General features: G+C 61.9%; 46 protein-coding genes. 21 read left to right on the forward strand and 25 right to left on the reverse strand.

The genetic code is table 11. The features are described 5' to 3' along the window. Positions 1–604: 604 nt before the first annotated feature. The 3 genes from HX855_RS27555 to HX855_RS27565 all read right to left on the reverse strand — a co-directional run bounded on the left by HX855_RS27555 (position 605) and on the right by HX855_RS27565 (position 3,012). On the reverse strand, positions 605–1,504 hold the full coding sequence (locus HX855_RS27555; protein ID WP_177085708.1) for a hydroxymethylglutaryl-CoA lyase: 900 nt from the start codon (positions 1,502–1,504) through the stop codon (positions 605–607). 12 nt (positions 1,505–1,516) lie between these two features. Then, entirely contained in the window at positions 1,517–1,915 is a 399-nt protein-coding gene (locus HX855_RS27560) for a MerR family DNA-binding transcriptional regulator (RefSeq protein ID WP_177085710.1), read from the reverse strand. Positions 1,916–2,082: 167 nt separating this feature from the next. Next, positions 2,083–3,012 carry a LysR family transcriptional regulator gene (locus tag HX855_RS27565; RefSeq protein ID WP_177085712.1) on the reverse strand — a complete coding sequence of 310 codons (930 nt, stop codon included), beginning with the start codon at positions 3,010–3,012 and terminating at the stop codon, positions 2,083–2,085. Between the two features lie 150 nt (positions 3,013–3,162). On the opposite strand from HX855_RS27565, the gene HX855_RS27570 reads away from it, so the two are divergent. Continuing rightward, on the forward strand, positions 3,163–4,392 hold the full coding sequence (locus HX855_RS27570) for an acyl-CoA dehydrogenase (protein WP_177085714.1): 1,230 nt from the start codon (positions 3,163–3,165) through the stop codon (positions 4,390–4,392). 227 nt (positions 4,393–4,619) lie between these two features. Here HX855_RS27570 and HX855_RS27575 read toward each other — a convergent pair whose 3' ends face one another. Together HX855_RS27575 and xthA are read right to left on the reverse strand one after the other, a co-directional pair. Further along, positions 4,620–5,960: a substrate-binding domain-containing protein gene (locus tag HX855_RS27575; protein WP_177085716.1), complete on the reverse strand. Its 1,341-nt coding sequence runs from the start codon at positions 5,958–5,960 to the stop codon at positions 4,620–4,622. Between the two features lie 178 nt (positions 5,961–6,138). Further along, positions 6,139–6,951, reverse strand: a complete 813-nt coding sequence (xthA, locus tag HX855_RS27580) for an exodeoxyribonuclease III (RefSeq protein ID WP_177085718.1) — start codon at positions 6,949–6,951, stop codon at positions 6,139–6,141. A 178-nt stretch (positions 6,952–7,129) separates the two neighbouring features. Here xthA and HX855_RS27585 point away from each other — a divergent pair, with 178 nt between their 5' ends. From HX855_RS27585 to HX855_RS27615, 7 genes are all read left to right on the forward strand, one after another. Beyond that, positions 7,130–7,780 (forward strand): N-acetyltransferase, encoded by a 651-nt coding sequence (locus HX855_RS27585; RefSeq protein WP_177085720.1) that lies wholly within the window; start codon positions 7,130–7,132, stop codon positions 7,778–7,780. 64 nt (positions 7,781–7,844) lie between these two features. Further along, entirely contained in the window at positions 7,845–9,572 is a 1,728-nt protein-coding gene (locus tag HX855_RS27590) for an autotransporter assembly complex family protein (protein WP_177085722.1), read from the forward strand. Then, on the forward strand, positions 9,572–13,255 hold the full coding sequence (locus HX855_RS27595; protein WP_177085724.1) for a translocation/assembly module TamB domain-containing protein: 3,684 nt from the start codon (positions 9,572–9,574) through the stop codon (positions 13,253–13,255). Before HX855_RS27590 ends, HX855_RS27595 begins: the two co-directional genes overlap by 1 nt. 231 nt (positions 13,256–13,486) lie before the next feature. Further along, complete coding sequence (locus tag HX855_RS27600; RefSeq protein ID WP_177085726.1) at positions 13,487–13,960, forward strand: MarR family winged helix-turn-helix transcriptional regulator; 474 nt, start codon at positions 13,487–13,489, stop codon at positions 13,958–13,960. Continuing rightward, on the forward strand, positions 13,957–15,420 hold the full coding sequence (locus tag HX855_RS27605) for an efflux transporter outer membrane subunit (protein ID WP_177085728.1): 1,464 nt from the start codon (positions 13,957–13,959) through the stop codon (positions 15,418–15,420). Before HX855_RS27600 ends, HX855_RS27605 begins: the two co-directional genes overlap by 4 nt. Before the next feature lie 15 nt (positions 15,421–15,435). Continuing rightward, on the forward strand, positions 15,436–16,653 hold the full coding sequence (locus HX855_RS27610; protein WP_177085730.1) for an efflux RND transporter periplasmic adaptor subunit: 1,218 nt from the start codon (positions 15,436–15,438) through the stop codon (positions 16,651–16,653). A 64-nt stretch (positions 16,654–16,717) separates the two neighbouring features. Further along, positions 16,718–18,250, forward strand: a complete 1,533-nt coding sequence (locus HX855_RS27615) for a DHA2 family efflux MFS transporter permease subunit (RefSeq protein WP_177085732.1) — start codon at positions 16,718–16,720, stop codon at positions 18,248–18,250. 133 nt (positions 18,251–18,383) lie between these two features. On the opposite strand, the gene lpxH is transcribed toward HX855_RS27615, so the two are convergent. Both lpxH and HX855_RS27625 read right to left on the reverse strand, forming a co-directional pair. Next, complete coding sequence (gene lpxH, locus HX855_RS27620; RefSeq protein ID WP_177085734.1) at positions 18,384–19,133, reverse strand: UDP-2,3-diacylglucosamine diphosphatase; 750 nt, start codon at positions 19,131–19,133, stop codon at positions 18,384–18,386. Continuing rightward, a complete protein-coding gene (locus tag HX855_RS27625) occupies positions 19,130–19,633 on the reverse strand; it encodes a peptidylprolyl isomerase (protein ID WP_010166979.1) in 504 nt (167 codons plus the stop codon). The genes lpxH and HX855_RS27625 overlap by 4 nt, the downstream gene beginning before the upstream one ends. 237 nt (positions 19,634–19,870) lie before the next feature. On the opposite strand from HX855_RS27625, the gene HX855_RS27630 reads away from it, so the two are divergent. Then, positions 19,871–21,571 (forward strand): glutamine--tRNA ligase/YqeY domain fusion protein, encoded by a 1,701-nt coding sequence (locus HX855_RS27630; protein WP_177085736.1) that lies wholly within the window; start codon positions 19,871–19,873, stop codon positions 21,569–21,571. Positions 21,572–21,590: 19 nt separating this feature from the next. Continuing rightward, positions 21,591–22,979, forward strand: coding sequence for a cysteine--tRNA ligase (gene cysS, locus HX855_RS27635; protein WP_010166983.1), 1,389 nt, complete (start codon positions 21,591–21,593; stop codon positions 22,977–22,979). Positions 22,980–23,278: 299 nt separating this feature from the next. Here cysS and HX855_RS27640 read toward each other — a convergent pair whose 3' ends face one another. Further along, on the reverse strand, positions 23,279–23,830 hold the full coding sequence (locus HX855_RS27640) for a dihydrofolate reductase family protein (protein ID WP_177085738.1): 552 nt from the start codon (positions 23,828–23,830) through the stop codon (positions 23,279–23,281). Between the two features lie 161 nt (positions 23,831–23,991). Here HX855_RS27640 and lepB point away from each other — a divergent pair, with 161 nt between their 5' ends. Then, positions 23,992–24,660, forward strand: a complete 669-nt coding sequence (gene lepB, locus HX855_RS27645) for a signal peptidase I (protein ID WP_177085740.1) — start codon at positions 23,992–23,994, stop codon at positions 24,658–24,660. 8 nt (positions 24,661–24,668) lie between these two features. On the opposite strand, the gene HX855_RS27650 is transcribed toward lepB, so the two are convergent. The 10 genes from HX855_RS27650 to HX855_RS27695 all read right to left on the reverse strand — a co-directional run bounded on the left by HX855_RS27650 (position 24,669) and on the right by HX855_RS27695 (position 34,290). After that, positions 24,669–25,256 (reverse strand): TetR/AcrR family transcriptional regulator, encoded by a 588-nt coding sequence (locus HX855_RS27650; protein WP_177085742.1) that lies wholly within the window; start codon positions 25,254–25,256, stop codon positions 24,669–24,671. Positions 25,257–25,287: 31 nt separating this feature from the next. After that, the gene (locus HX855_RS27655) at positions 25,288–26,040 is read right to left on the reverse strand and encodes a 3-oxoacyl-ACP reductase family protein (RefSeq protein ID WP_177085744.1); all 753 of its coding nucleotides are present in this window, start codon (positions 26,038–26,040) and stop codon (positions 25,288–25,290) included. Positions 26,041–26,125: 85 nt separating this feature from the next. After that, positions 26,126–27,055 (reverse strand): alpha/beta hydrolase, encoded by a 930-nt coding sequence (locus tag HX855_RS27660; protein ID WP_177085746.1) that lies wholly within the window; start codon positions 27,053–27,055, stop codon positions 26,126–26,128. Between the two features lie 106 nt (positions 27,056–27,161). Then, positions 27,162–27,530: a Na+/H+ antiporter subunit G gene (locus tag HX855_RS27665; RefSeq protein ID WP_177085748.1), complete on the reverse strand. Its 369-nt coding sequence runs from the start codon at positions 27,528–27,530 to the stop codon at positions 27,162–27,164. After that, positions 27,527–27,805, reverse strand: coding sequence for a K+/H+ antiporter subunit F (locus tag HX855_RS27670; RefSeq protein WP_003211751.1), 279 nt, complete (start codon positions 27,803–27,805; stop codon positions 27,527–27,529). Before HX855_RS27670 ends, HX855_RS27665 begins: the two co-directional genes overlap by 4 nt. After that, complete coding sequence (locus HX855_RS27675) at positions 27,802–28,290, reverse strand: Na+/H+ antiporter subunit E (protein ID WP_177085750.1); 489 nt, start codon at positions 28,288–28,290, stop codon at positions 27,802–27,804. Before HX855_RS27675 ends, HX855_RS27670 begins: the two co-directional genes overlap by 4 nt. Beyond that, positions 28,287–29,969 carry a monovalent cation/H+ antiporter subunit D gene (locus HX855_RS27680; RefSeq protein ID WP_177085752.1) on the reverse strand — a complete coding sequence of 561 codons (1,683 nt, stop codon included), beginning with the start codon at positions 29,967–29,969 and terminating at the stop codon, positions 28,287–28,289. The genes HX855_RS27675 and HX855_RS27680 overlap by 4 nt, the downstream gene beginning before the upstream one ends. Next, a complete protein-coding gene (locus HX855_RS27685; protein ID WP_003192163.1) occupies positions 29,966–30,310 on the reverse strand; it encodes a Na+/H+ antiporter subunit C in 345 nt (114 codons plus the stop codon). Before HX855_RS27685 ends, HX855_RS27680 begins: the two co-directional genes overlap by 4 nt. After that, positions 30,310–33,231 (reverse strand): monovalent cation/H+ antiporter subunit A, encoded by a 2,922-nt coding sequence (locus HX855_RS27690; protein WP_177085754.1) that lies wholly within the window; start codon positions 33,229–33,231, stop codon positions 30,310–30,312. Before HX855_RS27690 ends, HX855_RS27685 begins: the two co-directional genes overlap by 1 nt. A 138-nt stretch (positions 33,232–33,369) precedes the next feature. Next, positions 33,370–34,290: a DMT family transporter gene (locus HX855_RS27695; protein ID WP_177085756.1), complete on the reverse strand. Its 921-nt coding sequence runs from the start codon at positions 34,288–34,290 to the stop codon at positions 33,370–33,372. A gap of 92 nt (positions 34,291–34,382) precedes the next feature. Between HX855_RS27695 and HX855_RS27700 the strand changes: the two genes are divergently transcribed. The 6 genes from HX855_RS27700 to HX855_RS27725 all read left to right on the forward strand — a co-directional run bounded on the left by HX855_RS27700 (position 34,383) and on the right by HX855_RS27725 (position 40,305). After that, the gene (locus tag HX855_RS27700; RefSeq protein WP_177085758.1) at positions 34,383–34,946 is read left to right on the forward strand and encodes a helix-turn-helix domain-containing protein; all 564 of its coding nucleotides are present in this window, start codon (positions 34,383–34,385) and stop codon (positions 34,944–34,946) included. A 154-nt stretch (positions 34,947–35,100) separates the two neighbouring features. After that, positions 35,101–36,297 carry an SfnB family sulfur acquisition oxidoreductase gene (locus HX855_RS27705; RefSeq protein ID WP_177085760.1) on the forward strand — a complete coding sequence of 399 codons (1,197 nt, stop codon included), beginning with the start codon at positions 35,101–35,103 and terminating at the stop codon, positions 36,295–36,297. 12 nt (positions 36,298–36,309) lie between these two features. Beyond that, positions 36,310–36,636, forward strand: coding sequence for an acyl-CoA dehydrogenase (locus tag HX855_RS27710; protein WP_177085762.1), 327 nt, complete (start codon positions 36,310–36,312; stop codon positions 36,634–36,636). Beyond that, positions 36,636–38,015, forward strand: coding sequence for an LLM class flavin-dependent oxidoreductase (locus HX855_RS27715; protein WP_177085764.1), 1,380 nt, complete (start codon positions 36,636–36,638; stop codon positions 38,013–38,015). The genes HX855_RS27710 and HX855_RS27715 overlap by 1 nt, the downstream gene beginning before the upstream one ends. A gap of 183 nt (positions 38,016–38,198) precedes the next feature. Continuing rightward, complete coding sequence (locus HX855_RS27720) at positions 38,199–38,786, forward strand: AMP-binding protein (RefSeq protein ID WP_177085766.1); 588 nt, start codon at positions 38,199–38,201, stop codon at positions 38,784–38,786. A gap of 100 nt (positions 38,787–38,886) precedes the next feature. Continuing rightward, complete coding sequence (locus HX855_RS27725; RefSeq protein WP_177085768.1) at positions 38,887–40,305, forward strand: FAD/NAD(P)-binding protein; 1,419 nt, start codon at positions 38,887–38,889, stop codon at positions 40,303–40,305. A gap of 226 nt (positions 40,306–40,531) precedes the next feature. On the opposite strand, the gene HX855_RS27730 is transcribed toward HX855_RS27725, so the two are convergent. Genes HX855_RS27730 through HX855_RS27745 form a run of 4 tightly spaced genes read right to left on the reverse strand, consistent with a single transcriptional unit; the run spans position 40,532 to position 45,164 of the window. Next, complete coding sequence (locus tag HX855_RS27730; protein ID WP_177085770.1) at positions 40,532–41,797, reverse strand: efflux RND transporter periplasmic adaptor subunit; 1,266 nt, start codon at positions 41,795–41,797, stop codon at positions 40,532–40,534. Beyond that, positions 41,787–43,268, reverse strand: a complete 1,482-nt coding sequence (locus HX855_RS27735; protein WP_177085772.1) for a TolC family protein — start codon at positions 43,266–43,268, stop codon at positions 41,787–41,789. The genes HX855_RS27730 and HX855_RS27735 overlap by 11 nt, the downstream gene beginning before the upstream one ends. Then, on the reverse strand, positions 43,261–44,460 hold the full coding sequence (locus HX855_RS27740) for an ABC transporter permease (RefSeq protein ID WP_177085774.1): 1,200 nt from the start codon (positions 44,458–44,460) through the stop codon (positions 43,261–43,263). Before HX855_RS27740 ends, HX855_RS27735 begins: the two co-directional genes overlap by 8 nt. Continuing rightward, complete coding sequence (locus tag HX855_RS27745) at positions 44,457–45,164, reverse strand: ABC transporter ATP-binding protein (RefSeq protein WP_177085776.1); 708 nt, start codon at positions 45,162–45,164, stop codon at positions 44,457–44,459. Before HX855_RS27745 ends, HX855_RS27740 begins: the two co-directional genes overlap by 4 nt. A gap of 363 nt (positions 45,165–45,527) precedes the next feature. On the opposite strand from HX855_RS27745, the gene HX855_RS27750 reads away from it, so the two are divergent. Both HX855_RS27750 and HX855_RS27755 read left to right on the forward strand, forming a co-directional pair. Then, positions 45,528–46,280, forward strand: a complete 753-nt coding sequence (locus HX855_RS27750) for a TetR/AcrR family transcriptional regulator (protein ID WP_177085778.1) — start codon at positions 45,528–45,530, stop codon at positions 46,278–46,280. A gap of 360 nt (positions 46,281–46,640) precedes the next feature. After that, the gene (locus HX855_RS27755; RefSeq protein WP_177085780.1) at positions 46,641–50,459 is read left to right on the forward strand and encodes a hypothetical protein; all 3,819 of its coding nucleotides are present in this window, start codon (positions 46,641–46,643) and stop codon (positions 50,457–50,459) included. A gap of 228 nt (positions 50,460–50,687) precedes the next feature. On the opposite strand, the gene HX855_RS27760 is transcribed toward HX855_RS27755, so the two are convergent. The 3 genes from HX855_RS27760 to HX855_RS27770 form a co-directional block, all read right to left on the reverse strand. After that, positions 50,688–51,749 (reverse strand): FUSC family protein, encoded by a 1,062-nt coding sequence (locus HX855_RS27760; RefSeq protein WP_177085789.1) that lies wholly within the window; start codon positions 51,747–51,749, stop codon positions 50,688–50,690. Positions 51,750–51,909: 160 nt separating this feature from the next. Beyond that, positions 51,910–53,535 (reverse strand): NADP-dependent glyceraldehyde-3-phosphate dehydrogenase, encoded by a 1,626-nt coding sequence (locus HX855_RS27765; protein ID WP_177085782.1) that lies wholly within the window; start codon positions 53,533–53,535, stop codon positions 51,910–51,912. Between the two features lie 78 nt (positions 53,536–53,613). Then, positions 53,614–54,876 (reverse strand): MFS transporter, encoded by a 1,263-nt coding sequence (locus tag HX855_RS27770; protein WP_177085784.1) that lies wholly within the window; start codon positions 54,874–54,876, stop codon positions 53,614–53,616. A 127-nt stretch (positions 54,877–55,003) separates the two neighbouring features. On the opposite strand from HX855_RS27770, the gene HX855_RS27775 reads away from it, so the two are divergent. After that, positions 55,004–55,726, forward strand: a complete 723-nt coding sequence (locus HX855_RS27775; RefSeq protein WP_177085786.1) for a helix-turn-helix transcriptional regulator — start codon at positions 55,004–55,006, stop codon at positions 55,724–55,726. A 28-nt stretch (positions 55,727–55,754) separates the two neighbouring features. Then, positions 55,755–56,615, forward strand: a complete 861-nt coding sequence (locus HX855_RS27780) for a Dyp-type peroxidase (protein WP_177085788.1) — start codon at positions 55,755–55,757, stop codon at positions 56,613–56,615. Positions 56,616–56,641: the final 26 nt, after the last annotated feature.

Here is a 56,641-nt window from a genome sequence, read left to right on the forward strand (position 1 = left end):
TAAGAGCGGAACCCTAAGCGGCCATCACCCAAAAAACGGATATACACGCAAATCACCTTCCACGAGAAAGCACAAAGGGGACCCGAAGGTCCCCTTTAATTTGTCGTTGCGTGCTCTTTTTTTATTATTGAGGGGCGGTCTATTGTTGTTTTTGGCAACCGTGGCCCTTTACCGCTGTTTTTAGCGACCCCTATCCAGGGTCAAGAGCAAACGTATTTTTTTGAGCGCTGATCTGCTTCTTCGCAAGCGATCCAACCAGTGGGTAGCTACCTTGAGGTAGTTTTTTATTCTTCTCTATCCGGTTGCGGGTTTCGGCTAGCCGTACCCTGCGAAGCACATCTTCTCCAAAAAAATCTGTTAGCTGCGTCTCTGCCGTGTTGTTTTTGTTATGTCAGAGTCGTTACGTCTTATTTTTATTAGGTTTGGCGCTTTTTATTCTTGTTATGCAATAGAGATAGCAGAAGCCGTGCCAACTTTATAAAGTCGTTTAAATTCAATAACTTAATTTTTGAGTAGGAAATTTCTTTCAGTAAATGCGACAAGATATGTTCCCGTGTTACCCGATGTGTAGCCGCGAGGTAACACATCGTCACGGCCGCGGTACTCAACTGGCGCTACGAGCTTTCGCCACCCGCGATCCGGTGGGACGACCCAGCACCGTACAGATCTGTTGGCCCGCCAGAACCAGCTTGTCCATGTCGATACCCGTCTCGATACCCAGGCCATTGAGCAGGTACACCACATCTTCAGTGGCGACGTTACCGCTGGCGCCCTTGGCATAGGGGCAGCCGCCGAGGCCCGCGATAGAGCTGTCAAACACCTGGATGCCTTCCAGAAGGCTGGCGTAAATATTGGCGATGGCCTGGCCATAGGTGTCGTGAAAATGCCCGGCCAGCTTGTCCCGTGGCACCTGCGCGCCGACCACCTCGAACATCCGCCGGGTGGCGCCCGCCGTACCGGTGCCGATGGTGTCGCCCAGGGACACTTCATAGCAGCCCATGGCAAACAGCTCCCGGGCTACCGCCGCCACTTGTTCCGGCGCGACCTGGCCTTCGTACGGGCACCCCAGCACGCACGACACATAACCCCGCACGCTCACGCCATGCTGCCTGGCCGCGTCCATGATCGGCGCGAAGCGCTCCAGGCTTTGGCTGATGGAACAATTGATATTGCGCTGGGAAAACGCCTCGGACGCCGCCGCAAACACCGCGACTTCCTTCACGCCCGCCGCCAGGGCATCTTCAAAGCCCCGCAGGTTTGGCGCCAACGCGCCGTAGGTCACGCCGGCCTTGCGCTGGATCTGCGCAAATACTTCGGCAGACCCGGCCATTTGCGGCACCCATTTGGGCGAGACGAAACTGCCGACTTCGATATAGCCCAGGCCGGCTGCGGTCAGGGCGTCCACCAGTTGCACCTTGTCGGCGACGCTGATGGGTTGCGCTTCATTTTGCAGGCCGTCGCGGGGGCCGACTTCCGCCAGGCGCACATGAGAGGGGAGGGACATGGCAGCTACCTTTTATGAATGGCCAACCTGGCTCTGAAGGGTCTGTTCCAGCGCCTGGGTGCAACGCTCTTCGGCGGTGTCGAGTTCCAGCTTCATCTGTTCGATGTCCAGCAACTGTTGCTCCAACTGCTCGCGGCGCTCGGTGATTTTCGCCAGCATGCTGTGCAGCTGTTTCTGATTGCCGCTGGTGGGGTCGTAGAGTTCGATCAGTTCCCGACATTCGGCCAGGGAAAAACCAATGCGCTTGCCCCGCAGGATCAGCTTCAGGCTGACCTTGTCCCGGGGCGAATAAATGCGCTCCTGGCCCCGGCGTTCCGGGGACAGCAGGCCTTGTTCTTCATAGAAGCGAATGGCGCGGGTGGTGATGTCGAGCTCGCGGGCGAGGTCGGAGATGCTGTAGGTCGTGCTCATGGGGGCGCTCAAGGAGTGTCTTGAGGGTTAAGCTAATGGGTGGTTGACGTTAACGTCAAGCGCATTACCCACTGTAGGCGCGAGCTTGCTCGCGAAAAACGCTAACGGTAACGCGCACTGTCTGGTTTAACGCGGCGTTCTCAGGTTTTTCGCGAGCAAGCTCGCTCCTACAGTTTGTCCAGCTTCTTCTCGTGGGCCGTTACTTGCTGGCACAACTCGATCATCTGCTCGCGCATCCAGCGGTTGGCCGGGTCCTGGTCGGTGCTTTCGTGCCAGTACAAGTGGGTTTCCACCATGGGCACATCATTCACTGGCAGGTTGAACCACTGTAATTCGTGGCGCCGGGCAAAGCGCTCCGGCACGGTCATTACCATGTCGGTCTGCTGCAACACTTGCGAAGCCATCAAGTAATGCTGGGAGCGCAGGGCGATCTTGCGTTGCAGGCCCATCTTGCCCAGTGCCAGGTCGACGTGGCCCAGGCCATTGCGCCGGCTGGAGATATGGATGTGGGTCAGTGCCAGATAGTCATCCAGGGTGAGCTTTTCCTTGCCCGCCATCGGATGGCCCTTGCGCATGGCGCACACGTAGCGGTCTTCCATCAGCTTGACGTGGCGCACTTGCGGGTCGGTGTTGAGCGGCGCGTCCACCGCAAAATCGAGGCGGCCAGCCGCCAGTTCCTTGGTGGTCTCCCGGCGCTTGGACAGGAAACTCTCGATCACCACCGTTGGCGCCAGGCGGCGCAGGCGCTGGAACAGAGGCGGCAGAATCACCGCTTCGGTGAGGTCGGTCATGCTGATGCGGTAGGTCTTGGCCGCCTGTTGCGGGTTGAAAATCCGGCTTTCCTGCACCGACACCCGCAGCAACGACAACGCATTACGCACCGGGCCGATGATGTTCTGGGCCATGGGCGTGGGCACCATGCCTTGGGCAGTACGCACGAACAGCGGGTCGTTGAAGGTCTCTCGCAGGCGGGCCAGAGCGTTCGACACCGCTGGCTGGGTGATCCCCACAATCTGCCCGGCGCGGGTCAGGTTGGCTTCGGTGTAGATCGCGTCAAAGACGATGAAAAGGTTGAGGTCGACCTTGCTCAGATTCATTTCGCTGCGCTCTTATTGTTAGGTGTCCATACGCCGATCATATATCGGTGATGAATGTTAATACACGCCGAGAATAGGCTAGGTAAATTATCAGCGCTGTTCTAGCATCGATTCATGACCTCAACAACCTCCATTGAGAAGGTGCTGCCCATGGATTTCGCCTATTCGCCCAAGGTTCAGGAACTGCGTGAGCGCGTTACTGCGTTCATGGATGCTTACGTTTATCCGGCCGAGTCTGTGTTCGAACGCCAGGTTGCCGAAGGTGACCGTTGGCAGCCCACCGCCATCATGGAAGAGTTGAAAGCCAAGGCTAAAGCCGAAGGCCTGTGGAACCTGTTCCTGCCGGAATCCGAACTGGGCGCTGGCCTGACCAACCTTGAATATGCCCCCCTGGCAGAAATCATGGGCCGTTCGTTGCTGGGCCCGGAGCCGTTCAACTGCTCGGCACCCGACACCGGCAACATGGAAGTGCTGGTGCGCTACGCCAACGAAGAACAAAAACAACGCTGGCTCGAACCGCTGCTGCGCGGCAAGATCCGCTCGGCCTTCGCCATGACCGAGCCGGACGTGGCCTCTTCCGACGCCACCAACATGGCGGCCCGTGCGGTACGTGACGGCGACGAGTGGGTGATCAACGGCAAAAAATGGTGGACCTCCGGGGCCTGCGACCCGCGCTGCAAGATCCTGATCTTCATGGGCCTGAGCAACCCGGATGCGCCGCGCCACCAGCAACACTCGATGATCCTGGTACCGGTGGATGCGCCCGGTGTGAAGATCGTGCGCCCGCTGCCAGTGTTCGGCTACGACGACGCCCCCCATGGCCATGCCGAAGTGCTGTTTGAAAACGTCCGGGTGCCGTACGAAAACGTTCTGCTGGGCGAAGGCCGGGGCTTTGAAATTGCCCAGGGTCGCCTTGGCCCGGGCCGCATTCACCACTGCATGCGTTCCGTCGGCATGGCCGAGCGTGCGCTGGAATTGATGTGCAAGCGTTCCGTCAGCCGTACCGCCTTTGGCAAACCGCTGGCACGCCTGGGTGGCAACATCGACAAGATTGCCGACTCGCGGATGGAAATCGACATGGCGCGCCTGCTGACGTTGAAAGCCGCCTACATGATGGACACCGTGGGCAACAAGGTGGCGAAAAGCGAAATCGCCCAGATCAAGGTGGTGGCGCCGAACGTGGCGCTGAGGGTCATCGACCGGGCCATCCAGATCCACGGCGGCGCTGGCGTCTCCAACGACTTCCCGCTGGCCTACATGTACGCCATGCAGCGCACCCTGCGCCTGGCCGACGGCCCGGACGAAGTGCACCGCGCGGCGATCGGCAAGTTTGAGATCGGTAAATATGTGCCGCCGGAGATGATGCGCAGCGGGCAGTAAGCTAAAGCTCGCCGCTTTTTTTGCGGTGAAGGCGCTTTTGTGGCGAGGGGGCTTGTCCCCCGTTGGGCTGCGCAGCGGCCCCCAAACCTGTCACCGCGTTCTGCCTGAAAGAATACGGCGGGCTTATTGGGGCTGCTGCGCAGCCCAACGGGGGACAAGCCCCCTCGCCACAGAAGCCTGATCGTTCCCACGCTGCGTGGGAATGCCGTGCTGGACGCTCCGCGTCCTCAGTAAACCCAAACCTCCACCCGCCGATTCTTGATCCGGCCCTCATCCGCCGTGTTCGCCGCCACCGGCATCTCGGCGCCAAAGCCGCGAATATCCCTCAGCACCACGCCACTTTTAACCAACTCCCGCCGCACCGCCATCGCCCGCAGTTTCGACAACAGCGCTGCCCGCTGCGCATCATTCTTGGCATCCCCAAACCCCACCAGCGTCACCTGCTTGTCCAGCTTGCCGTGGCTCTTGATATAAGCCACCACCCGCATCAGGTCCTGGCGCGCTTTGTTGTCGAGGCTGGCGCTGCCTTCCTCAAACCGGAAATTCACCGTCAACCGCTGTGCCTGGCGAGCAATCGTCTGGTAGTCCTCGGGCATTGGCGTCCGCGGTTCCACCGCCATCGCTTGCACCTGTTGCGCGATAAACCCGTTGGCGGCAACGATCGCCTGGCCCTTGCTGCTTTGCGCAAAGTCCACCAGCGCCTTGGCCCACGGATTCTGCGTCACCGGCGGCAAATAGAAGAACAACCGGCGTGACAGCGGGTAATCCTCGGTAGCAATCAGGCTGTTCAGAGGCAGCATGGGTTGCGAGTCGCCATCGACGATGGCCACCGCCTTGGCCTGGCGCACGTAGGGCAAGCCGATAAAACCGATGCCCTGGGGGTCGTGGCTGACGGCGTCCGATAACTGCTCGCTGGACTCAAACCGCTTGGCGCTGCCCTCCAGGGACTTGCCGCGACGGCTGAGCACCAGCTCCTTGAACGTATCGTAGGTGCCGGACTGATCATCCCGCGCGTAGAGATGAATCTTGCCGCCGATCCCGCCAAGCTGCTCCCAGGTCGAGACCTCACCGCTGAAAATCTGCGCCAGTTGCTCGGTGTTCAACCTGTCCAGCGGGTTGCGCGGGTTAAGGATGATCGCCAGGCCATCGATGGCAATCACCTGTTCGGCGTCGGGGCTTTTCAGGTCGCCGAGGGATTCCAGGTCCACCAGTTCACTGTCCTTGATCGGTCGGGAAGATGCCGCGAGGTCGGCGCTGGCGTTTTTCAGCGCCGTGAACCCGGTGCTGGAGCCATGGGCAGCGACGTCGATTGTGACCCGTTGGCCCTGGCGGGTCTTGCCGATGAGGTGCTGTTCGTTGGCCTGGTCGGACGGTTCGCTGTGCACGCCTTGCAAGCCCTGTTGCTCCATCAGTCCCTTGACCAGCGCCGGCCCAAGCGCTGCGCCGATGGTATTGGAACCCTGGATGCGCAGGGCCGGGCCGTGTTCGGGAAAGGGCAGCGGGGTGGAAAAAGCGGCGAGGGGGAATGCGCTGAGCAGGGCCAGCAGGGATAGAACGCGCAGCATCATGCCGGCACCTTCTCAAGCCAAAGGGAGTGCCGCGAGATTAAGTCAGAGAGGTTTCATAGATATGACAGAAAAGTCGCAATCAAATGTGGGAGCTGGCTTGCCTGCGATAGCGGTGGGTCAGTGACCTATTCATCGACTGACACACCGCCATCGCGGGCAAGCCCGGCTCCCACATAAATCAGCTCAATTCCAGCCAGATCGGCGCATGATCGGAGGGTTTTTCCATGCCGCGCAGGTCGTAGTCCACGCCGGCATCCTTCACCCGGGGCAACAAACCTTGGGAAGCCATGATCACGTCGATCCGCAGCCCGCGCTTGGGCTCGTCTTCAAAGCCGCGGCTGCGGTAGTCGAACCAGCTGAAGCGGTCTGCCACGTCCGGGTTGAGGTGGCGGAAGCTGTCCACCAGGCCCCAGTTCTTCAGGCGCGCCATCCACTCGCGCTCTTCCGGCAGGAAGCTGCACTTGCCGGTCTTCAGCCAGCGCTTGGCGTTGTCGGCACCGATGCCGATGTCGCAGTCTTCCGGGGAAATGTTCACATCGCCCATCACCACCACGGCCTGGTCATTGCTGAACTGCGACTCCAGCAAGGTTTGCAGGTCTTCGTAGAAGCGCTGCTTGGCCGGGAACTTGGTGGGGTGGTCGCGGCTTTCACCCTGTGGGAAATAGCCGTTCATGATCGTAATCGGGTTGCCGTTGGCATCGGCGAAAGTGCCCCAGATAAACCGGCGCTGGGCGTCTTCTTCGTCGCTGGCAAAGCCTTTGTGCAGCGCCAGCGGTGCCTGGCGCGAGAGCAGGGCGACACCGTAGTGGCCTTTTTGCCCGTGGTAATACACGTGGTAGCCCAGTGCCTGCACTTCGGCCAGGGGGAACTGGTCATCGTGGACCTTGGTTTCCTGCAGGCCGATGACATCCGGCTGGTGTTTCTCGATCAGTGCCGCCAGCTGATGAGGGCGGGCGCGCAGCCCGTTGATATTGAAAGACACGATTTTCATGGTCGGCAGTCCAGTCTGGCAAAAGGGCGATGCTAGCCGACAAGTCGGACGGGGGCCAGCGTGGCGGTAGGACTTGGGCACTGCTAAGGTCTGAAAGCAGGGAACGAGTCGAGGTCTGCAGGCTCGTACTAACAAGAGCGCAACCTTTTGAGTCAGCGCCCAGGGGAGATCCACTGTTATGCCTGACACCTCGACTGCCATTGCCCAGATTCACATGCTCGACAGCGGCTATTCCCGCGAAGCCCGGTCCCTGTTGTACCAGGCTTATCGCCATGAGCCGACGTTCGCCTACATCTTCGAAGCCGAACGTCCGGGCTACGAACAGCGGGTGCGCGCCACCGTGCGTGAACTGGTGAAACAACACTTTTTCCAGAATCTGCCGGCCATTGGTCTGCTGGTCAACGACCGGCTGATCGGCATCGCGCTGATCGCGCCGCCGACGCGGCGCCTGGGCATCACCGAAAGCTGGGCCTGGCAATTGCGCATGTGGTTGAGCACCGGCGTGCGTGGCACCCGGCGCTACCTGGAATACCATCAGGCCGTGCTGGCGTGCCTGCCCTCGGACTCGGTGCATGTGCTGCCGCTGCTGGGGATTCACCCGCAATTCCAGGGCAAACACTACGGCGAGCAGTTGCTGGAAGCGGTGCACAACTGGTGTGCCGAAGACCCGCATTCCGCCGGCGTGGTGCTGGACACGGGGAATTCTCGCTATCTGGAGTTCTATAAACGCCAGGGTTATGAAGAGATCGGCGAGGTGGCCGTAGGACCTGTCCTGGAGCACGTGTTCTTTCACGCCAATCCCCAGGTGTTACAGGCTGCAACGCTTTAAGACAGAATTATTCAGACAATTCCGGGTTCTAAGTCGCTCCCAAGCTCGTGTAGCATCCCGGCCTATGAAGTTTCCAGGAAGATTTACCAGCGGCTTGATCCTGCTGTTCACGAGCTGCGGCGCCTTGGCGCAAAGCGAATTGGATGTGCGCATCAAACCTTCAAACGACGCGTTGAAAGCCAACATCGAAGGCTATATCGGCGGGGTCGGCGATCGTGACGAAGAAGCCTTGCAGCGGTTCAGCCGTGGCGCCGAGGAGCAGGCCCGCAAGGCCGCCCAGGCGCTGGGCTTCTATCAACCGCAGATTGCCAGCGATGTGAAGGGCGGCAAGAACCCGCGCCTGATCCTTACCATCGACCCCGGCGAACCGGTGCATTTGCGTAATGTGACCATTCGGGTCGATGGCCAGGCCGCCGACCTCAAAGGCTTTCGCGTGCCCAGCAGCGACCAGCTCAAACCCGGTGCCGTGCTCAATCACGGCAACTATGAAGATGCCAAGCGCGTCATCCAGAACCAGGCGTCACGCTACGGCTTTTTCAGCGGGCGCTTTACCCGCCAGAAACTCTCGGTGGACCCCCAGGCGGGCGTGGCCGATATCGAACTCATTTATGACAGCGGCCCACGCTACACCCTGGGCAAGGTGAGCTTTACCGGCGACACGCCGTTTGATGAAGACCTGCTGCAACGCATGGTGCCGTTCAAGAGCGGCGCGCCCTACGACTCCGAACTGATCGCCGAACTCAACCAGAACCTGCAGGGCAGCGGCTTTTTTGAGGGCGTGCGCGTGGACGCCGCCCCGGCGGCGTCGACTAACGATGTGATCCCGGTGGCTGTGCAACTGGAAACCCGCAAGCCCCGCACCATGGGCCTGGGCCTGGGTTACTCGACCGACGTCGGTCCCCGCGGCAAGGCCAACTGGACGCGGCATTGGGTCAACCCTCAGGGCCACAGCTATGGCTGGGAAGCCGAACTGTCGGCACCCCGGCAGAACGTCGGGCTGTGGTACGACATTCCCCTGGACCCGCCGCTGACCGACAAACTGCGTTTTGCCGGCGGCTACCAGAATGAAGAAATCGCCAACACCGACACCCTGAGCAAGTTGCTCACCCTCGGCCCCGAGTGGCACAGCAAGTTGCCCAGCGGCTGGACCCGGGTGATTTCGCTCAAGTATCAGCGCGAAGAATATCGCCTGGGCAATGACTCCGGTCTCAGTAACCTGGTGATGCCGGGCATCACCTATTCCTACCTGCGCAGCGACAATCGCATCGACCCGCACAATGGCTATCGCCTGCTGTTCGACGCCAAGGTCGCCAAGGAAGGGCTGGGTTCCGACACCAACCTGCTTTACGGCACGGCGACCATCAAGGGCCTGACCACGTTGTGGGACAACCACCGCTTCCTGGCCCGGGCGCAATTTGGCGGCAGTGCCACCAACGGCTACAAGTCCGTACCGCCGTCGTTGCGCTTTTTTGCCGGTGGCGACCAGAGCGTGCGCGGTTACGAGTACCAGACCCTGTCGCCGGAAAACGACCGTGGCGACCGCATCGGTGGCCGCTACATGGTGGCCCTGAGCGCCGAGTATCAATACTCCATCGCCGAAAAATGGCGGATCGCGACCTTTATCGACCAGGGCAACTCGTTCAACACCCTGGAAATGCCGAGCCTGAAAACCGGTGTGGGTGTGGGCGTGCGCTGGGTTTCTCCGGTCGGCCCGATCCGCCTCGACCTGGCCCATGCCCTCGAAGATCCGGGCGGCATTCGTTTGCACTTTTCCATGGGGCCTGAGCTGTGATGCGTGGTTTGAAAATAGCGGGGCTGGCCGTGCTGGCGGTCCTCGCGGTGACAGTGCTGGCGCTGTGGACGGTGCTGGGTACGCAAGTCGGCAGCCGTTGGGTGCTGGGCCAGGTGCCGGGGTTGACCGTGGAGAATTTCCAGGGGCGCCTGGGCGGCCAGTGGCGTGCCGATCATCTGTTGTGGCAACAAGATGGCAGTCGCGTGGAGCTGCAAGCGCCGAAGTTCGACTGGTCGCCGGCCTGCCTGATGCGCATGACGGTGTGCATCAACCAACTGGATGTGGAGCAGGTGAGCCTGCAATTTCCACCCAGTGCGCAAGCAAGCAGCGGCCCGATCACCCTGCCGGACCTGAAATTGCCGGTTGCCCTTCAGTTGGGTGACATCCGCGTCGGCAGCCTGGTGTTCAACGGCAGCGAAGAACTCCAGGGCCTGCAACTGGCGGCGCACTGGACGGCCGCCGGGATGCAGATCGACTCGGTGCACCTGCAGCGGGACGGCCTGGTACTCGACCTCTCCGGCCTGTTGCAGCCCTCCGGTCACTGGCCATTGACTGCTGCCGGTAACCTGAGCCTGCCTTATGCCCCCGGCGGTGCGCCCTGGACGCTGGCGCTCAAGGTCGATGGCGACTTGCTCAAAACCCTCAAGCTCGACGCCGACAGCAGCGGCTACCTGCCGGCCAAACTCAGCGGCGAGTTGCAACCCCTGGTGGAAAACCTGCCGGCGCAGTTGCACATCACCGCTGACGGTTTCAAACCCGGCGCCGACTTGCCCGATACCCTGCAACTCAATCAGCTGGACCTGACGGCCAAGGGCGACCTGAGCAACGGTTACCAACTGCTGGGCAAAGCCGTACTGCCGGCGGAAAAAGGCCCGGTGGACCTGCTGCTGCAAGGCAGGGTCGACGCCAAGGGTGCGCAGATCGCCGGGCTGGATTTGAACGCAGGCGATAAACAAAGCCTCAAGCTCAGCGCTAACCTGGACTGGCAGCAAGGCTTCAGCGCCGATGCGAAAATCGACTGGCTGGACTTTCCCTGGCATCGCCTCTACCCGGTGATCGACGAACCCCAAGTAGCTTTGCGTACCTTCAATGGCGAAGTCTCCTACAAGGACGGCAACTACCTGGGCAACTTCAAGGCCGACCTCGACGGCCCGGCGGGCAAGTTCAGCCTGGCCAGCCCGTTCAGCGGCGACCTCAAGCAAGTGTTCCTGCCCGAGCTGAAACTCGCCGCCGGCCAAGGCAAGGCTGAAGGCCACCTGAACCTGCAATTTGCCGACGGCATTGCCTGGGACACTGCCCTTGACCTGTCGGCTATCAACCCGGCGTATTGGGTTGCGGAACTGCCCGGCACCCTCGCGGGCCCGCTGCGCAGCAAGGGTGAAATGAAAAACGAGCAACTCAAGCTCAACGCCGACCTCGACCTCAAGGGCCGCCTGCGCGGCCAACCCGCCGTGCTCCAGGCCAAGGCCGAAGGCGCAGGCGAGCAATGGACCCTTGGTACCCTGGACATCCGCCTCGGCGACAACCGCATCTTCGGCAGTGGCAGCCTGCAACAACGGCTGGCCGGGCAAATCGACATCAAGCTGACGCGCCTCGCCCAACTCTGGCCGCAACTGCGCGGGCAGATGAACGGGCGCCTCGACGTCGCCGGCACCCTGAAAGCGCCTCAGGGCAAGCTAAACCTGGTCGGCCAGCAACTGGCGTTTGAAGACAACCGCCTGCAAACCCTGACCCTGGACGCGAACCTGGATAATGCCCAACGCGCCAAAATCCACCTGAAGGGCAGCGGCATCCAGGCCGGTGAAACCCAGGTCGGCACCTTTACCGCCAGCGCCCAGGGCGATATCAAAAGCCAGAACGTCCAGCTCGACCTGGCCGGCCCGCTGCTCAAGCTGGCATTGGCCCTGGACGGCAACCTCGACAAAGGCAACTGGCGTGGGCGTCTGGCCAGCGGCGATATACAAGCCGGTGGCCAGGACTGGAAGCTGCAAGCCCCGGCGAAAATCGAGCGCATGGCCGATGGCAAGCTGACCTTTGCCGCCCACTGCTGGGTATCCGGCCCGGCGAGCCTGTGCGGCGAAGACCAGCGGCTGATGCCCGAGCCCAAGCTGCGTTACCACCTCAAGCAGTTCCCTATCGACAGCCTGGCGGCGTTTTTGCCGAAAGACTTCGCCTGGCAGGGCAAGCTCAGTGCCGACGTGCAACTCGACCTGCCGGCCAGCGGCCCCAAAGGCGTGGTGTCGGTGGATGCCGGCGGCGGCACCTTGCGGGTCAAGGACAAGGACCAGTGGCTGGATTTCCCCTACGACACCCTGAAGCTGGAAACCACCCTCAACCCCAAGCGCATCGACACCCAGCTCAACTTCCGCGGTGGCAAGCTTGGCGAGTTGCTGTTGCAGGCGCAGATCAACCCGCTGCCGAAGAACAAACCGATCACCGGCAATTTCACCCTGACCGGCCTCGACCTCGCCGTGGCCCGGCCGTTTGTACCGATGGTCGAGAAACTCAACGGCAAGCTCAACGGTAACGGGCGAATCGGTGGCAGCTTGCTGGCGCCTCAGGTCAACGGCAGCATCAACCTGATCGGCGGCGAAATCTCCGGCCCGGAACTGCCCACCAGCTTCGAAGGCCTGAATATCCAGGCGTTGATTGCCGGCGAAAGCGTGCAGCTCAATGGCGGCTGGCGCAGTGGCAAGGCCGGGCAGGGCACGATCAAGGGCCAGGTCGACTGGGGCCAGGCCCTGGCGGTGGACATCGCGCTGCAAGGCACGCAACTGCCGGTCACCGTGGAACCGTACGCGGCCCTGGAAGTGGCGCCCGACCTGAAAATCAGCATGAAGAACGACAAGCTGGCGATCTCCGGCAAGGTGCAGATTCCCAAGGGCGAGATCACCGTGCGCGAGCTGCCGCCGTCGACCGTCAAAGTCTCGGATGACACGGTGATCGTCGGCAGCCAGACCGAAGAGGGCAAGCCGCCCATGGCCATGGCGATGGACATTGATGTGGAGGTGGGCAAGGACAAGCTGAGCTTCGCCGGGTTTGGCCTCACCGCCAACCTGCAAGGCCACGTGCACATCGGCGACAACATGGACACCCGTGGCGAACTGTGGCTCAACGACGGCCGCTACCGTGCCTACGGCCAACGCCTTACGGTGCGCCGTGCACGGTTGCTGTTTGCCGGGCCGATTGACCAGCCGTACCTGGATATCGAGGCCGTGCGGATAACCACCGAGCCGTCCCGGACAGTCACCGCCGGTATTCGTCTGAGCGGCAGTGCCGAGCAGCCGACGACGCAAATTTTCTCGGAGCCGGCCATGGCCCAAGAGGATGCGTTGTCGTATCTGGTGTTGGGGCGTTCACGTACCACCACCGGCGAGGACAACAACATGCTCGCTGAAGCAGCGCTAGGCCTTGGGCTAATGGGCAGCGCCGGGGTGACCTCGGACATTGCCAAGAACCTGGGGCTCCAGGACTTCGAACTCGACACCCAGGGCAGCGGCACCAACACCGCCGTGGTGGCCAGCGGCAAGATTTCCGAGAAGCTCAGCCTGCGTTATGGCGTGGGGGTGTTCGAACCGGCCAACACCATTGCCTTGCGCTATTTGCTGAGCAAGAAGGTGTACCTGGAAGTGGCCAGCGGTGTGGCCAGCTCCCTGGATATTTTCTACAAGCGGGACTTTTAGGGGCCCCCGCCTTGTAGGAGCGCGCTTGCTCGCGAAAAACGTCAACGATAACGCGTGCATGCGGTATGCACGCGTTGCCTGTCAGTTCTTCGCGAGCAAGTTCGCTCCTACAGAAGAGCGCCATTTATCCGCTAATTAGCAAGCAACCTAACTATTCGTTTGACATTCGCTGCCTAGGCAGTAACATCGTGACATACATTCACTGCTTAGGCAGTTAATAGGTTGGTCACGATGAAACACTTCACCCCCGAAAACTTCCACAACTGCCACCTCGGCCTGCTGCTGGGTCGCGCTGCGCTGCTCAAAGACAAGATCATCGACACCCATATGGAACCCCACGGCATCACCGCCGCGCAGTTCAAGGTGTTGATCATCATGGCCCAGTACGGCGTCGACACCCCGGCCGAGCTGTGCCGCAACCTGTCCCTGGACAGCGGCTCCATGACCCGCATGCTCGACCGCCTGGAGCAAAAGGACCTGCTGGCGCGCAAGCGTTCCGAGCAGGACCGGCGCCAGGTGCAGTTGGTACTGACCGAGGAAGGCCAGCGCGTGGCCGACAGGCTGCCGGACATCGGTGCCCAGGCCTTGAACCAATTGGCGGGCGCGCTGGAGCCGGGTGAACTGCAAACCCTGGAAAACATTTTGAAGAAAATTCTGATAGCTGCGGGTGATCCCATCACCATTCAGCGGGTAGGTGGTGCATGAACAATCACTCCTTGCGTGCCGGCCTCAGCCTTGTGCTGGTGGCCATGACAATGGCCGGTTGTGCCAATTTCAGCGGCTTGAACACAGAAGGCAAACGCCTCGAAGCCAACACCTTGCAAACCGGCAAATCCCTCAGCGGTGTGACACTGTCGAGCGCTGCCTGGCCCACCGCCGACTGGTGGAAAAACCTGGGCGATCCGCAATTGGATGGCCTGATCCAGGAAGCCCTGCAAAACAGCCCCGACATGCAAGTGGCCAGCGCCCGCGCCCATCAGGCCGAAGCCGCCGCCTATGCTGCCGACGCCGCACGCATGCCGACCCTGGATGCCAGCGCCGGTGTCAGCCGTTCGCGCCTGGCCAAGGACCAGGACCCGTTGGGCCAGGGCGATGCCTACGCCACCGTGCGTAACATCGGTGCCAGCTTCAACTACAACTTTGACCTGTGGGGTGGCCAGCGTGCCGCCTGGGAAGCAGCGCTGGGCCAGGCCCGCGCCGCCGAAGTCGACCAACAGGCTGCGCGCCTGACCCTGGCGGCCAACGTTGCCAAGGCCTACAGCGACCTGGGCCAGGCCCATATCGTGCGCGACCTGGCCAATGATGACCTCAAGCGTACCCGGCAAATGCTCGACCTGGGCCAGCGTCGCCTGAACTCCGGGATCGACAGCCAGTACCAGTACCAGCAAACCGAAAGCCTGGAAGCCAGCTCCCAGTCGCAGCTGATCGATGCGGAAAAACAACTGCAGAGCGCCAAGATCGCCCTCGCCGTGTTGCTCGGCAAAGGCCCGGACCGTGGCAGCGAACTGGTGCGCCCCAACGTGCTCAAGCCGAGCGCCGTTGCTGTACCGTCGGTGTTGCCTGCCGAACTGGTGGGCCGTCGTCCGGACCTGATCGCCGCACGCTGGCGTGTGGAGGCGGCGAGCAAGGACGTTGCGGCCAGCAAGACCCGCTTCTACCCCAACCTCAACCTGAGCGCGAGCGCCGGGGCCGAGTCGTTGCTGGGGGATGCGATGTTTGGTTCGGCCAGCCGCTTCTTCAGCATTGCGCCGACCATTTCGCTGCCGATCTTCGACGGTGGCCGGTTGCGCGCCGACCTCGATGCCCGCGACGCCGACTACGACCTGGCGGTGGCCCAGTACAACAAAACCCTGGTGCAAGCCTTGGGCGACATCGGCAACACCCTCGTGCAGTTGCGCGAGACCGGCCGGCAGATCCAGGCACAGCAACACGCTGCTGACATTGCCCAACAGTCTTACGACACCGGGGTCCAGCGTTACAGCTCAGGTATCGGGAATTACCTGGACGTGCTCAGCATCGAACAGCAATTACTCCAGGCCCAACGTCAGTTGGCCACCCTGAATGCCGAGCAAATCGATCTTTCGATTCAATTGATGCAGGCCCTGGGCGGCGGTTTCCACGCCGATAACGTGGCCTCGACCACCCCAGCCACGCGCACTGAATAATTCAAGGTACTTGTCATGGCCACTGCCGAAACCAGCAACAACGCTCCTGAAACAAACAAGGGTGAACAACCCAACACCAGCAACCCGCGCAAACGCAAAGTCATGCTGTTTGTCCTGGCGCTGATCGTCATCCTCGGTGCCGTGGGCGTGTGGGGGTGGTACGAGTTCTATGGCCGCTTCAGCGAAAGCACCGACGACGCCTACGTCAACGGCAACGTGGTGGAAATCACCCCGCTGGTCACCGGTACCGTGGTGAGCATCGGCGCCGACGATGGCGACCTGGTGCATGAAGGCCAGGTGCTGATCAACTTCGACCCCAACGACGCGGCCGTCGGCCTGCAAAGTGCCCAGGCCAACCTGGCCCGCACCGTGCGCCAGGTGCGGGGCTTGTACAGCAACGTCGATGGCATGAAAGCCCAGGTACTGGCGCAACAAGCCAACGTGCAAAAGGCCCAGGACAACTACAACCGGCGTAAGAACCTCGCCGCCGGCGGGGCGATTTCCCAGGAAGAGCTGTCCCACGCCCGCGATGACCTGACCTCGGCGCAAAACGCTTTGGCCAACGTGCAGCAACAGTTCAAGACCACCAGCGCCCTGGTGGATGACACGGTGATTTCGTCCCACCCGGACGTGCAGGCCGCCGCCGCGCAATTGCGCCAGGCTTACCTGACCAACGCCCGCAGCACCCTCATCGCACCGGTGACCGGCTATGTGGCCAAACGCACCGTGCAACTGGGCCAACGGGTTCAGCCGGGCACCGCGCTGATGGCGGTGATCCCCCTGGATCAGCTGTGGATCGACGCCAACTTCAAGGAAACCCAGCTGCGCAATATGCGCATCGGCCAGCCGGTGGATATTGAATCCGACATCTACGGCAGCGACGTGAAGTTCAGCGGCACCGTGGACAGCCTTGGCGCGGGCACCGGCAGTGCGTTTGCCTTGCTGCCGGCGCAGAACGCCACCGGTAACTGGATCAAGATCGTGCAACGGGTGCCGGTGCGCATTCATGTGAACGCCGAAGAACTGGCCAAGCACCCGCTGCGGGTGGGCTTGTCCACCGTGGTCAACGTCGACCTGCACGACCAGAGCGGCCCGGTACTGGCCCAGCAGGCGCCGCAAAAGGCTTCGTTCACCACCAACGTGTACGACCGCCAATTGGCTGAAGCCGACGCGATGATCACCCAACTGATCCATGACAACAGCGTTGCCGCTCCCAAGGCTGCCCAGCGCTGATTCGCCAATCCATCAGCTACGGCCCCGGCGGCCGTAGCGCCCATCATGTTGCACAGGATTCGCGATGAGTAACGCTAACGCCTCCTTCACGCCGCCCAGCTTGCTGATGGCCACCATCGGCCTGTCCCTGGCGACCTTCATGCAGGTGCTCGACACCACCATCGCCAACGTGGCGTTGCCGACGATTTCCGGCAACCTCGGCGTGAGTTCGGAGCAGGGCACCTGGGTGATCACCTCGTTTGCCGTGAGCAACGCCATTGCGCTGCCGCTGACCGGCTGGCTGAGCCGCCGTTTCGGCGAGGTGAAGCTGTTCCTGTGGGCCACCATCCTGTTTGTGCTGGCCTCGTTTCTTTGCGGTATTTCCACCTCGATGCCCGAGCTGATCGGCTTTCGGGTGCTGCAAGGCCTGGTGGCCGGTCCGTTGTACCCGATGACGCAGACGCTGTTGATCGCGGTCTATCCCCCCGCAAGGCGCGGCATGGCCCTGGCGTTGCTGGCGATGGTCACGGTGGTGGCGCCGATTGCCGGGCCGATCCTCGGCGGCTGGATCACCGACAGCTACAGCTGGCCGTGGATCTTCTTTATCAACGTGCCCATCGGCATCTTTGCGGTGATGGTGGTGCGTTCCCAGTTGAAGAAACGCCCGGTGGTCACCAGCTACCAGCCGATGGACTACGTCGGCCTGCTGAGCCTGATCGTCGGCGTCGGCGCCTTGCAGATCATCCTCGACAAGGGCAACGACCTGGACTGGTTCGAGTCGAACTTCATCATCATCGGCGCGGTGATCTCGGCCATCGCCCTGGCGGTGTTCGTGATCTGGGAAATGACCGACGAGCACCCGGTGGTCAACCTGCGGCTGTTCGCCTACCGCAACTTCCGGATCGGCACGATTGTGTTGGTGCTGGGGTACGCGGGCTTCTTCGGGATCAACCTGATCCTGCCGCAATGGCTGCAAACCCAGATGGGCTACACCGCCACCTGGGCGGGCCTGGCGGTGGCGCCGATCGGGATTCTGCCGGTGTTGATGTCGCCGTTTGTCGGCAAGTACGCGCACAAGTTCGACCTGCGCCTGCTGGCCGGGCTGGCGTTCCTGGCGATCGGTTTGAGTTGCTTCATGCGCGCCGGCTTCACCAATGAAGTGGACTTCCAGCACATCGCCCTGGTGCAGCTGTTCATGGGCATCGGCGTGGCGCTGTTCTTCATGCCGACCTTGAGCATCCTGATGTCCGACCTGCCACCGGCACAAATCGCCGACGGTGCAGGCCTGGCGACGTTCCTGCGGACCCTGGGCGGCAGCTTTGCAGCGTCGTTGACCACCTGGATCTGGATTCGCCGGGCGGACCAGCACCATGCGTACATGAGCGAGAACATGACCACCTACGACTCGGCCACCCGGGATGCCTTGCAGGCGCTGGGCGGGGCAGGGCACAAGGCCTATGCGCAATTGGACCAGATCCTCACCAGCCAGGCATACATGATGTCCACCGTGGATTACTTCACGTTGCTGGGGTGGATGTTCATGGCGTTGATCGTGATTGTGTGGCTGGCGAAACCGCCGTTTGCGGCGAAGGCCGGGCCGGAGGCTTCAGGCCACTGATCGAAAGGCCGCGCTCGGTCAATGTGGGAGCTGGCTTGCCTGCGATGCAGACACCTCGGTACATCAGGTACACCGAGGTGATGCTATCGCAGGCAAGCCAGCTCCCACATTTGATCGGTGTTGTGTCTGCGAGTCAGGCGCCAGGCAGTGCCAACTGTGGGTTGACGAAATCAAAGGCTGCCAACTGAAACCCTTGCTCATCCACCTGCAATGCCCACCCTTGCTTGTCCCAATCCCCCAGCACAATGCGCTTGGCCGCCTGCTCGCCAATCTGCAACTTGTGAATCGCCGGGCGGTGGGTGTGGCCATGCACCAGGGTGCGCACGCCGAACTGCTGCATCACCCTCGGCACTTCCTCAGGCGTCACATCGACAATGTCGTTGGCCTTCATCCGCACCTGGGCGCTGCTTTCACTGCGCAGCTTGCGCGCCAGCTTGTGCCGCGTGCGCAAGGGCAGGTGCCGCAGGATGAACAGGGTGATGGGGTTACGCAGGATGCGCCGCAGCTTCATATAGCCGAGGTCGCGGGTACACAGGCTGTCGCCGTGCATCAACAGCACGGGCTCGCCTGCGAGCTGCACCACACTCGGGTCCTTGAGCAAGGTGGCGCCTGCGGCTTTGCAGAACGCCTTGCCAATCAGGAAGTCCCGGTTGCCATGCATGATGAAAATCTGGGTGCCGCTGTCGCTCAGCTCGCGCAGAGCCAGGCATATCGAACGCTGGAAGGGCGTCATCCCATCGTCGCCAATCCAGGCTTCGAAGAAGTCCCCCAGAATGTACAACGCCTGGGCGGAACGGGCGCGGCCGTTCAGTAAATCCAGAAACGCCCGGGTAATGTCCGGGCGCTCCTCTTCCAGATGCAAATCTGAAATCAGCAATATCACTCAACGATCTCGGCTTTCTCGACGATGACGTCTTCTACCGGTACGTCCTGGTGACCTGCCTTGCCGGTGGTTTGCACACCCTTGATCTTGTCGACAACGTCCTGGCCTTCGGTGACTTTACCGAACACCGCGTAACCCCAACCCTGCACGTTCTTGCCGCTGTGGTTCAGGAAGGCGTTGTCGGCCACGTTGATGAAGAACTGCGCGGAGGCCGAATGCGGCTCCATGGTACGGGCCATGGCGACGGTGTACTTGTCGTTGGAAAGGCCGTTGTCCGCTTCGTTCTGGATGCTTGGACGCTTGTCTTTCTTTTCTTTCATGCCCGGCTCGAAACCGCCGCCCTGGACCATGAAGTTGCCGATGACACGGTGGAAAACAGTGTTTTCGTAGTGGCCGGCTTTAACGTACTCGATGAAGTTGGCGACGGTGATCGGCGCTTTCTCGGCGTTCAGCTCGATGACGATGTCACCGTGGTTGGTGGTCAGTTTGACTTGAGTCATGTTCACTACTCTTTCAAGGAATTCGTGGGTTTGGGCGTTTTGCGCCTTACCTGCTTGGCAAAACGACAGCCAAGGCGCGCAGTTTAGCGTGACCTGCGGGAATTTCGAGGTGGTTTTTTACCAGCGGTGCGTTAAATGCACCTGAACGCTGTCAGCGCCTTGAAAGCATCAGCTATGATAAGCGCTTTGTTTTATCGGCCTAACCTGGCCCAGTACTTCCGTCTGTTCAAGGATCCTATGAGCAAGCCCACTGTCGACCCTACCTCGAATTCCAAGGCCGGACCTGCCGTCCCGGTCAATTTCCTGCGCCCGATCATCCAGGCGGACCTGGATTCGGGCAAGCACACGCAGATCGTCACCCGTTTCCCGCCTGAGCCCAACGGTTACCTGCACATCGGCCACGCCAAGTCGATCTGTGTGAACTTCGGCCTGGCCCAGGAATTCGGTGGCGTCACGCACCTGCGTTTCGACGACACCAACCCGGCCAAGGAAGACCAGGAATACATCGACGCCATTGAAAGCGACATCAAGTGGCTGGGCTTCGAGTGGTCCGGTGAAGTGCGCTATGCCTCCAAGTATTTCGACCAGTTGTTCGACTGGGCGGTGGAATTGATCAAGGCCGGCAAGGCCTACGTCGACGACCTGAGCCCGGAACAGGCCAAGGAATACCGTGGCACCCTGACCGAGCCGGGCAAGAACAGCCCGTTCCGTGACCGTTCGGTGGAAGAGAACCTGGACTGGTTCAACCGCATGCGCGCCGGTGAGTTCCCGGACGGCGCCCGTGTACTGCGGGCCAAGATCGACATGGCCTCGCCGAACATGAACCTGCGCGACCCGATCATGTACCGCATCCGCCACGCCCACCACCACCAGACCGGTGACACGTGGTGTATCTACCCGAACTACGACTTCACCCACGGCCAGTCGGACGCCATCGAAGGCATCACCCACTCCATCTGCACCCTGGAGTTCGAAAGCCACCGTCCGCTGTACGAATGGTTCCTCGACAGCCTGCCGGTACCGGCGCACCCGCGTCAGTACGAATTCAGCCGCCTGAACCTGAACTACACCATCACCAGCAAGCGCAAGCTCAAGCAACTGGTGGATGAGAAGCACGTGTTTGGCTGGGACGACCCGCGCATGTCGACACTGTCGGGTTTCCGCCGTCGCGGCTACACCCCGGCGTCGATCCGCAACTTCTGCGACATGGTCGGCACCAACCGTTCCGACGGCGTGGTGGATTTCGGCATGCTCGAATTCAGCATCCGTCAGGACCTCGACGCGAACGCGCCGCGCGCCATGTGCGTGCTGCGTCCGTTGAAAGTCGTGATCACCAATTATCCGCAAGACCAGGTCGAGAACCTCGAGCTGCCGCGTCATCCGCAGAAAGAAGAACTCGGCGTGCGCAAGCTGCCGTTCGCCCGTGAAATCTACATCGACCGCGATGACTTCATGGAAGAGCCGCCAAAAGGCTACAAGCGCCTGGAGCCGAACGGCGAAGTGCGCCTGCGCGGCAGCTACGTGATCCGTGCCGACGAAGCGATCAAGGACGCCGATGGCAACATCGTCGAACTGCGTTGCTCCTACGACCCGGACACCCTGGGCAAGAACCCGGAAGGTCGCAAGGTCAAAGGCGTGGTGCACTGGGTGCCGGCAGCGGCCAGCATCGAATGCGAAGTGCGCCTGTACGATCGCCTGTTCCGCTCGCCGAACCCCGAGAAGGCCGAAGACAGCGCCAGTTTCCTGGACAACATCAACCCTGACTCCCTGCAAGTACTCACTGGTTGTCGTGCCGAGCCATCGCTTGGCGACGCACAGCCGGAAGACCGTTTCCAGTTCGAGCGCGAAGGTTACTTCTGCGCGGATATCAAGGACTCGAAACCAGGTGCTCCGGTATTCAACCGTACCGTGACCTTGCGTGATTCGTGGGGCCAGTGATCAGTCTTAAGGATTCATCGTGCTAACGATCTACAACACACTCAGCAAGACCAAAGAAGTCTTCAAGCCGCTGGATGGCAACAAGGTGCGCATGTACGTGTGCGGCATGACCGTGTACGACTACTGCCACATCGGCCACGGCCGCAGCATGGTTGCCTTCGACCTGGTGACCCGCTGGTTGCGCTTCAGTGGTTATGACCTGACCTACGTGCGCAACATCACCGACATCGACGACAAGATCATCAATCGCGCCAACGAAAACGGCGAGTCGTTCGACGCGCTGACCGAGCGCATGATTGCTGCGATGCACGAGGACGAGGCCCGCCTCAACATCCTCAAGCCGGACATGGAGCCGCGTGCCACGGACCATATCCCGGGCATGCACGCAATGATCCAGACCCTGATCGACAAGGGTTACGCCTATGCCCCGGGCAATGGCGACGTGTACTACCGCGTCGCCAAGTTCATGGGCTACGGCAAGCTGTCGCGCAAGAAAATCGAAGACCTGCGCATCGGTGCGCGGATCGAAGTCGACGAAGCCAAGCAAGACCCGCTGGACTTCGTGCTGTGGAAAGGCACCAAGCCGGGCGAGCCGAGCTGGGAGTCGCCGTGGGGCGCCGGGCGTCCGGGCTGGCACATCGAATGCTCGGTGATGTCCACCTGCTGCCTGGGCGAGACCTTCGACATTCATGGCGGCGGCAGCGACCTTGAGTTCCCGCACCACGAAAACGAAATCGCCCAAAGCGAAGCGGCCACCGGCAAGACCTACGCCAACGCGTGGATGCACTGCGGCATGATTCGCATCAATGGCGAGAAGATGTCCAAGTCCTTGAACAACTTCTTCACCATTCGCGACGTGCTGGAGAAATACCACCCGGAAGTGGTGCGCTACCTGTTGGTGTCGAGCCACTACCGCAGCGCGATCAACTACTCGGAAGACAACCTCAAGGACGCCAAGGGCGCCCTGGAGCGTTTCTACCACGCGCTGAAAGGCCTGCCAGCCGTGGCACCTGCGGGCGGCGAAGCGTTTGTCGCACGGTTTACCGAAGTGATGAACGACGACTTCGGTACACCGGAAGCCTGCGCCGTGCTGTTTGAAATGGTGCGCGAGATCAACCGCCTGCGCGAGAGCGATCTCGACGCGGCGGCAGGGCTTGCGGCACGTTTGAAAGAGCTGGCGAGCGTGCTGGGCGTGTTGCAGATGGAGGCCGATGACTTCCTGCAAGCGGGCGCTGAAGGGCGTGTGGATGCGGCTGAAGTGGATGCGCTGATCCAGGCACGCTTGACTGCCCGGGCCAACAAGGACTGGGCGGAGTCTGACCGTATCCGTGACCAACTGACCGCGATGGGTGTGGTGTTGGAAGACGGGAAGGGTGGGACGACGTGGCGGTTGGCTGATCAGGCTTGATCGGTGATTGCTGAATGAAAAACGCCCCGACTGGTTCGGGGCGTTTTTTTTTGGCGTATATCGATCGTTCCCACGCTCTGCGTGGGAATGCCGCCTGGGACGCTCTGCGTCCCGCCGTTAACGCGAGGTTGGGGCCACGCTCGAGGGTGACGCGGAGCGTCACGGTATGCATTCCCACGCGGAGCGTGGGAACGATCAAAGGGCCACCGCGTTCATCCAGGAAACAGGCGTTACCGTTAACGACCTTCGCGAGCAAGCCCGCTCCCACATTTCGACCGTGTTTGCCGTTGCTTCTACCATCAGCGCTTGCCACTGACCTCATACCGGCTTTGAACAAACCCATTCTCCGACGCATACGTGGCGATATGCCGAAGCGCATGTTCGCTACCCACCTGGCTGAACAAGGGAATCCCCTGGCCCAGCACAACCGGGATACGCGTGATGATCAGCTCGTTGATCAAGCCCGCCTCAAGAAACGCCTGGATCGTCTGGCCTCCGTCGATGTACAGGTGTTTCATCCCGCGCTCGGCTAACTCGGCCACGAGGCGGGTCAGATCCTGGCTCACGACCTCAACCTTGCCTTTCAAATCCGCAGGTAGCTCAACCGTTTGATGCGAGAGCGCGATGACCGGCGTGCCCTCATAGGGCCACTCAGGAAAGGACAACACTTTTTCCAGGGTCTTGCGTCCCATCACCAGCGCATCCACCGTGGCGATGAACGCTTCATAAGTCACGCCGTTCAATTCGGCCCCTTCGTACTCTGGCCGATGAAGCCACTCAATATCACCGTCTGGCCGGGCAATAAAACCGTCGACGCTGGCTGCAATAAAGACCGAGCATTTGCTATCCATGGGGGGCGACACTCCTTTTCTGTGTGCTTGAAAACAACGGCTGCCATTGTCCGGCAACGCTAATGTTAATTTAATCTTCCGGTGTAATAAGCGACCATTGCCAAAAATAACCACGGGCTGCCCGGCCTGTGCCGATGCCCTTTTTTGTAATGCGAGGATGTATGCGCCGTTGGTTAATCCGCTACCGTTACGCAATCATTTTCTGGCTGTGCTTCGGCGTGTTCCGTACGTCCCTGGCCGACTGGAACCCGATCCCGTCCGGCTCCATGCGCCCCACGTTGCTGGAGGGCGATGTGGTGCTGGTCAATCGCGTGGCGTACGACCTCAAGCTGCCCCTCACCGATATTTCTCTGGCCAAGCTGGATAACCCCCGGCGGGGCGATGTGGTGACGTTCTCCTCACCCAAGGACGGCATCCGTTTGATCAAGCGTATCGTCGGCATTCCTGGCGATACCCTGGAAATGAAAGATGAAGTGCTCTGGGTCAACGGCACGCCGGCCACCTACAGCAATGGCCAGGACATCATCGAGCCCATCGCACCTGGCCAAACGATCCCGGGGATCAAAGTGACCGAGCAGGCGAACAACAGTCAGCGCACGGTGCAGTTCATGCCGACAGTACGGGCGTTACGCGACTTCGGCCCAGTGACGGTGCCGGCCGACAGTTACTTCATGTTGGGTGACAACCGCGACAACAGCGATGACTCCCGCTATATCGGCTTTGTGCCGCGTCGGCTGTTGATCGGTCACGCCCACCATATCCTGGCGTCCGCGCAGATCCTGGATCACTGGATGCCACGATTGGGCCGGTTTGGCGCGCCGATCCTGTAGGGGGTTGATCAGCCTTTCGCCCGCAGCGCCCGCAGTGCAAACCCGGCAATGCGCTCCAGTTGTTCAACCGTTGCGCCGGCCTTGCTGGCGACCTTCATGCCACTGAGGGTGGCCATCAGAAAATCACACGCCCCCGACAGGTCGGTGTCGGCGGCCAATTCGCCCTGTTCACGGGCCTGCCCCAGGGTCTGTTCGAATGCGTTGTGCAGGCGTTCGCTGCTGTGGGCGGTGAGTTGATTGATTTCATCGTCGGCCAGGCCGAACTCGCAGATGGCGTTGACGCCCATGCACCCCGCGGTCCCTTCGCGCAGGGCGCGGGTGGCGAAGGATTGCAAGGTGCCTTGCAGCCCTTGCAGCGGCGTCGGGCCCTGGTTCAGGCGCTCGATCAGGTCGTCGACGCCGGTGCGCTGATACTCGGCCATCGCCAACAGGTACAACTGGCGTTTGTCGCCGAAGGTGTTGTACATGCTCTGGCGACTCAAGCCCATGGCCTGCATCAGTTCTTCCGTGGAGGCCGCGGCAAAACCCTTGTCGCAGAAAACCCGAATGGCCTCGCGCAGCACCTGGTCGCGGTCGAATGCTCTGGGTCTTGCCATGGTTACCTCGTGGAAAATTGCAGGTGAAGGCTCAGGCCAGGTAACCACCGTCGATGGTCAGGCTTGCGCCGGTGACAAACGCCGCTTCTTCGGACGCCAGATAAGCAACCATACCGGCAATCTCGTCGGCGGTGCCTACGCGGCCCAAGGGGATCAGGCTTTTGATCATGCCCGCATGGGGCCCGTCTGCCGGGTTCATGTCGGTGCCGGTCGGGCCCGGTTGCACGTTGTTGACCGTGATGCCGCGCGGGGCGAAATCAATCGCCAGGCCGCGGATCATACCGGCGATCGCCGACTTCGTCATGCTGTACACACTGGAGCCCGGAAAGCCCGAACGCTGGGCGACCACGCTGCCGACGGTGATGATCCGGTCACCCGCTTGCATCACTGGCGAGCAGGCTTTGGCCGCCGCAAACGTGGCCCGTACATTCACCGCAAACATCCGGTCGAAGTCTTCCAGGCTGAAGGTGTCGACGGTCCCGAGCATAAGGATCCCGGCGTTGTTGACCAGTATATTCACGGCACCGAAGCGCTCGACGGTGGCGGACACTGCATGTTCTATGGCGGCGGCATCCGCGCTGTCGGCCTGAATTGCCAGGGCTTTGCCGCCCTCGTTTTCAATCTGGCTGACCAGTGCATGGGCCTTGTCGGCAGAGGAGGAATAGGTGAACGCAACCGCGGCACCTTCGGCAGCCAGACGGCGGACGATGGCTTCACCGATACCGCGGGAACCGCCGGTGACCAGGGCTACTTTGCTGCTGAAACGGGGAGTGTGAGCTGTCATTGAGCGTGGCCTGTTTTTAGTGGATTAAATAATCCACTAAAACGTATCAGGCTCGACGAGGCACGCCAAGTTCTTTTTAGATTAATTAATCTTTAACGCCCAGCGCCTGCTCGAGAAACAACGCCGCATTCTCCAGCGCCTGCATGGCCTCGGGCAAAATCGCCGCAAACAGATGCCAGACATGGAACATCCCGGGCCAAACCTCCAGCGACACCCGCACCCGGTTTTCCCCCAGGTGGGTGGCCAGGCGCATGGCATCGCTGAGCATCACTTCGTTCTCGCCGATCTGCACCAGGATCGGCGGCAGCCCCCGGACATCCGCAAACACCGGCGACGCATCGGGATCATTCGGCAGTGCACGCTGGAGAAACGCCTTCGCCAGCAGCGTCAGCCCTGCGCGGGAGGCTTGGGGGTCCAGGCCGTCACGGTTGTCGATGGACGCGCCGGTGTGTTCCAGGTTGGCCCACGGCGATAAAGCGGCGCCCCCGGCGGGCAGAGGCAAGCCTGCGTTGCGGGCCTTGACCATCACCGACACCACCATCGCGCCGCCGGCCGAGTCGCCCGAGAACACGATGGACCGGGGATCGTTACCCTGCTCGAGCAACCAGCGATAGGCCTGCAAGGTGTCATCGATGGGCACCGGAAACGGATGCTCGGGCGCCAGGCGGTAATCGGGCAGGTAGACCTTTGCCCCCAACAGTTTGGCAAAGTGGCCGGCAAGGCCCAGATAGCCCCGCGGGCTGCCGCCCACATAACCTCCGCCGTGGATGTACAGCAGCACCCGATCGCCCTTGAGCGCATCCGGCACCACCAGCATGCCCGGCACACCGCCCATATCCACCTCATGAACACTGACCCTGGCGGGAATCGGATGGGCGCACAGCACCTGCTCGTACGCCTTGCGCTGGTCATCGAGGGTCAGGGTGGTTGGCTGGCCGGCGAGAAACGGCCCGAAGTCAGCGGCGGATGCAACCCAGGCGTCGAGACGGGCCTGGACAAGGGAAGTGAATGCCATGGGGAGGAACCTCATACAGTGATCCCGCTACCGGGATTAGCGATTGAGGCTCCAGTTTATGGGTTCCATTGGCGAACGAATTTCACCACTGAGGCGCCTGCCGGGATCAGCTGCCGCTGTCAGTCCGGCGACTGCTCACCTCGGCCGGCACATCATCCCCGGCCATGCGCTTGCGGAACAACGCAGTCCTGGCCAGCAGCAACGTGGTCACCGGCACCGTGATCGACAGCAGGATCGGAATCAACCAACCGTGCAACACCGGCCCGGACTTGAGCACCGAGAAGTACACAATCGACGCCAGCGCCACACACCAGGCGCCCAGGGTCGAGGCCAGTGCAGGTGGGTGCATGCGTTGGAAGAAGTCCTTCATCCGCAACAAGCCGATCGCTCCGATCAGCGCAAACACGCTGCTCGTCACCAGCAATACGGCGACGATCACTTCAACCCACAGCGGCAAAACGTCCATATTGATCATTCGATCACCTCCCCACGCAGCAGGAATTTCGCCAGGGCAAACGACCCCACAAAGCCAAACAGCGCGATCAGCAGCGCCGCTTCAAAATAGGTGTCACTGGCATACCGAATGCCCAGCACCAGCATCATCAGCATCGCCAGGATGTACAGGTAATCCAGGGCCAGAACCCGGTCCTGGGCCGACGGGCCTTTGAACAGGCGAACCAGCGTCAGCACCATGGCCAGGGAGAACAGGAACAGGCTGAACAGGATCGCATTGGAGAGCAGGGCGCTCATTCGAAGATCTCCATCAGGGGCCGTTCGTAGGCGTGTTTGAAATGCTCGATAAACTGCGCTTCGTCATCCAGGTCGAACACGTGGATCAGCAGGATGCTGCGGTCCAGGGCCAGTTCCGACCACACGGTGCCGGGCGTCACGCTGGTGATCATCGACAGCACGGCCAGGCCGTTGGCGTCTCGCAGGTCCAGGGGGATTTTGATAAAGCGCGAGCGCGGTGGCCGCGAGCCGCAAACCAGGATGCCCCAGGCCACGGCGAGGTTGGAGACGATCACGTCGCGGCCCACCAGGAAGAACAGGCGGATGATCACACCCGGGCGGCGGATGCGGATCGGCAGCGGGCGCAGCGGCGCCATCATCAGCGGTGCCGCAACACCGAGGATCGCGCCGAGCAGCAGGTTGCCGGGGCTGACGGACAGGTTCAGCACCAGCCACAACAACCACAACGCCAATGACAGCCACGGGGCAGGGAACAGGCGTTTCATGGCTGTACCTCCAGCGCGGCGGCCTTGGCTTCAGGGCTTGGCACCGGGCGCGTCGCCATGACCGCCATCACGTAGTGTTCCGGGTTGTTCAGGCTTTCGGCGGCGGCCTGGGTGTAGCGCATCAGCGGTTCGGCCTTGAAGGTCAGGGCGATGCTCAGGCCCAGCAGGAAGAAGATCGGCACGCATTCAAAGCGGCGCAGCAGCGGCGACGGGCGTTCTTCCGGGGTCCAGAAACGCTGGATACCCAGGCGGGCAAACGCGATCAGCGAGGCCAGGCCGGAGAAGATCAACAGCGCCACCAAACCCCACGCCGCCGGGCGCACCGGCTCGTCGATGGCATTGCCCAGGCCCATTGGGTTGATCAAGGCGCTGAGCAGGCTGAGCTTGCCGATAAACCCGGACAGCGGCGGCATGCCGATGATCAGCAGGGCGCAGGCGATAAAGCTCAGGCCGAGGAAGGCGACGGTCCAGGGAATCACCTGGCCGACCACGGCTTTCTGTTCGTCATCGAGGTTGGTGCCGGGCGGTGGGTGCAGGGATTCCATGGCCCTGGGCAGGGCTTCGATTTCATCGTCCAGGGGCACGTCGTTGGCCGAGCGCGAACGTTCGATCAACTCGGCCAGCAGGAACAGCGCGCTCAACGTCAGGGTGGAACTGACCAGATAAAACAGCGCCCCGGCGGTCAGGCTCGGCTGGGCAAACCCCACCGCCGACAGCAGGATCCCGGCCGACACCAGAATGCTCAGGCTGGCCATGCGTTCCAGGCGCTGCGCGGCGATCATTGCCAGCGCGGCACAGACGATGGTGGCCATGCCGCCGTAGATCAGCCAATCGCCACCGAACAGCGCCGAGGCGCCGGCCTGCCCGGAGAACAGCAGTGTCCACAGGCGCAGCACGGTGTACACGCCGACCTTGGTCATGATCGCAAACATCGCCGCTACCGGCGCACTGGCCGAGGAGTAGGCGGGCGCCAGCCAGAAGTTCAGCGGCCACATGCCGGCCTTGGCCAGGAACGCGACGGCAAGGATGCCCGCACCGGCGTGCAACAGGCCGCGATCGGCTTCCGGCACCAGGGGGATTTTCAGCGCCAGGTCGGCAAAGTTCAGGGTGCCGGTGACACCGTAGACCAACGCTGCGCCAATCAGGAACAGCGACGAGGCCAGCAGGTTGATCGAGATGTAATGCAGCCCCGACGACACCCGCGCCCGGCCGGAGCCATGCAGCATCAGGCCGTAGGACGCCGCCAGCAGCACCTCGAAAAACACGAACAGGTTGAACAGGTCGGCGGTCAGGAAGGCGCCATACAGGCCCATCAACTGAATCTGGAACAGCGCATGGAAACTGGTGCCGGCACGGTCCCAGCGCGCCATGGCGAACAGCAGGGCGCTGACGCCGATGATCCCGGTGAGCACCAGCATCATGGCCGACAGTTGGTCCACCACCAGCACGATGCCGAACGGCACTTGCCAGTTGCCCGGCAGGTACACGCCGATGGAGCCGGGGCCGCCTTTTTGCGTCCAGTACAGCAACAACACGGCGATGCCCAGGCCCACCATGCTGGAGAACAGGTTGATCCGGGCCTTGAGCGGGCGGTGTTTCTCGCCGAGCATCAGCATCAGCGCGGCGGTCAGCAACGGCAGCAGGATCGGCGCGATGATCAGTTGATTCATCCAGGTCATTCCTTGGGCTCCCGGCCGTCCACATGGTCAGTGCCGGTCAGGCCCCGGGACGCCAGCAGCACCACCAGGAACAACGCGGTCATGGCGAAGCTGATCACGATCGCTGTCAGCACCAGGGCCTGGGGCAGCGGGTCGGTGTAGTTGAGCAGGTCTTGCGGCACGCCGTCCTTGATGATCGGTTCCTTGCCGATAAACAGGCTGCCCATGCTGAAGATGAACAGGTTGACCCCGTAGGACAGCAGGCACAGGCCCATCACCACCTGGAAGGTTCGTGGCCGCAGGATCAGCCAGACGCCGGAGGCCGCCAGGACCCCAATGGCAATTGCGATGACTTCTTCCATCAGGCGGCTCCTCCTTGGCTCGCAACGGCTTTCGCCTGGTTGCTGGGTTTATGGGCACGCACCGATTGGTGGCCCAGGGCGGTGAGCATCAGCAAGGTCGAGCCGACCACCATGGCGTACACGCCGACGTCGAAGAACAGCGCGCTGGCGATATGGATGTCCCCCAGCACCGGCAGGCTGAAGTGCCAGGTGTGGGTGGTCAGGAACGGGTAGCCGGCGAGCAGGGCACCCAGCCCGGTCAGCGTTGCGGACAGCAAGCCGAAGCCCATCCAGCGCATCGGCCGCAGGCTCATCTGCGCCTCGACCCACTGGGTGCCGGCGACCATGTATTGCAGGATGAACGCCACCGACATCACCAGCCCGGCAACAAAACCGCCGCCCGGTTGGTTGTGGCCGCGCATGAACAGGTAGAACGACACCACCAGGGCAATCGGCAGCAGCAGGCGCACCAGCACCGCCGGCACCATCATAAAGCCCAGGGCGGTGTCGCTGGCCTGGCGTGGGTTGACCAGGTCGGTGGCCACATCGGGCGCCAACTGGCGCTGTTGCGCGGGCAGTTCCATGCTCTCTTTGGACGGGCGGAAGCGGCGCAGCAGGGCGTAGACGGTCAACGCCACGGCGCCGAGCACGGTGATTTCACCCAGGGTGTCGAAGCCCCGGAAGTCCACCAGCATCACGTTCACCACATTGCTCCCGCCGCCTTCGGGCAAGGCGCGGCTGAGGTAGAACGAGGAGATATCGTTGGGCGTCTGGCGGGTCAGCATCGCGTAGGAGAGCAGTGCCATGCCGCCCCCCACAACGGTGGACAACAGGAAGTCCCGCAGGCGGCGGATGCGTGCCTTGCGCAGCGAGCTGGGCAGTGGCGAGACTTCTTCGATCCGTCGCGGCAGCCAGCGCAGGCCCAGCAGGATCAGCACGGTGGTGACCACTTCGACCACCAGTTGGGTCAGCGCCAGGTCCGGCGCGGAGAACCAGACGAAGGTCACGCACGTCACCATGCCACACACGCTGACCATGGTCAGGGCCGCCAGCCGGTGGTACTTGGCTTGCCAGGCGGCGCCCAGGGCACAGGCAATCGCCAGCAGCCACAGGGTGACGAACACGATGGACCCCGGGATCTTCGGCCGGTCGCCCCAGGTGATGCCGCTGTTGAGCATCGGGATCAACCCGGCGATCACCGCCGCCAGCACCAGCAGGAACAGTTGGGTTTGCAGGCGCTTGGTGCTGATGCGTTTTTCGATCTTGCGCACCCCGCGCATCATCACCACCAGCGTGCGCTCGAACCCGCGCTTGCCGTTGAAGTAGCTGATGATCGGCGGGTATTTGAAGCGGCCCAGCTTGAGTTGCTTGCGCAGCAGCAGGTAGAGCACCACGCCACCGGACATGGCCACCAGGCTCATGATCATCGGCGCGTTCCAGCCGTGCCAGATGGCGAGGCTGTATTCCGGCAATACGCCGCCGACCACCGGCAGGGCCGCTGCCGCGAGGATCGAACCGACCACCTGGGCCGGGAAAATCCCCACCAGCAGGCAGGTAAACACCAGCAACTCCACCGGTGCACGCATCCAGCGTGGCGGCTCGTGCGGGGTGTGGGGCAGGTTGGTCGCGGTGGGGCCGAAGAACACGTCCACGGTAAACCGAAGGGCATAGGCCACGCTGAAGGTACCGGCGATGGTCGCGATCACCGGCAGGGCGATTTCGACCCAGGCGGTAGAGGAGATGAACACGGTCTCGGCGAAGAACATTTCCTTGGACAGGAAGCCATTGAGCAGCGGCACGCCGGCCATGGACGCACTGGCGACCATCGCCAGGGTGGCGGTAAACGGAATCAGCTTCACCAGGCCGCTGAGCTTGCGGATATCACGGGTGCCGCTTTCGTGGTCGATGATCCCCGCCGCCATGAACAGCGAGGCCTTGAAGGTGGCGTGGTTGAGGATATGGAACACCGCCGCGACGGCGGCCAGCGGGCTGTTGAGGCCCAGCAACAAGGTGATCAGCCCGAGGTGGCTGATGGTGGAGTAGGCCAGCAGGCCCTTGAGATCGTTCTGGAACATGGCGCAATAAGCGCCGAGCAGCAGGGTAATGGCGCCGGCACCGCCGACAATCCAGAACCACTCTTCGCTGCCGGACAGCGACGGCCACAGGCGGGCCAGCAGGAACACGCCGGCCTTCACCATCGTCGCCGAATGCAGGTAGGCCGAGACCGGCGTGGGTGCCGCCATGGCGTGAGGCAGCCAGAAGTGGAAGGGGAATTGCGCGCTTTTGCTCAGGGCGCCGATCAGCACCAGGGCGAGCATGATCGGGTACAGCGAGTGGGCACGGATCTGATCACCGGCCGCCAGGACCTGGTCCAGGTCGTAGCTGCCGACGATATGCCCGAGCAGCATCACCCCGGCCAGCAGGCACAAACCGCCTGCGCCGGTGACCATCAGCGCCATATAGGCGCCACGCCGGGCATCGGCGCGGTGGTGCCAATAGCCGATCAACAGGAAGGAGAACAGGCTGGTGAGCTCCCAGAAAAACACGATCTGGATCAGGTTGCCGGAGATCACCAGGCCCAGCATGGCGCCCATAAAGGCCAGGAAAAACGCGAAGAAGCGCGGCACCGGGTCTTCCGGCGACATGTAATAACGGGCGTACAGCGCCACCAGGGTCCCGATGCCCAGCACCAGCATCGAGAACAACCAGGCAAAACCGTCCATGCGCAATACGAAGTTCAGCCCGAGGCTGGGCAACCACATGAATTCTTCACGTATCACGCCACCGTGGGCGATCTGGGGGTAGAGCAGGGCGACTTGAACCGTCCCCACCAGGGCGACAAGGCCGGCCAACAGGGACTCTGTGTTGCGTGCGTTGTGCGGCAGCAAGGCCGCGAGACAGCTGCCGATAAAAGGCAGAAGCAGTAGAACTATCAGGGACATAGGCTTCTAATCTGCGGGAGTTTGGGATGCATCATACGTGCCGGATTCTTGATCACCAAACGGCAAGATGTGGCAGGATCCTACAAGGTAGGCTGAAAAAGGCCGTTTGGCATTGTTTCAGTGGCTCGTCAGTAAACCCTAGCCTTGGGTTTCCTGTTCCAACGCCTCCCGCGCCTCAAGCGCCTTCTGCCCCCGGGTCTTCATCTCACTGACAATCACCGCCGCCACAATCAACACCGCCCCCACCATGGCAATCGGCGGGAAGCGTTCCCCGGCAATCCGCCCGACCACACCGGCCCACACCGGCTCACCGGCATAAATCAGCGTGGCCCGCGTTGGCGAGACGCTTTTCTGCGCCCAGTTCATCGCCACCTGAATCACCGCGCTGGTGAGCCCCAGGCCCACCGCACTGAACAGCAGCAACCAGGAAAACCCCGGCAACGTCTCGCCCATCGGCACCACCATCAGGAACGACAGCACCGACGCCGTCGCCAGTTGCACCACCGTCACCCGGCGCACATCCACCTGCCCGGCAAACGCGCTGATCAGGATGATCTCGGCCGCAATCGCAATCGCACCGATCAACGTGGCGATTTCACCGGGGCTGAAATTCAGTGAGGCACCGGCCGGGCCGGTCAGCAGCATGAGCCCGGTAAACGCCAGCATGATGCCGATACTGGGCATCAACCCCGGGCGCCGTCCCAGCACCAGCCATTGCAGCAGCGGCACGAACGGCACATACAGGGCGGTAATAAACGCCGACTGGCTGCTCAGGATCGTCTGCAAGCCGATGGTCTGCAGACCGTAGCCAAACATGATCGCCACACCGATAAAGCACCCGGCTTTCAATTCAAACAGGGTCAGGCCCCGCAGGCTGCGCAATGAAAACGCGCCGACGATGACCGCCGCCGCCGCAAACCGCAGGCCCACAAAAAACATCGGGCCGCTGACGGCCATGGCGTGCTGCACCAGTAAAAAGGTGCCGCCCCAAATCATGGTGATCACCACTAATACACATTCGGCTTTGCTGAAACGGGAAAACAACGGGGAGGTGGTCATGGCGGCTCGGTCTTGCACAGGAGGGGCGCGGACCGCACAATGCGCCGCAAGCTGGGCAGTATACTGCGCAACCCCACCCTGTGAGCAATATAGTGCACAAAGAAAATCCGCAACGGGCTTCGGTCCTGCAACACGTCAGCCAGAACGTTCGACGCCTGCGCCATGCAGCCGAGTTGAGCCAGACGGCGCTGTCCGAAAAGTCCGGCGTGAGCCGGCGCATGCTGGTGGCGATCGAGGCGGGGGAGAAGAACGTCAGCCTGTCGACCCTCGACCGGGTAGCCGAGGCCCTGGGCGTGGCCTTCAGCGACCTGATCCAGGCCCCGGACGCCGGTGACCACAGCCGTATCAACGAACTGGCCTGGGCCGGTGAAATCCTCGGCAGCAAGGCCGTGCTGCTGGCCAAGGCTACCGCTCGCCGCGAGGTTGAACTGTGGGAGATGCGCCTGGAGCCCGGTGACCGCTACCTGCCCGAGCCAGACCCCGAGGGCTGGAGCGTGCAGCTGTTTGTGTTCGAAGGCGTGCTGACGCTGGTGCTGGATGGCGAGGAAAAACACGTCGCCACCGGTGAGTTCCTGATGTTCGCCAGCCGCCAGCTTCACGCCTATCGCAATGACGGCGACGTGGCGGTGCGCTTTGTGCGCAACGTGGTGATCTAACTGTTGGCAGCGCAACAGTGGTTGGACACTTTGCTGTTTTGAACCGCCCACTGCACGCCTGAACGGCCGGCAACCCACTGATTTTATTGATCATTGGATTCAGGCACGACTCCTGCAATTACTCCAGTATCTCTCTGGAGCCTGGAGTCGGCCCATGTCAGCCCAACCCCAACACCCTGCCCACATCATCCGCTCGGACGCCGAGGCCATCGCCGTTGCCACCGAACTGGCCAAGCGTTTTGCCGTGGAAGCGGGTGTGCGTGACCGCGAGCGGCGCCTGCCGGTGGCCGAGCTCGACGAATTCTCTGCCAGCGGCCTGTGGGGCATCACCATTCCCAAGGCCTACGGCGGCGCCGGGGTGTCCTATGTGACGGTGGCCGAGGTGATCAAGCTGATCTCCGCCGCCGACCCGTCCCTGGGGCAAATTCCGCAAAACCACCTGGGCGTGGTGGACATCCTCCTGCAAACCGCCAGCGAGGAACAAAAGCAGCATTACTTCGCCAAGGTCTTGCAGGGCTACCGTTTTGGCAATGCCTTCTCCGAAGCCAAGAGCAAAAACGCCGGCACGTTTGACACCCAGGTTCGCTTTGACGGCGACAGCGCGTACATCAACGGCGAGAAGTTCTACTGCACCGGCGCGCTGTTCGCCCATATCGTGCCGGCAGTGGGGGTCAACGAAAAAGACCAGGCCTTCATCGCCTTTGTCGAACGGGATGCTCCCGGCCTGCAAGTGATCGACAGCTGGGACGGCTTCGGCCAACGCACCACCGCCAGCGGCGGCGTGACCCTCGACGGCGTGAAGGTGCCCCTGAGTGCGGTGATCCCTGCCCACCAAGCCTTCGATCAACCCACTGCCAACGGCCCGATTTCGCAAATCATCCAGGCGGCCGTCGACACCGGCATAGCCCTTGGTGCCCTGGATCAGGCCAAAATCTTCGCGCGCCAGGCCCGGCCCTGGATCGACAGCCAGCAGGATCACGGTTGGCAAGACCCGTTCACCATCGCCGCCATCGGCGATCTGGAATGGCGGGTGCACGGCACCGAAGCGATCCTCGCCAAGGCCGGTATTGCCGTCGACCAGGCCCTGGCCAACCCCAATGAAGACACGGTGGCCAACGCCTCCTTCGTCGTGGCCCAAGCCAAAGTGCTGTCGGCGGAAACCGCGCTGCTCGCCAGCAGCAAACTTTTCGAATTGGCCGGCACCCGCTCGGTGTCCGGCAAGCACAACCTCGACCGCTTCTGGCGCAACGCGCGCACCCACACCCTGCATGACCCGGCCCGCTGGAAATACCACCTGATCGGCAATTTTGTACTCAACGGCGTCAAGCCCGCACGCCATGCCTGGAACTGAGGAGCAGCATCCATGATCGCACTGAATCAGGCGCGCCAACTGCTGGAAAGCACCCGGCGTTTTGTCGATAAAAGTGATGACCCCTACGTGATCAGTCGCTTCGGTGATCTGCAGATTCGCGTGGACGTTGCGGCCGCCTTGTTTGAGCGGGCCGAAACCCACCCAAGTCCGGTGGCGCTTACCGAAGCGCAGATCGCGGCGGCCGAAGCCCTCATCGCCGCGAGCAATGCCGAATTCGAACTCACCGGCCAACGCACCGCATTGCCACCGACCCTCGATGACCCGTTGCGCTGGAAATATCAGATTGTCGGCAACTACCACCTCAACGGAGTGCTTTGATGTCCCGTGAAATCCGCTTGAACGCCTTCGACATGAACTGCGTTGGCCACCAGTCACCCGGCCTGTGGGCCCACCCGCGTGATCGCTCGTGGCAGTACAAGGACCTGGAATACTGGACCGACCTGGCGAAAATCCTTGAGCGCGGCAAGTTCGACGGCCTGTTTATCGCCGACGTACTGGGTATCTACGACGTGTACAACGGCAACGGCGACGCGGCGATTCGCCAGGCCACCCAAGTGCCGGTCAACGACCCCCTGTCGCTGATCGCACCCATGGCACTGGTCACCGAGCACCTGGGTTTTGGCCTGACGGCCTCGCTGTCCTTCGAACACCCGTACCCATTCGCCCGGCGCCTGTCCACCCTCGATCACCTGACCAAGGGGCGCGTGGGCTGGAACATTGTCACCTCGTACCTGGAAAGCGGCGCGAAGAACCTCGGCCAGAAAGCCCAGACCGAACACGACGCGCGCTACGACTACGCCGAGGAGTACCTGGAGGTGTGCTACAAACTCTGGGAAGGCAGTTGGGAAGAGGGCGCCGTGTTGCGCGACCGTGAGCGACGGATCTTCAGTGACCCGAGCAAAATCCACGAGATCCGCCACGTCGGCAAACACTTCCAGGTGCCTGGCATTCACCTCTGCGAGCCTTCGCCACAACGCACGCCCGTGCTGTACCAGGCCGGCGCCTCCAGCCGGGGCAAACAGTTCGCCGCCGAGCAGGCCGAGTGCGTATTCGTCGCCGCACCGTCGAAAGTGCTGCTGAAGAAAACCGTCGCCGATATCCGCCGGCGTGCAGCAGAAGCTGGGCGTGATCCGAAGAAAATCCTGATCTTCAACTTGCAGACCGTGATCGTGGGCGAGACCGACGCCAAGGCCAAGGCCAAGTTCGACGAATACAAATCCTACGTCAGCTACGAAGGCGCGATGGCCCTGATCTCCGGCTGGACCGGTATCGACTTCAGCCAGTTCAAGCCCGACGAGCCCCTCAAGCATGTGCACACCAACGCCATTCAATCGGCGGTGGAAGCGTTCTCCACCGCCGACCCGAACAAAGTCTGGACCCCGAACGAGCTGGCCGACTGGGTCGGCATTGGCGGCTTCGGGCCGTTGTTCGTCGGCGGCCCGGAAACCGTGGCCGACCTGTTGCAGGAATGGGTGGAAGAGACCGATGTGGATGGCTTCAACCTGGCCTATGCACTGACCCACGAGACCTTTATCGACGCGGTGGAGTTGTTGGTACCGGAGCTGCAGAAACGCGGGGTGTACAAGACCGAATATGCCAAGGGCACGCTGCGCGAGAAATTGTTCGGGGAAGGCGCACGTTTGCCGGACAATCACCCGGGTGCCAGCTATCGCGACCTTAAAGCCACAGCGATCTGACTGGAGAAACCGCATCAATGTGGGAGCTGGCTTGCCTGCGATAGCGGTGAGTCAGCTTGCATCTGTGTTGGCTGACACTCCGCTATCGCAGGCAAGCCAGCTCCCACAGGTGATCTTCATCAAGCCAACGACTTCGGCCAGCGGACCACCGCATGCTTGTTTCACCAATAGGAGGAACACCCTATGAGCGTGCGTGAACTTGAATTACCGCTGGAAGTGGAATGGCCCGCCGAACGGGTCACGGTGTTGCCCCAGGCCTTGGCGCAGTTGCACCACTGGGCGCAGGTGACCCCGCTGCACAATGCCCTGCGCCACAAGCACGACGGGCAGTGGTACGCCTGGCGCTGGATTGACGCCCTGCGCGACGTCGAGCGCCTGGCCGATGGCTTGCGTCAGCAGGGCTTTACCGCGGCGTCGAGACTGGCCCTCAGCGGTGCGTTTGAGCCGAACTTGTTGCTGCTGGCCCTGGCCGCCCAGTCCATCGGCGGGCAGATCCTGACCCTGGCCGATGACCTGGCGCCCGCTGCCTTGCAGCAACAGGTGTGGCGTATTCGACCTACCCACGTGTACGTCCATGGGCTCCCGCCGATGGCGACGGTGCAGCGGGTCGGCCCAGTGGACCTCTCACAGCGGCTGTGCCGCTGGTGGCAGCCTTCCGGCAAAACCGAACTGTGGAGCGAGGAGAGCACCCACTGGCAAGGCGGCCTGGCGGCGGTGCTGGCGCAATGGCTGAACAGCGGCCAGAGCCTGGGCTTCCCGCAGTCGGGCTGAGCTATTCGGGCCGAACTATGCGCCCCGGGTCGAAGTGCTGGATACTGCACGGGGCGATGTTTACGACATTTATTCAGGCACACAGTAAGGGCGCAATGTCATGAGTGAAACCGAACGCGGACAGGCGACGAGCGCCATTCGCAACGCTGATGTGCTGATCGTCGGCGGCGGCCTGAGCGGCACGATGCTGGCGGTGCAACTGCTGCGCCTGCCGGGCACGCGGCAGATCCTGGTGATCGAGCCGCGCCAGGAACTGGGGCGCGGCGAAGCCTACAGCGCGGTGGAGTTGGGCCACACCTTGAACGGCAACGCCGCCCGCATGAGCGTCGACCCGGACAACGCCGATGACCTGACCCAATGGCTGACCGCCTACATCGCCGGCGGTGGTTGGCCGGAGTCGGACCAGCAACACGTGCCCATCAGCGAACTGTTTCCGCCCCGGGGGATGTTTGGCCTGTACGCGCAGCAACGGCTGGCCGAGGCCAAGGCGCTGTCGGCCTCGACTGTCGAGCACGTCCGCGCCGAAGTGGTAGACCTTGAAGTGGATGAGCACGCCACGCTCCTCACCCTGAGTGATGGCCAGCAACTGCGCGGTGCCTTTGCGGTGTTGGCCACCGGCATGTTTCCGGCGGCACGCACGCCACAAACCGAGTCCAGCGGCTTGAATGCCGCCGCAGTCGACCCGTGGGATGTGCAGGCCATGACCCAACTGGACCCGCACGCCACCGTGCTGATCATCGGTTCCGGGCTGACCATGGTGGACGCCGTGGTGTCCCTGGAACAGGCCGGCCACCGCGGGCCCATCGAGATTTTTTCGCGCCACGGCCTGTTGCCCCATGTGCGCCGGCAACCACCGGCCTGGGTCGATTTTCTGGGTGAAGACCCTGGCCTGCGCAGCCCCCGGCAATTGCTGCGGGAAGTGCGGCGTCAATGCCGGCTCGCGCTGGCGCAGGGGATCGACTGGCAAGCGCCGCTGGACACGGTGCGGGCCCACATCGGGCGGTTGTGGAGCCAGGCCAGCGAGGGCGAGAAACGTCAGTTCGTGCGGCATGTTCGGCCCTGGTGGGAAAGCCATCACCACCGCTCACCGCCCTTGAGTGCCGAGCTGGTGGCGCGGTTGCACGGGGAAGGGCGCCTGCGGATTCAGGCGGCGTCGTACAAGGGGTTGGTACCTTCAGACGGTGAGGTGACGATTCGCCTGCGTCATCGTGGCGAGCAGGCCGTGGTACAGGTGTCGGGGGCGGCGCTGATCAACTCCAGCGGGATTGAATACGACTGGCGGCGCGTGGCCCGGCCGTTACCCCGGCAGTTGCTCAAGCGCGGGCTGATCCAGCCCGGGCCGTTGGCGTTGGGGATTGCGGCGGATGGGGCGGGGGCGGTGCTGGATGCTGAAGGGAATGTCAGCCAGCGGCTGTTTGCGATGGGCCCGCCGTTGCGTGGGATGTGGTGGGAAAGTACGGCGGTCACGGATGTGGCGATTCAGGCCAAGGCGTTGGCCGCCAGGTTGGCACACCTCTAAAATCTGGGAGCGGGCTTGCTGTGGTGAGGGGGCTTGTCCTGTGGCGAGGGGGCTTGTCCCCCGTTGGAGTGCGCAGCGCTCCCGCTTTTCTTGGGGCCGGTTCACCACAGATTGATGGGGCTGCTTCGCAGCCCAACGCGGGGCAAGCCCGCTCGCCACAGCAAGCCCGCTTACCACAGCAAACCCGCTCCCACATTTTGATCTTCATTCGCCTAGGGTTTGGGGTTCATGGCCCAACCTTTACAAACCCCGGCTTCAACCCAAACACCTCAACTCCCTGGGCCGTCGACTGCCCGGTGGTCACCGTCACCCGCTCCACCGGCTGATCCATCGCCGCCCGGTATTCCACGGTCATCCCCCCGTCCCCGCGCGTGATCGCCTGGGCCGGCACCACAATCGCCTGGTCATTGTTGTAGGTCACAATGGTCAACCGTGCACTCATCCCCAGCCGCACGCGTTGCAACTGCGGCGGCGTCAACTTGGGAATCGACAGGGTCACCGGAAACTGCGCACTGCCCTGGCTGTCGCTGGCAATCGCCAACCCGCTGACCACGCTGACTGACCCCGTCAGCCGCTCACCGTCAAACCCGTCGCCCATCACCTCCACCGCCTGGCCCTGGTGCAGTTGGTTGATGTCCAGTTCCGATACCTTGGCGACGATTTTCAGCTTCTCGATATTGGCCAGCCCAAACAGTACCTGGCCCTGGTTGACCTTGCTCCCGGCCTGCACCGGTACGTTGTTGTTCCCGCCGCCCTGAGACGACGAATTACTGCCCGGCGCCGGCACCACGATGCCGGAGAACGGGGCCTTGACTTCCTTGCCATCGAGCAGGGTGCGCAGGGCGTCATATTTCACCGTGGCATTGGTCAGCTCCATATCGGCGATCTGCCGGTATTCGCCCTTGCCTTGTTCGGTCGCCTGTTGCAGTTCGCCGCGGGCGGCCACCAGGTCGAGTTGTTGCTGGGCGGTCTGCTGTTTCAGGTCGTCGAGTTCGTTGCGCGGGATGATGCCGCGCTTGAACAGGTTTTCACTTTCGGTGAGTTTGCGCTGGGTGTTGCTGGCGGTCATTTCGGCGGTGCGCAGGCTGCGGCGGGCGCGGCCGACTTGCGGGCCGCTGTCCCAGTCCTGCATTTCCTGCACGGTGCGCCGTGCCTTGAGTTGCGCCGAGAGGGCGTCGCGCAATTGCACCTCGAGGGTGGCCGGGTCCATGCGCAGCAGCACCTGGCCGGCTTCCACCCGCTGGCCCTGTTCCACCAGGTTGGCCTGCACATTGCCGTCGAACGGCGCGGTGAGGGTTATGGTGGTGTCGGGCTCGATCTTGCCCACCAGGCCGATCTGGTGCACCAGCGGGTCGGCCTTCACCGCCAGCCATTGCTCGGCGTTGCCGGGCGGGTTCGCGGCCGGGCTTTGGCGGCTGAACAGCGTGATGCCCACTGCGGCCACCAGCACCATCAACGCGGCCGCCAACAGGCGTTTTTTATTAGTAGTCATTGAGGGCGATTTCCCAACTTTCCAGCGTCATGCCCAGGGTCAAGTCGAACTGAGTCTGGGCGTTCAAATAGGCAATCAGCGCATTGAGCCGCGAGTTCTCGGCGTTGCGCAGGTCGGTTTCGAAACTCAGTACCTGGAAGTTGGTGGAGCGCCCGGCGCTGAGTTTTTCCCGTTCGATCTCGATCTTGCGCTTGGACAACTCCACGGCGCGCTGGGAGATTTCGTACTGCCGCCAGCGGGTGCCCAGGTCGCGCACCACATCGTTGACGTCACGCTCCAGTTGCTGGCGGGCGTCGGCGATGATGATTGCCTGGTTTTCCACGTCGACCCGCGCGTGCACCTCGGCCTGGCGGGTGCTGATATCGCCGATGGGGATCTGCACCTGCACGCCGGCATAGCTGTCCCAGCGCCGGTTATTCGAGTAGCCGTTATCGTCGTTGGTGGCGGCGCGAATCTGATTGGCGCCAGCCACCAGGTCCACTTGCCAGCGCCCGGAGTCTTTGGCGATCACCAGGTTGAGGTCGGCCTGCTGGCTGCCGAGCAGGGTGGCGAGGTATTCCGGTTGCTGGTTCTGCGCCAGGACGAAGGCCTGGCGCTTGTCGATGTCCATGCGCTTGGCTTCAAGGGCCTCGGTGGCTCGGATCGGCGTCGACAGGTCGAGGGCCAGCAGGCGCAGCAGGGCCAGGCGGCTAGTGTCCAGTTGGTTCTGGGCTTCTTCCACCCCCAGTTGCTGGGTGGCGATGTCGGCTTCGGTCTGCACAATCTCGAACTCGGCCATGCGCCCGGCACTGATCAGCGCCTTGTTCACTTCCAGCAACGTGTCGGAACGCTTGAGGGCGTCCTGGACGATGCTCAACTGTTCCTGGGCCCGCAGCAATTCGCGGTAGGTGGCGATGATGTTGCTGATGGTCTGCGCCACGTTGGCCTTGAGGTTCAGGCGGTTGGCCTGTTCCGACAGGCGTGACAGCCGCAGCGGGGCGGTGGTGGCGTCCCAGCCGGCGCCGCGCATCAGGGGCTGGATCACCGACAGGTCAAGGCCATCGCTGCGGTAGCGCCCGGCACGGTCGGCGTTGTTCAGTTGCTGGGTCCAGTTCATGCTCAGGCGCGTGCCGTACTCGCCGAGCAAGGTGGCATTGGGCGCCAGGTTGGCATTGCGGGCATTGTCGTCGCTGCCTTTGGTGGCGCGGTAGTAGCTGTTCAGGGTCAGCTTGGGGTTGAAGGTGTCTTCGGCCACCCGCAGGTCGAACTTCTGCGCCACCCGTTGCAGGTACGCGCTGCGGATCGCCGGGTTGTTGCGCAGGCCCAGGTACACCGCATCGCCCAGGGTCAGGGTGGTGGACTGGGCATTCAGCGATACGCTGTGTTCATAACCACTGCGGGTGGTGCTGGGCGCCGAGGGGCGAATCACCACATCGGCGGCCACGCTGTGCAGGCTCACCAGGGCCATCCATAACAGCAGCCGTTTATTCATCGCGCAGGGCCTCCACCGGTTGCAGCCGCGAAGCCGACACGGCCGGGTAGATCCCGAAAAACAACCCCACCAATAACGTGCTGCCTACCCCGAGCGGCAACGCGGCGGCCGCCAGGGAAAACTGCCAGCCCGACAGCCAGGCATACAGGTACGCGGCGGTCATGCCCAGCACCGCGCCGCAGACGGCACCCACGGCGGTCAGGGTCACAGCTTCCAGCAGGAACAGGTTGCGGATGTCCCGTTGGCGCGCACCCAGGGCCATGCGAATCCCGATTTCCCGGCGCCGCTCCGAGACGTTCATCAGCATCACGTTCATCACCCCCACGCCACCCCCCACCAGGGAAATCGCGCCCAGGGCCAGCAGCAGGTAAGCAAAGGTGCGGCTTTGCCGGGTCATGCCATCGATCATTTGCTGGGGCACCTGAATGTCGACGTCGTGGTCGGTGAGTTGGGCGCGCAGTGCCACGGCAGCATCCTGGGCAACGCGTTCCATGTCCTGGCCAGGAGTGGCGCGGATAATCACGTTGCCGATTTGCGGGCTGGCGTAGATCCGGCGCATGCCCGGGGCGGGCACGAACAGCGAGTCGTTGGCCTGCACCGGGATCAGCATCGCCCGGGGCTGGTTGCGCAAAATGCCCACCACCAGGAACAGGTAGTCATTGATGCGCACCCGGTCGCCCAGTTGCAGCGGGTCGCCCGGCGCGCTCAGGGCCTGGACGATCCGTTCACCGACGACCGCATAGGTTTCCCCCGCGTCGAAACCCGACAGAAAGCGCCCGTCGCGCACCGACAGGCGCATGGCGTCCTTCACGTCTGGGGTACTGCCGACGAAGCTGGCGTTGAAGGTGCGCCCATGGAACACCACCGGCCCGCTGAACAGCGACACCGCGCCGATATAGGCGATGCCGGGCACGCTGCGGCGCACGGCGTCCAGGTCCAGGCTGGCGGGCATCTGCGCGGTGCTGGCGCCTTTGGGCGGGAATTGCGCCACCAGGGTGTCGGTGCCCATGTCTTTGAAAATCATCGCCGCGTCTTCGGCGGCGTTGTGCCCGATATTGATCAGCGCCACCACCGAGGAGCTGCCGATGACGATGCCCAGCAAGGCCAGGATCGAGCGCTTGCCCAGGGTGCGCAGGCTGACAAACGCCTCGTGCAGCAATTGGCTCAGGCTTTGTTCGACCCGCAGGCTCATAGGCGCCCGGCCTCTTGCACCACACCATTGCGCACCAGGATCTTGCGGTTCAGGCGCTCGGCAATGTGCGGGTCATGGGTGACGATAATCAGCGTCACCTGCTGGTCGCGGTTGAGCGCCAGCAGCAGGTCCATGATCTCCTGGGCGGTGGTGCTGTCGAGGTTGCCGGTGGGTTCGTCGGCGAGGATCACCGAGGGATTGCCGACCAGGGCGCGGGCGATGGCTACCCGCTGGCGCTGGCCGCCGGACAGGTCGGCCGGGCGATGGTGGGCGCGCTCGGCCAGGCCCACCTGGTCGAGCATGCGCAGGGCTTGCGCCACCGAGTCATGCCGGGACACGCCGCGGTAGCTCAGGGGCAGGGCGACGTTGTCCAGGGCGCTGAGGCGCGGCAGCAGGTTGAAGCTTTGAAAGACGAAACCGATCTGCTGATTGCGGATCGCCGCCAGTTGGTCGGGGCTGGCGCTGAAAATGTCATGGCCGGCAAACCGGTAGTGGCCGCAGTCGGGCAGGTCGAGCAGGCCGAGAATATTGAGCAGGGTACTTTTGCCGGAACCGGAGGCACCGAGGATGCCGCAGCTGTCACCGGTGTCGATGGTCAGGCAGACGTCATTGAGGATAGACAGGTGTTGACCGGCCAGCTGATAGCTTTTGCCGATGCCTTGCAGGGAGATGAAGCCTGGGTGCGCGGGGGTCTCTGTCATCATGACTACGCCTGCAGCCTCGACAGCGCCGTGGATCCCCTGAAAACTCTTGTAACAAGTTCAGGGGCTGCCGGGTACGCGTCACGGACTGGTTTTATTTCTTGTTTTTAAAATATTGTTTGAATACTAACCGCGATCCAGCGGTTCCGCCAGCCATGGATATAGAGCGGTTTTACCCTTTGAAACGATTCTTTCAGGGGGCATTTCGGGCGCTCAAAAACACCTTCGACTACCCTCAATGAGCCCGCCGGTGCTGGCTTTGGTTTGTATGGCGTAGTGTCACTACTTGCTTTCGGGCAGCCGCCCCGGTATAAAAAATCAAATTATTTTTTAAAACATTATTTCCGCAGTGGAACCTCAGCCCCTATGGTCGCGAAGAAACTCAGCGCTCCAAACGTTACCAAGACTCGATTGCTGGATGCGACAGAGGCTCTTTTCATCAAATACGGCTATGACGCTGTTTTGTTGCGGCAGATAACCGAGAGGGCCCAGGTCAACCTCGCTGCGGTGAATTACCACTTCGGGGACAAGGATTCCCTGATGAAAACCCTGCTGATGCAGCGCCTGGAGCCGCTCAACGAGCAGCGCCTGGAGTTGCTCGCCCGGTGCGAAGCCGAATCCGATGGCCCGCTGGACTGCGACACCTTGCTTGGCGTGCTGTTCGCCCCGGCCATGGGCTTGGAGCGCAGCGACCCGGCGAGTGGGGAAGGGCGTTCGTTCATTCGTTTCCTGGGCCGGGTGTACAGCGATACTTCGCCGTTTATCCAGGAATACCTCAAGGTGCATTACCAGCCGGTGTTCCAGCGTTTCTTTGAAGCGTTCGCCCTGGCGCTGCCGGATTTGCCGCGCAACGAATTGGGGGTGCGCCTGCAATTTGCCCTCAAGGCGATTTCCGGGGTGATGGCCGGCACCGAGCTGCGCTTGCTGATGAACTCCATGAGCCTGGGACGGCCGGCGACAGATGCCGAGGTGATGGCCAAGCTGATTACCCTGGTGTCGGCGGCGATTCGCGTGCCGCAGCAGAGCCCGGAAGCTGAAACGGCGCTGGCGCGGGTGCTGGATACCCAGCGCGCGATCCGTGAGCAGGCAGCGTCGCCCGGTGACAAGGTGGCTCGCTGATCCATCAAGACCGGCTCGCAATGAGCCGGTCTGTCTCTGCACCCTCTATACAAACAACCTTGCGAACACTCAAATCCCGGGCAAAAAAAACCCGCTGGGGCGGCGGGTTTTTAAGTGCAACGTTTGTAACGGATGAGGCTTCACACTACGGTTCAGGATGTGAACAAAACGTGAAAAATATGTAAGGAAAAGTGTGAATGTACGAGGTTTGTGTTGACTGGGATTTTTCTGAAAAAGCTCGTCGACTGTTGCCATTCGTCGCTACTGTCAATTCTGACAGGTAGACGCTCAGAGGGGCCGGGTGTTTGATTTCTTCAGTCGCGTGTTCTGTCTGCACGCCATTGAACCTGGAGAATGATGATGTCGACCAAGCTCGCCGTTCCAAAGGAAACCAGCAAGGCAAAGAAACCTGTCACGTTCGAAAAGCTGATTGATGGCAAGACAGTGACAGTTGTTGAAGATCTGGACCCCCCCTATATCTCACCTCAAGAGGTCAGGCCTGTAGAGGGCGCCGCGTACGGCCTGGGTATCGTGCACCTCACCGATGGCCTGACCTTTGTATTTGAACGTTGGACGGGCCTGAGGGCGGGCGACGAGTGCCGGGTGTATGCAAACGGTACTTTCCTGGGGGGGCATACGGTAGATCCGTTAGAGGTTACCGACCAGCGATTCTTCGTAACCATCCCCCGAGGCAACGTGGAGTTGGGTTTTGTGCCCAATGTCTATGGCGAGGTCATCCGGATTAGCCCTGGTACTCCCAGCACTTCGCCTCCTCAAACCGTATTTATCAAGGACACGCGCCCGGGCGGGATCGATCAACGGCCTGATCAGAAGTGGCACTCCAACTTGATCCTGACCTTATCGGAAACGTTCATTGATGCCGGCGTGGCCGCAAGGGGCGTGACGGCGACGATCAAGGCGTATCCCGAAATGCGGGTCAACGATGTGCCAATCTTTTTTTGGGGCGGGTATCAGTACCCGCTTCCGCCAATTACCGCGGCCCAGGTGGGGTATGACCTGGTGTTTACAATTACCCCGGAGTTTATCGAGGCCGCGGGTTCGGGCGAGTTTGTGGTGCAATTTTACCTGCTGGATGAAGTGAGAAATCGCTCCGGCGAAGAGTACCCCTGGTGTAAGCCCGTACCTGTCAATGTAGATCTGGACAAGCTTCTGCTGCCGGAGCCCGAAATTGTCGAGGCTGATCCGGTGACCCTGGTACTGGACGTTGATCTTTTGGGCAGGAACACAGCTACCGCATCGGTATTTGTTGCGCGCACTGATCCCAACTTTCAGGCCGGTGATTTCATCCGGATGATCGTGCAAGGCACCACCGATGATGGTGAACTCGTCCGTTTGACCCTCCGGGAGGAAATGATCCGTGGGTACAACGACTTCTCGATCCGCAACGACTTTGTCAGGTCCCTTTTGCGCAGCACCATGACCGCCTATTACGTGCGGGAGCGGGTGGGGGTGGACGATCTGCGCTCAAGAGCAACGACGGTCACGATTGCAGGTACGTTCTACGAATTGCCCAGGCCCAGTGTCCGGGAGGCCCATGGTCCTTTTATCGCTCCGGACCTTGAACGCATTACCGTGGAAATGCCCGATTACCAACCGCCGGGGGATCCGGGCGATACCCTGGCTGTCAACTTCGTTGGGTACCATGTGGACGGCAGTTTAGAGCGGTATGCGACGTCGCGTCTCGCCGGGTCGCATCCGCGAACCCGTGATTTTTCGAACGCCGAGTACACGCCCTTCGAGGGCTTGCGTGACACCAATGTTTACTATGTTGTCACTGGCGACACCGGTGTCCGGGAATCGGACCGCCGGTACGTACAGATTGGCCGCCCCGCCCGAGACTTGCCGGCACCGACTATCCATGAGGCGCTCAACGGCAATATCGACCCCACGACCGTGGGCAGTACGGGGACGCTTGAGCTGCCTACGGACTTCAAGCTAGGCGATATTGTTATTATCAAATACACCGGCTCGATCACTGGGGATAGCCTGTATACATACAGGTTATCCCAGGACGCAGCCCCGCTGCTTGTCGATATTCCCCGGCAGTTAATCCTCGACAATATCGACGGCACCTTGACGGTCAGCTATGTGCGTGACCGTGGCGACCTCCACCAGATATCCGAGGAACTGCTGGTAACGATCGGAACGGCATTGGGCGAATTGTTTTTGCCCGAAGTCACACAAGCCACGACCGAACCCGACGAACTCGACCCCGCGCGCACTTCGGACGGTGCGACGGTGCGGTGCCGGTATGAGTTCATCAAGCGCAACGACGTAGTGGTAGTGCATTGGCGCGGGTTGCCTGGCGCGGGTAGCTACCAGACGGAGGTGCGCGATCAAGTGGGTGAGTCTATCGACGTGACGGTCCCTCCTGAGGTCATAGGCTTCAACTTGCATCCATTGGGACGCGAGATCGAGGTGTCGTTTACGGTTATTCGTAACGGCTTTTTGACCGACTCGCCGATATTAAGCCTGCACCTGTTGCCACCGTTTAACCAGAAGGCAGCCTATCTCGAAAGTATTGGCGAGAGTGCCGTGATGCAAGTCGATTTGCTCCAGGACTTGGATCGAATCATCGTGGATCAGTGGGACTATGGCCACGAGGGGCAACGGGCGTGGCTTATGTTAAGCGGCACGTTCAATGACGATCGTCCCTATGATGAAGAAATCTTTCGCGGGCGTCTTGTCAGTGCGCAGGAAGCGGCCAACGGAGTTTCCAGCTTTGCCCCGGTCTCTCGCTTGCGTTTGCTGAAGGACTTGACCGAGTTGAGGTTCCTGTTCGGTGTGACGTACAACCGCAGCGATAATGTCGCCGACATCGTATGGTTTAACACCAGGCATTACCTGGTTCAGTTGGAGAACAACACGTTCCCCCATCCTGAGATCCAGGAATCTACGCCTCCCTCGGGTCCGGATGTGTCGATTGACCCGATTGTGGTGCAGCATCGCTGCCAGGTACTGGTCAGCTACCCGGATATGAACAAGGGCGGAACAGACCGAATTACGTTGCACTGGTTCAACGCAGACGGTAGCACGGAGGATTTCGGGCCGCTGGATGGACTGGATGGCGGTACCGTGACGTTTAATATCCCGACTGATGTGGTGGCTGCCGGTGTCAACAGTGTAATTCACCTCCAATACACCGTTGAGCTTGGCAGAGGCGGCATGGGCTTTTCCGACGAGCAAACGGTCAGGGTGGATACCATCGGGGAAGTTGATCTACCACGTTTGCTGATTAACCATGAGCCCCACGGTGGAAGTTTCAACCCTCAAGCCTTGAGCGCGGATGCCATGGCGTCGTCGGCAAAGTGGCCGCTGAGTCTGGAAGGGCAGCGTGTCTGGGCTAGCGTGACAACTACCAGCCCAGGGATTGATCCCCTGATATTGCTGGAAAATCACCGGCTTACTGCAATACAGCAAGCCAATGGCCTGGCCAACATTCGGGTCAGTCGAGCCTGGTTGCTCAGCGTGCCGGACGGTGCCCGTATCACGGTGCACCTGAGGGTCACCTACGACCGCGGCGAAAATCCGGCGGGAGCTGTGACGTTCCCCAGCACGGAATACGCCATCAGGCTCGTCAACCCGCTGAACATCCAGCAAACCTCCGTTTCTCACTATGCATGGGTGTACCGGCTGGCAGGGTACCCCTCCGTCTTTCCCACCGTTACCACGGGTAACACGACGCAATTGCTAGTGTCTGGTGGCACTGGTCCCTATAACTACTCATCCGATAACAGCAATGTGGCGTCTGTCACCACTGGCGGGGCGGTCTCGTCTCGGGGTAATGGCGTGACGACCATCAGAGTGACTGACTCGTCGAGTCCGCCACAGGTCAGAACCATTACGGCTGTAATTACGAATGTGATATGGGTTCACTACCTCGGTATAGGAACCGAGGAGCAAATGTTTATTGCAGGTGATGACAGAAACCTTCAGTTGCCCAACCTGGATGAGTCACGGGTGATTCAGGAGTCGTATGCCGGTCGTTGGCCAATGCCAAATGGCTTCTACTGGACGCGTACGCTTCACAGTACGGTGAATGGCATTAGAGTCGTTTGGTTAAGGAATCTGTCGACGGGGGAAACGGGGTTTATCGGTACCATCGTGACTAACCGTTACCATGCTGTCGGGCTCGATTACAGTTTAAGGAGCAGTTAGCTGTAAACCAGCCTGAAAAAGGGACAGCTCTATTTAACCGTAGACTGTCCCTTTTTTGCTCACCCAACCTTGTACACACGGCCAATAAACTCCAAAAGGCACTCCACTCCCCCGTGCCGGCGCATCCTCCATCAAACAGTGCCCGGCATTTTCCACCATTGGCAGCACCGCCCCGGGAATGTCCCGCAGCCACAGCCGCTATGGGTGCAGGCGGGGCATCGCAGTTGATCAGATTTTCCAGTGGCTGGCAGTCTTGGCCAGGCGCTGTCGCATGTCATCAATGTTGGCGGCCAGTTGCAGGGTCAACAAACGGTAGCCGTCCAGCGCGTTGACCACCGGCACTTCAAGGGTCTGCTCGTGGGGCGTCGTATTGCTCGGCCGCTCCAGCCGTTCGGTCACCCCAGACTTCAAGGCCCGCGCCATGCCGATCAACTGCACCCGGATCTGCCGGTGCTCGCTCTTCAGTGCCACCTGCATCCGCGCCAGAGCGTCCTTGTCCTGTGGGTCGGGCCGGGTGTTGCCGAGGATCTCCAGGGTGCTGATGCACATGCGCAGGTGCCGCTGGATGATGTCCAACTCGGTCATGGAAATCCGCACTTCCTTGGACACCGAAGGCATCAGCGAACGCAGTTGCAGCATCGCCGCGTTCAAACGATTGAGCAGTTTCAGGTGCTCATCGTCAGTGACCGACTGGCCGCTGATGATCCGGCTGTAAATCGCCGCGCAGTCACGCAAGGCACTGGCCAGGTTGTAGCGCCAGGAATACACCGCATACAACGGCAGCGCGAAGGAAAACGCCAGGGCCAGGACGATGCCGATCAGGATGTCCACCGTGCGCCACAACCCATCCGACAGCGGGTTGTCACCATGGCCGGCGACGATAAACACGGTGATCGCCGACAGCAGCGCGATGTACCCGCCCTTGCCGATGGCGTGATAGGAAAAGAACCCACACACCACCGACATCAGCAGATAGGTCAACAGTGGCTGGCCCAGGTACGTCTCCTGCACCACCAACAGCAAGCCGACGCTGGCCCCGATCAACGTACCGTAGGCGCGTTCGACGGCTTTCTTGCCGATATTGCCGTGGTGCTGCAACCCGCCGATCACGATCAACATCGTCACCGAGGCCCACTCACCGTGGGGCAGGTTGATGCCCGTGGTGAGCAGGATCGTGGCGAGCAACCCAATGGAAACGCGCACCGCGTGGATCAACTTGGCGTGACGGTAGCGCCGGTACGGGTCCAGCAGCGGACGCAGCAAGCGGCGGGCGAAGAGGGGCAAGTGCAGGTTCATCAATCTGGATGTGGCCTCATCAGTAAGGATTCACGCGGTCAACCTGTGGGAGCGGGCTTGCTCGCGAAAGCGGTGCTTCAGTCAATACCTACAGTGACTGTTACACCGCCTTCGCGAGCAAGCCCGCTCCCACATTTTTAGAGCGGCGTTGTATTCAGAAAATATAGTCAGTGGTCAGAAAACTCGACGTGCGCTCATGCAGGATATCGCTGACCAGTTGCTTGTTGCTCGCCTGGAACTTGGTCGCCACCAGGGTACGGATCGAAAACACCCGCAACGCGTCATGTACCGACAGCGTGCCCTCGGCCGAGTTCTTGCGCCCGTTGAACGGGAAGCTGTCCGGCCCGCGCTGGCACTGGGCATTGATATTGATCCGGCCCACCTGGTTGGCGAACGCATCCACCAGCCGCCCGACCTCGCCCGGGTCGGTGCCGAAGATACTCAGTTGCTGGCCGAAGTCCGATTCCAGCACGTAGTCGATCACCGTCTCCAGATCGCGGTAAGGCACGATCGGCACCACCGGGCCAAATTGCTCCTCGTGGTACACGCGCATCTGCGGGTTCACCGGGTACAGCACCGCCGGGTAAAAGAACGAGCCACGGCTGGCGCCGCCATTCTCGTTCACCACCTTGGCGCCGTGGGCCAGGGCGTCGGTGACCAGGCCGCCCAGGTAATCCACCTTGCCCTGCTCGGGCAGCGGCGTCAGCGACACGCCGTCTTCCCAGGGCATGCCGGGTTTGAGGGTGGCCAGCTTGTGGTTGAATTTTTCGATAAAGCTGTCGACCACGTCTTCATGCACAAACAGGATCTTCAGCGCGGTGCAACGCTGGCCGTTGAACGACAGGGAACCGGTGACCGCTTCGCTGACTGCATTGTCCAGGTCGACCTGGGGCAGCACGATCCCCGGGTTCTTCGCATCCAGGCCCAGCGCCGCGCGTAGACGGTGCGGTTTTGGGTGCAGCTTCTTCAAATCGCTGGCGGCCTTGTTGGTGCCGATAAACGCAAAGATATCGATCTTGCCGCTGGCCATCAGGGCGCTGACGGTCTCGCGGCCGCTGCCATAGATCACGTTGATTACCCCGGCGGGGAAGCTGTCGCGGAACGCCTCCAGCAACGGGCGAATCAGCAACACGCCGAGCTTGGCCGGCTTGAACACCACGGTGTTGCCCATGATCAGCGCCGGGATCAGCGTGGTGAAGGTCTCGTTCAACGGGTAGTTGTAAGGGCCCATGCACAGCGCCACGCCCAGCGGCACCCGGCGGATTTGCCCGAGGGTGTCCTGTTCCAGCTCGAAGCGGCTGGAGCGGTGGTCGAGCTCCTTGAGGGCACTGATGGTGTCGGTGATGTAGTCGCAGGTGCGGTCGAACTCTTTCTGCGAGTCCTTGAGGTTTTTGCCGATCTCCCACATCAGCAGCTTCACCACCGCGTCGCGCTGCTCACGCATGCGGCGCAAAAAGGCTTCGACGTGCTGGATACGATCCGCCACGCGCATGGTGGGCCATGCGCCCTGGCCACGGTCGTAGGCGGCCACGGCGGCGTCGAGGGCGGTCAAGGCGGTATCGGCGTCCAGCAGCGGGGTGCTGCCGATGATCACCGGCGTGTCACCGTCGGCGCCGCGCAACTGCACCGGGCTGCGCACGTCGGCCAAGGGGCCGTGCCACACATGCAACTGGCCGCCCACCAGGTAATCACGTTGTTCAATGGGCGCGGCGAGCCGGAATTGCTCGGGAATCTCGGCGGCAGTGGGAAACAGCTGGGCGAGCAGGTTGTCGGTGGTCATGTCGCTACCCCTGGAGTGGTTGCAAAACGTGACTAGAGATTCACCCATCAACCGCCCGTGTGGCAAGGGCTAGACGCATTACGTCCAGAGGTGGCCCGCCAACAGGCCGCCGAACAGCGCCACCCCCAGCGCCGCGCCCACCTGTCGGGCGGCGTTGAGGGTGCCGGCGGCGATGCCGGCGCGGTGCTTGTCCACGGCCTCCATCAAGGCGCTGGTGGCCGCCGGGGTGATCAGCCCGGCGGCCAGGCCGATCACCGGCATCGGCAGGGCGACCCACAGGTAGGACGGGGTGGGGCCGTAGAGCAACAGCGGGCCGAAACCGGCCAGGTATAAAAGCAGCGCCCCGCCGATCAACCGTTGGCTGCCCCAGGCCCTGACCAGTCGGCCAGCGACCAGGCTGCCCAGGCTCACCAGTGCCGTCAGCGGCAGGAACGCCAGGCCCGTGCATAACGGTGAGTAACCCAACACCCGCTGGAAATACAGGCTCAGCAGAAACACCAGGCCGTAGAGCACCAGCGCCGATACCAGGGACACTGCCACACAGACGCTGAACACCGGATTGGCGAACAACGTGAGCGGCAGCATCGGCTGGGCCTGGCGGGTTTCAATCCAGATGAAGGCGCTCCAGGCCGCCACACTCAGCACGCCGGCCAACAGGATCGGCATGGAGGACCAGCCACGCACCGGGCCTTCGATCAGCACGCCAATCAACGTCGCCAGTGCCAGCATCGCGCTGAATTGCCCGCGCAGGTCCAGCACCCTTGGCGAGCGCTCGCTGGGGTTGAGCCGGGCACTCAAGGCAATCGCAACCAGCCCCAGCGGCAGGTTGGCAAGGAAAATACTGCGCCAGCCAAACAACTCGATCAGCACGCCGCCCAGCAGCGGCCCGGCGGCCATGGCGATACCGCCGCAACCCGCCCATACGCCAATGGCCGCTGCACGTCCGGCCGGGTCGGTGATATACGCCTGGTTGATCAGCGCCAGTGAGGCGGGCACCAACAACGCCGCGCCCACGCCTTGCAGCACCCGCGCCGCCACTAGGGTTGTCCAGTCGCCAGACACACCACACAGCACCGAGGCCAGGGTAAACAGCGCCAGGCCCAGCAGATAAAGACGCCGGGCGCCGAAGCGATCCCCCAGCGCACCGCCACTGAGCAGCAGGCTGGCAAAACTCAGGGTGTACGCGCTGACCACCCATTGCAGCCCGCTGATACCGGTGTGCAGCGTGGCAGCGATGCGCTCCAGGGCCACATTGACGATGGAGGTGTCGAGAATCACCAGCACATAACTGAGGCTGGTGGCGGCCAGTACCTGGCGTTGGGCGAGAAGAGGAGAGGGCATTGCGGGTTATCCGTGAAGAACCAGGGGACGAATCTAGCGCGGGCGCCCGCTTGGATGCTTCGACGGTGATCGAAACATGGCGTCGTCCGGTGCGCCTATACTGGCCCGGTCCTGCTGGAGACCTGCCATGCCCCTTGCCGCCAACTTTTCCGATGTCGCCGCCCTGATCGCCGAGCCTGCCCGTGCCGCGATCCTGCTGGCGTTGTTTGACGGCCGCGCGCTGCCGGCCGGCGAACTGGCCCACGCGGCCGGCGTCACCCCGCAGACCGCCAGTACCCACTTGGCCAAACTGTTGGCCGGTGGCTTGCTGACCTGCGAAACCCAGGGCCGGCACCGTTATTACCGCTTGGCCGGCGCCCATGTGGCGCGGGCCATCGAGTCCCTCAGTGTGATCACCCCGGTGCCGGCCAAACCCCTGGAGCGCCAGGCCCAGGGGCTGCGGTTTGCCCGCTGCTGCTACAACCACCTGGCGGGGCAACTGGGCGTCGCCGTCACCCAGGCCCTGGAGCATTGCGGTTATATCCTGGCGGTGGAAGACAAGCGCTACGAACTGCTGCCGGCCGGGGTGCAGTGGTTTACCGAGCTGGGCATCGACCTGGCGGCACTCAAACCCTCGCGCTTGGGAGCGGCGCAACAGTGCCTGGACTGGACTGAACGCACCCATCACCTGGCCGGGCCGCTGGGGGTACAGCTGCTGAAAGCCCTGTGCGAGGCCGACTGGCTGCGCCGCTCGAAAAGCTCCCGTGCGGTGTTGGTCACGCCCAAGGGCTGGGCGCAACTCAAGGCGCAGCTGGGCCTCGACCCGCGAAGCCTGGAAAACCTTGAGCACAACCGGGCACTGCCCGGGTAAACTGCGCGGCTATCTTGAAGGAGTTCACATGAGTCAGTACCAGCCGGGCATTCTTGCCGCACCGGTGCCGTTGCAGGCACGCCATCTGTTTTTTGCCATTGAGTCCCTGGAGGCTGTACCTGCCGCACTGGATGCGCTGGTGCAGCTGGCCGACGCCAATGCGGTGGTGGGTTTCGGTGAACCGCTGGTGAACGCCCTGGGTGCCCGGATTGACGGGTTGCGGGCGTTTCCTCCTGTGAGCGGGCCGGGGGCGGAGAATCCGTCGACCCAGCAGGCGCTGTGGGTCTGGCTGCATGGTGTGGATCGGGGTGAGTTGCTGTTGCGCAGCCGGGCGTTTGAAAAAGCCCTGGCGCCGGGGTTTGGTCTGGTGCAGATGACCGAGGGGTTCCGCTACAAGACCGGGTTTGACCTGACCGATTATGAGGACGGCACTGAGAATCCCCATGACGATGCCGCGGTTGATGCGGCGGTGGCGGAGGGGGGCGCGAGCTTTGCGGCGATTCAGCAATGGCAGCATGACCTGGATGGGTTTGCTGCTTTGCCGGCGGTGGAGCGGGATCACATTATCGGTCGGCGCCATGGCGATAACGAAGAGTTGGACGATGCGCCGGCGTCGGCGCACACCAAGCGTACGGCCCAGGAGAGTTTTACCCCTGAGGCGTTTGTGGTGCGCCGGTCGATGCCTTGGGCGGAGAATGGTCAGGCGGGGTTGATGTTCCTGGCGTTTGGGCATTCGTTTGATGCGTTTGAAGCGCAGCTGCGGCGGATGAGTGGGCTTGAAGATGGGATTGTTGATGGGTTGTATCGCATTAGTAAGCCGTTGACTGGGGGGTACTACTGGTGCCCGCCCGTGCGTGATGGGCGGGTGGATTTGGGTTTGGTTTTTTGAGGGTTATTGAGTACATATCCGTTGCT

The sequence above is a fragment of the Pseudomonas sp. IPO3778 genome, from assembly GCF_013386825.1.
Taxonomy (GTDB): Bacteria; Pseudomonadota; Gammaproteobacteria; order Pseudomonadales; family Pseudomonadaceae; genus Aquipseudomonas.

Excerpts from the sequence above, each read along its gene's own strand:
- HX855_RS27555 (WP_177085708.1), bottom strand. The coding sequence starts at position 1,504 with ATGTCCCTCCCCTCTCATGTGCGCCTGGCGGAAGTCGGCCCCCGCGAC.
- HX855_RS27560 (WP_177085710.1), bottom strand. The coding sequence starts at position 1,915 with ATGAGCACGACCTACAGCATCTCCGACCTCGCCCGCGAGCTCGACATC.
- HX855_RS27565 (WP_177085712.1), bottom strand. The coding sequence starts at position 3,012 with ATGAATCTGAGCAAGGTCGACCTCAACCTTTTCATCGTCTTTGACGCG.
- HX855_RS27570 (WP_177085714.1), top strand. The coding sequence starts at position 3,163 with ATGGATTTCGCCTATTCGCCCAAGGTTCAGGAACTGCGTGAGCGCGTT.
- HX855_RS27575 (WP_177085716.1), bottom strand. The coding sequence starts at position 5,960 with ATGATGCTGCGCGTTCTATCCCTGCTGGCCCTGCTCAGCGCATTCCCC.
- xthA (WP_177085718.1), bottom strand. The coding sequence starts at position 6,951 with ATGAAAATCGTGTCTTTCAATATCAACGGGCTGCGCGCCCGCCCTCAT.
- HX855_RS27585 (WP_177085720.1), top strand. The coding sequence starts at position 7,130 with ATGCCTGACACCTCGACTGCCATTGCCCAGATTCACATGCTCGACAGC.
- HX855_RS27590 (WP_177085722.1), top strand. The coding sequence starts at position 7,845 with ATGAAGTTTCCAGGAAGATTTACCAGCGGCTTGATCCTGCTGTTCACG.
- HX855_RS27595 (WP_177085724.1), top strand. The coding sequence starts at position 9,572 with ATGCGTGGTTTGAAAATAGCGGGGCTGGCCGTGCTGGCGGTCCTCGCG.
- HX855_RS27600 (WP_177085726.1), top strand. The coding sequence starts at position 13,487 with ATGAAACACTTCACCCCCGAAAACTTCCACAACTGCCACCTCGGCCTG.
- HX855_RS27605 (WP_177085728.1), top strand. The coding sequence starts at position 13,957 with ATGAACAATCACTCCTTGCGTGCCGGCCTCAGCCTTGTGCTGGTGGCC.
- HX855_RS27610 (WP_177085730.1), top strand. The coding sequence starts at position 15,436 with ATGGCCACTGCCGAAACCAGCAACAACGCTCCTGAAACAAACAAGGGT.
- HX855_RS27615 (WP_177085732.1), top strand. The coding sequence starts at position 16,718 with ATGAGTAACGCTAACGCCTCCTTCACGCCGCCCAGCTTGCTGATGGCC.
- HX855_RS27625 (WP_010166979.1), bottom strand. The coding sequence starts at position 19,633 with ATGACTCAAGTCAAACTGACCACCAACCACGGTGACATCGTCATCGAG.
- HX855_RS27630 (WP_177085736.1), top strand. The coding sequence starts at position 19,871 with ATGAGCAAGCCCACTGTCGACCCTACCTCGAATTCCAAGGCCGGACCT.
- HX855_RS27640 (WP_177085738.1), bottom strand. The coding sequence starts at position 23,830 with ATGGATAGCAAATGCTCGGTCTTTATTGCAGCCAGCGTCGACGGTTTT.
- lepB (WP_177085740.1), top strand. The coding sequence starts at position 23,992 with ATGCGCCGTTGGTTAATCCGCTACCGTTACGCAATCATTTTCTGGCTG.
- HX855_RS27650 (WP_177085742.1), bottom strand. The coding sequence starts at position 25,256 with ATGGCAAGACCCAGAGCATTCGACCGCGACCAGGTGCTGCGCGAGGCC.
- HX855_RS27655 (WP_177085744.1), bottom strand. The coding sequence starts at position 26,040 with ATGACAGCTCACACTCCCCGTTTCAGCAGCAAAGTAGCCCTGGTCACC.
- HX855_RS27660 (WP_177085746.1), bottom strand. The coding sequence starts at position 27,055 with ATGGCATTCACTTCCCTTGTCCAGGCCCGTCTCGACGCCTGGGTTGCA.
- HX855_RS27665 (WP_177085748.1), bottom strand. The coding sequence starts at position 27,530 with ATGATCAATATGGACGTTTTGCCGCTGTGGGTTGAAGTGATCGTCGCC.
- HX855_RS27670 (WP_003211751.1), bottom strand. The coding sequence starts at position 27,805 with ATGAGCGCCCTGCTCTCCAATGCGATCCTGTTCAGCCTGTTCCTGTTC.
- HX855_RS27675 (WP_177085750.1), bottom strand. The coding sequence starts at position 28,290 with ATGAAACGCCTGTTCCCTGCCCCGTGGCTGTCATTGGCGTTGTGGTTG.
- HX855_RS27680 (WP_177085752.1), bottom strand. The coding sequence starts at position 29,969 with ATGACCTGGATGAATCAACTGATCATCGCGCCGATCCTGCTGCCGTTG.
- HX855_RS27685 (WP_003192163.1), bottom strand. The coding sequence starts at position 30,310 with ATGGAAGAAGTCATCGCAATTGCCATTGGGGTCCTGGCGGCCTCCGGC.
- HX855_RS27690 (WP_177085754.1), bottom strand. The coding sequence starts at position 33,231 with ATGTCCCTGATAGTTCTACTGCTTCTGCCTTTTATCGGCAGCTGTCTC.
- HX855_RS27695 (WP_177085756.1), bottom strand. The coding sequence starts at position 34,290 with ATGACCACCTCCCCGTTGTTTTCCCGTTTCAGCAAAGCCGAATGTGTA.
- HX855_RS27705 (WP_177085760.1), top strand. The coding sequence starts at position 35,101 with ATGTCAGCCCAACCCCAACACCCTGCCCACATCATCCGCTCGGACGCC.
- HX855_RS27710 (WP_177085762.1), top strand. The coding sequence starts at position 36,310 with ATGATCGCACTGAATCAGGCGCGCCAACTGCTGGAAAGCACCCGGCGT.
- HX855_RS27715 (WP_177085764.1), top strand. The coding sequence starts at position 36,636 with ATGTCCCGTGAAATCCGCTTGAACGCCTTCGACATGAACTGCGTTGGC.
- HX855_RS27720 (WP_177085766.1), top strand. The coding sequence starts at position 38,199 with ATGAGCGTGCGTGAACTTGAATTACCGCTGGAAGTGGAATGGCCCGCC.
- HX855_RS27725 (WP_177085768.1), top strand. The coding sequence starts at position 38,887 with ATGAGTGAAACCGAACGCGGACAGGCGACGAGCGCCATTCGCAACGCT.
- HX855_RS27730 (WP_177085770.1), bottom strand. The coding sequence starts at position 41,797 with ATGACTACTAATAAAAAACGCCTGTTGGCGGCCGCGTTGATGGTGCTG.
- HX855_RS27735 (WP_177085772.1), bottom strand. The coding sequence starts at position 43,268 with ATGAATAAACGGCTGCTGTTATGGATGGCCCTGGTGAGCCTGCACAGC.
- HX855_RS27740 (WP_177085774.1), bottom strand. The coding sequence starts at position 44,460 with ATGAGCCTGCGGGTCGAACAAAGCCTGAGCCAATTGCTGCACGAGGCG.
- HX855_RS27745 (WP_177085776.1), bottom strand. The coding sequence starts at position 45,164 with ATGATGACAGAGACCCCCGCGCACCCAGGCTTCATCTCCCTGCAAGGC.
- HX855_RS27750 (WP_177085778.1), top strand. The coding sequence starts at position 45,528 with ATGGTCGCGAAGAAACTCAGCGCTCCAAACGTTACCAAGACTCGATTG.
- HX855_RS27755 (WP_177085780.1), top strand. The coding sequence starts at position 46,641 with ATGTCGACCAAGCTCGCCGTTCCAAAGGAAACCAGCAAGGCAAAGAAA.
- HX855_RS27765 (WP_177085782.1), bottom strand. The coding sequence starts at position 53,535 with ATGACCACCGACAACCTGCTCGCCCAGCTGTTTCCCACTGCCGCCGAG.
- HX855_RS27770 (WP_177085784.1), bottom strand. The coding sequence starts at position 54,876 with ATGCCCTCTCCTCTTCTCGCCCAACGCCAGGTACTGGCCGCCACCAGC.
- HX855_RS27775 (WP_177085786.1), top strand. The coding sequence starts at position 55,004 with ATGCCCCTTGCCGCCAACTTTTCCGATGTCGCCGCCCTGATCGCCGAG.
- HX855_RS27780 (WP_177085788.1), top strand. The coding sequence starts at position 55,755 with ATGAGTCAGTACCAGCCGGGCATTCTTGCCGCACCGGTGCCGTTGCAG.